Origin of the sequence: Pseudomonas putida (assembly GCF_050989985.1) — a bacterium.
In the GTDB taxonomy this organism is placed as follows: Bacteria; Pseudomonadota; Gammaproteobacteria; order Pseudomonadales; family Pseudomonadaceae; genus Aquipseudomonas; species Aquipseudomonas putida_AI.
The window spans coordinates 5870378-5927210 of the sequence record NZ_CP158815.1; the positions used below are offsets into that span (position 1 = coordinate 5870378).

Annotated in this window: 54 protein-coding genes (2 of these 54 cut by a window edge); 22 read left to right on the top strand and 32 right to left on the bottom strand. The window is 60.2% G+C overall.

What is annotated here, in order from left to right; all coding sequences use genetic code 11:
* From hisD to ABTV29_RS26925, 9 genes are all read right to left on the bottom strand, one after another.
* Nucleotides 1-1056 carry the 5' portion of a histidinol dehydrogenase gene (hisD, locus tag ABTV29_RS26885; protein ID WP_433767593.1) on the bottom strand. Its footprint begins 282 nt before the window's first position, so 1056 of the gene's 1338 nt are visible here — the first part of the coding sequence; the start codon lies at nt 1054-1056; the stop codon falls past the left edge of the window.
* A gap of 125 nt (nt 1057-1181) precedes the next feature.
* Entirely contained in the window at nt 1182-1817 is a 636-nt protein-coding gene (hisG, locus tag ABTV29_RS26890; protein ID WP_110966372.1) for an ATP phosphoribosyltransferase, read from the bottom strand.
* A gap of 129 nt (nt 1818-1946) precedes the next feature.
* On the bottom strand, nt 1947-3212 hold the full coding sequence (gene murA / locus ABTV29_RS26895; RefSeq protein ID WP_433767594.1) for a UDP-N-acetylglucosamine 1-carboxyvinyltransferase: 1266 nt from the start codon (nt 3210-3212) through the stop codon (nt 1947-1949).
* A gap of 22 nt (nt 3213-3234) precedes the next feature.
* A complete protein-coding gene (locus ABTV29_RS26900) occupies nt 3235-3474 on the bottom strand; it encodes a BolA family protein (protein WP_046052891.1) in 240 nt (79 codons plus the stop codon).
* A gap of 114 nt (nt 3475-3588) precedes the next feature.
* Nucleotides 3589-3894: an STAS domain-containing protein gene (locus ABTV29_RS26905; RefSeq protein WP_433767595.1), complete on the bottom strand. Its 306-nt coding sequence runs from the start codon at nt 3892-3894 to the stop codon at nt 3589-3591.
* The gene (locus ABTV29_RS26910; RefSeq protein WP_433767596.1) at nt 3891-4544 is read right to left on the bottom strand and encodes an MlaC/ttg2D family ABC transporter substrate-binding protein; all 654 of its coding nucleotides are present in this window, start codon (nt 4542-4544) and stop codon (nt 3891-3893) included. The genes ABTV29_RS26905 and ABTV29_RS26910 overlap by 4 nt, the downstream gene beginning before the upstream one ends.
* 11 nt (nt 4545-4555) lie before the next feature.
* On the bottom strand, nt 4556-5023 hold the full coding sequence (mlaD, locus tag ABTV29_RS26915) for an outer membrane lipid asymmetry maintenance protein MlaD (RefSeq protein WP_046026814.1): 468 nt from the start codon (nt 5021-5023) through the stop codon (nt 4556-4558).
* Nucleotides 5023-5820, bottom strand: coding sequence for a lipid asymmetry maintenance ABC transporter permease subunit MlaE (mlaE, locus tag ABTV29_RS26920; RefSeq protein ID WP_433767597.1), 798 nt, complete (start codon nt 5818-5820; stop codon nt 5023-5025). Before mlaE ends, mlaD begins: the two co-directional genes overlap by 1 nt.
* On the bottom strand, nt 5820-6632 hold the full coding sequence (locus ABTV29_RS26925; RefSeq protein ID WP_433767598.1) for an ATP-binding cassette domain-containing protein: 813 nt from the start codon (nt 6630-6632) through the stop codon (nt 5820-5822). The genes mlaE and ABTV29_RS26925 overlap by 1 nt, the downstream gene beginning before the upstream one ends.
* Nucleotides 6633-6907: 275 nt before the next feature.
* Here ABTV29_RS26925 and ABTV29_RS26930 point away from each other — a divergent pair, with 275 nt between their 5' ends.
* The 10 genes from ABTV29_RS26930 (at nt 6908) to ABTV29_RS26975 (ending at nt 13935) form a co-directional block, all read left to right on the top strand.
* The gene (locus tag ABTV29_RS26930; RefSeq protein ID WP_433767599.1) at nt 6908-7882 is read left to right on the top strand and encodes a KpsF/GutQ family sugar-phosphate isomerase; all 975 of its coding nucleotides are present in this window, start codon (nt 6908-6910) and stop codon (nt 7880-7882) included.
* Complete coding sequence (locus tag ABTV29_RS26935; RefSeq protein ID WP_433767600.1) at nt 7883-8407, top strand: KdsC family phosphatase; 525 nt, start codon at nt 7883-7885, stop codon at nt 8405-8407.
* Nucleotides 8408-8415: 8 nt separating this feature from the next.
* Nucleotides 8416-8988, top strand: coding sequence for an LPS export ABC transporter periplasmic protein LptC (gene lptC / locus ABTV29_RS26940; RefSeq protein ID WP_433767601.1), 573 nt, complete (start codon nt 8416-8418; stop codon nt 8986-8988).
* Complete coding sequence (gene lptA / locus ABTV29_RS26945; RefSeq protein ID WP_433767602.1) at nt 8975-9523, top strand: lipopolysaccharide transport periplasmic protein LptA; 549 nt, start codon at nt 8975-8977, stop codon at nt 9521-9523. The genes lptC and lptA overlap by 14 nt, the downstream gene beginning before the upstream one ends.
* A complete protein-coding gene (gene lptB / locus ABTV29_RS26950; protein ID WP_433767603.1) occupies nt 9523-10248 on the top strand; it encodes an LPS export ABC transporter ATP-binding protein in 726 nt (241 codons plus the stop codon). The genes lptA and lptB overlap by 1 nt, the downstream gene beginning before the upstream one ends.
* Before the next feature lie 182 nt (nt 10249-10430).
* Entirely contained in the window at nt 10431-11924 is a 1494-nt protein-coding gene (locus ABTV29_RS26955) for an RNA polymerase factor sigma-54 (protein ID WP_433767604.1), read from the top strand.
* Between the two features lie 74 nt (nt 11925-11998).
* Nucleotides 11999-12307 (top strand): ribosome hibernation-promoting factor, HPF/YfiA family, encoded by a 309-nt coding sequence (gene hpf, locus ABTV29_RS26960; protein ID WP_047537716.1) that lies wholly within the window; start codon nt 11999-12001, stop codon nt 12305-12307.
* 12 nt (nt 12308-12319) lie between these two features.
* Complete coding sequence (ptsN, locus tag ABTV29_RS26965) at nt 12320-12784, top strand: PTS IIA-like nitrogen regulatory protein PtsN (protein ID WP_433767605.1); 465 nt, start codon at nt 12320-12322, stop codon at nt 12782-12784.
* 2 nt (nt 12785-12786) lie between these two features.
* Entirely contained in the window at nt 12787-13644 is an 858-nt protein-coding gene (gene rapZ, locus ABTV29_RS26970) for an RNase adapter RapZ (RefSeq protein WP_433767606.1), read from the top strand.
* A gap of 15 nt (nt 13645-13659) precedes the next feature.
* Nucleotides 13660-13935 carry an HPr family phosphocarrier protein gene (locus ABTV29_RS26975; RefSeq protein WP_433767607.1) on the top strand — a complete coding sequence of 92 codons (276 nt, stop codon included), beginning with the start codon at nt 13660-13662 and terminating at the stop codon, nt 13933-13935.
* Nucleotides 13936-14008: 73 nt separating this feature from the next.
* Here ABTV29_RS26975 and ABTV29_RS26980 read toward each other — a convergent pair whose 3' ends face one another.
* From ABTV29_RS26980 to pmbA, 6 genes are all read right to left on the bottom strand, one after another.
* Nucleotides 14009-14902, bottom strand: coding sequence for a ZIP family metal transporter (locus ABTV29_RS26980; protein WP_433767608.1), 894 nt, complete (start codon nt 14900-14902; stop codon nt 14009-14011).
* A gap of 29 nt (nt 14903-14931) precedes the next feature.
* A complete protein-coding gene (locus ABTV29_RS26985; protein WP_433767609.1) occupies nt 14932-15543 on the bottom strand; it encodes a superoxide dismutase in 612 nt (203 codons plus the stop codon).
* Nucleotide 15544: 1 nt separating this feature from the next.
* Nucleotides 15545-15973 carry a hypothetical protein gene (locus ABTV29_RS26990; RefSeq protein ID WP_433767610.1) on the bottom strand — a complete coding sequence of 143 codons (429 nt, stop codon included), beginning with the start codon at nt 15971-15973 and terminating at the stop codon, nt 15545-15547.
* A gap of 27 nt (nt 15974-16000) precedes the next feature.
* Nucleotides 16001-17377, bottom strand: coding sequence for a class II fumarate hydratase (locus tag ABTV29_RS26995; RefSeq protein WP_433767611.1), 1377 nt, complete (start codon nt 17375-17377; stop codon nt 16001-16003).
* Nucleotides 17358-17765 (bottom strand): FagA protein, encoded by a 408-nt coding sequence (locus tag ABTV29_RS27000; RefSeq protein WP_433767612.1) that lies wholly within the window; start codon nt 17763-17765, stop codon nt 17358-17360. Before ABTV29_RS27000 ends, ABTV29_RS26995 begins: the two co-directional genes overlap by 20 nt.
* Before the next feature lie 227 nt (nt 17766-17992).
* The gene (gene pmbA / locus ABTV29_RS27005; protein WP_433767613.1) at nt 17993-19339 is read right to left on the bottom strand and encodes a metalloprotease PmbA; all 1347 of its coding nucleotides are present in this window, start codon (nt 19337-19339) and stop codon (nt 17993-17995) included.
* 108 nt (nt 19340-19447) lie between these two features.
* Between pmbA and yjgA the strand changes: the two genes are divergently transcribed.
* Nucleotides 19448-19972 (top strand): ribosome biogenesis factor YjgA, encoded by a 525-nt coding sequence (yjgA, locus tag ABTV29_RS27010; protein WP_433767614.1) that lies wholly within the window; start codon nt 19448-19450, stop codon nt 19970-19972.
* A gap of 48 nt (nt 19973-20020) precedes the next feature.
* Here yjgA and tldD read toward each other — a convergent pair whose 3' ends face one another.
* The 8 genes from tldD to mreB form a co-directional block, all read right to left on the bottom strand.
* On the bottom strand, nt 20021-21463 hold the full coding sequence (gene tldD, locus ABTV29_RS27015) for a metalloprotease TldD (protein WP_433767615.1): 1443 nt from the start codon (nt 21461-21463) through the stop codon (nt 20021-20023).
* A 12-nt stretch (nt 21464-21475) separates the two neighbouring features.
* Nucleotides 21476-22330: a carbon-nitrogen hydrolase family protein gene (locus ABTV29_RS27020; protein WP_433767616.1), complete on the bottom strand. Its 855-nt coding sequence runs from the start codon at nt 22328-22330 to the stop codon at nt 21476-21478.
* A 187-nt stretch (nt 22331-22517) separates the two neighbouring features.
* Nucleotides 22518-26321 (bottom strand): YhdP family protein, encoded by a 3804-nt coding sequence (locus ABTV29_RS27025; protein ID WP_433767617.1) that lies wholly within the window; start codon nt 26319-26321, stop codon nt 22518-22520.
* A gap of 75 nt (nt 26322-26396) precedes the next feature.
* A complete protein-coding gene (gene rng / locus ABTV29_RS27030) occupies nt 26397-27854 on the bottom strand; it encodes a ribonuclease G (RefSeq protein WP_433767618.1) in 1458 nt (485 codons plus the stop codon).
* A gap of 57 nt (nt 27855-27911) precedes the next feature.
* The gene (locus tag ABTV29_RS27035; protein ID WP_433767619.1) at nt 27912-28508 is read right to left on the bottom strand and encodes a Maf family protein; all 597 of its coding nucleotides are present in this window, start codon (nt 28506-28508) and stop codon (nt 27912-27914) included.
* Between the two features lie 40 nt (nt 28509-28548).
* Nucleotides 28549-29040, bottom strand: coding sequence for a rod shape-determining protein MreD (gene mreD, locus ABTV29_RS27040; protein WP_175375923.1), 492 nt, complete (start codon nt 29038-29040; stop codon nt 28549-28551).
* Nucleotides 29040-30143, bottom strand: coding sequence for a rod shape-determining protein MreC (gene mreC, locus ABTV29_RS27045; protein ID WP_433772034.1), 1104 nt, complete (start codon nt 30141-30143; stop codon nt 29040-29042). Before mreC ends, mreD begins: the two co-directional genes overlap by 1 nt.
* A 176-nt stretch (nt 30144-30319) precedes the next feature.
* Entirely contained in the window at nt 30320-31357 is a 1038-nt protein-coding gene (gene mreB, locus ABTV29_RS27050; RefSeq protein ID WP_002555108.1) for a rod shape-determining protein MreB, read from the bottom strand.
* A gap of 211 nt (nt 31358-31568) precedes the next feature.
* On the opposite strand from mreB, the gene gatC reads away from it, so the two are divergent.
* From gatC to ABTV29_RS27080, 6 genes are all read left to right on the top strand, one after another.
* The gene (gene gatC / locus ABTV29_RS27055) at nt 31569-31856 is read left to right on the top strand and encodes an Asp-tRNA(Asn)/Glu-tRNA(Gln) amidotransferase subunit GatC (RefSeq protein WP_085726363.1); all 288 of its coding nucleotides are present in this window, start codon (nt 31569-31571) and stop codon (nt 31854-31856) included.
* 16 nt (nt 31857-31872) lie between these two features.
* Nucleotides 31873-33324, top strand: coding sequence for an Asp-tRNA(Asn)/Glu-tRNA(Gln) amidotransferase subunit GatA (gene gatA, locus ABTV29_RS27060; protein ID WP_110966345.1), 1452 nt, complete (start codon nt 31873-31875; stop codon nt 33322-33324).
* 10 nt (nt 33325-33334) lie between these two features.
* Nucleotides 33335-34780 (top strand): Asp-tRNA(Asn)/Glu-tRNA(Gln) amidotransferase subunit GatB, encoded by a 1446-nt coding sequence (gene gatB / locus ABTV29_RS27065; protein ID WP_433767620.1) that lies wholly within the window; start codon nt 33335-33337, stop codon nt 34778-34780.
* A gap of 148 nt (nt 34781-34928) precedes the next feature.
* Nucleotides 34929-35303 (top strand): septal ring lytic transglycosylase RlpA family protein, encoded by a 375-nt coding sequence (locus ABTV29_RS27070; RefSeq protein ID WP_433767621.1) that lies wholly within the window; start codon nt 34929-34931, stop codon nt 35301-35303.
* Nucleotides 35304-35353: 50 nt separating this feature from the next.
* On the top strand, nt 35354-36415 hold the full coding sequence (locus ABTV29_RS27075) for a calcium/sodium antiporter (RefSeq protein WP_433772036.1): 1062 nt from the start codon (nt 35354-35356) through the stop codon (nt 36413-36415).
* Entirely contained in the window at nt 36412-36792 is a 381-nt protein-coding gene (locus ABTV29_RS27080; RefSeq protein WP_433767622.1) for a carboxymuconolactone decarboxylase family protein, read from the top strand. The genes ABTV29_RS27075 and ABTV29_RS27080 overlap by 4 nt, the downstream gene beginning before the upstream one ends.
* 128 nt (nt 36793-36920) lie before the next feature.
* Here the strand turns inward: ABTV29_RS27080 and ABTV29_RS27085 are convergent, their stop codons facing one another.
* The 9 genes from ABTV29_RS27085 to ABTV29_RS27125 form a co-directional block, all read right to left on the bottom strand.
* The gene (locus ABTV29_RS27085) at nt 36921-37862 is read right to left on the bottom strand and encodes an AEC family transporter (protein WP_433767623.1); all 942 of its coding nucleotides are present in this window, start codon (nt 37860-37862) and stop codon (nt 36921-36923) included.
* 188 nt (nt 37863-38050) lie between these two features.
* Entirely contained in the window at nt 38051-39604 is a 1554-nt protein-coding gene (gene garD / locus ABTV29_RS27090; RefSeq protein WP_433767624.1) for a galactarate dehydratase, read from the bottom strand.
* A gap of 11 nt (nt 39605-39615) precedes the next feature.
* A complete protein-coding gene (locus ABTV29_RS27095; protein WP_433767625.1) occupies nt 39616-40980 on the bottom strand; it encodes an MFS transporter in 1365 nt (454 codons plus the stop codon).
* A gap of 169 nt (nt 40981-41149) precedes the next feature.
* Entirely contained in the window at nt 41150-42589 is a 1440-nt protein-coding gene (locus tag ABTV29_RS27100; RefSeq protein ID WP_433767626.1) for an aldehyde dehydrogenase family protein, read from the bottom strand.
* 61 nt (nt 42590-42650) lie between these two features.
* A complete protein-coding gene (gene kdgD / locus ABTV29_RS27105; RefSeq protein WP_433767627.1) occupies nt 42651-43562 on the bottom strand; it encodes a 5-dehydro-4-deoxyglucarate dehydratase in 912 nt (303 codons plus the stop codon).
* Between the two features lie 414 nt (nt 43563-43976).
* Entirely contained in the window at nt 43977-44726 is a 750-nt protein-coding gene (locus tag ABTV29_RS27110; RefSeq protein WP_433738668.1) for a FadR/GntR family transcriptional regulator, read from the bottom strand.
* 190 nt (nt 44727-44916) lie between these two features.
* Nucleotides 44917-46644, bottom strand: a complete 1728-nt coding sequence (locus tag ABTV29_RS27115) for an ABC transporter ATP-binding protein/permease (RefSeq protein ID WP_433767629.1) — start codon at nt 46642-46644, stop codon at nt 44917-44919.
* A 97-nt stretch (nt 46645-46741) separates the two neighbouring features.
* Nucleotides 46742-47302 carry a response regulator transcription factor gene (locus tag ABTV29_RS27120; RefSeq protein ID WP_433767631.1) on the bottom strand — a complete coding sequence of 187 codons (561 nt, stop codon included), beginning with the start codon at nt 47300-47302 and terminating at the stop codon, nt 46742-46744.
* Entirely contained in the window at nt 47295-48557 is a 1263-nt protein-coding gene (locus ABTV29_RS27125) for an ATP-binding protein (protein WP_433767632.1), read from the bottom strand. The genes ABTV29_RS27120 and ABTV29_RS27125 overlap by 8 nt, the downstream gene beginning before the upstream one ends.
* A 363-nt stretch (nt 48558-48920) precedes the next feature.
* On the opposite strand from ABTV29_RS27125, the gene ABTV29_RS27130 reads away from it, so the two are divergent.
* The 5 genes from ABTV29_RS27130 to ABTV29_RS27150 all read left to right on the top strand — a co-directional run.
* Nucleotides 48921-49637, top strand: coding sequence for an SIMPL domain-containing protein (locus ABTV29_RS27130; RefSeq protein WP_433767633.1), 717 nt, complete (start codon nt 48921-48923; stop codon nt 49635-49637).
* Nucleotides 49638-50108: 471 nt separating this feature from the next.
* Nucleotides 50109-51734 (top strand): ABC transporter substrate-binding protein, encoded by a 1626-nt coding sequence (locus ABTV29_RS27135; protein WP_433767634.1) that lies wholly within the window; start codon nt 50109-50111, stop codon nt 51732-51734.
* A gap of 305 nt (nt 51735-52039) precedes the next feature.
* Nucleotides 52040-53641, top strand: a complete 1602-nt coding sequence (locus ABTV29_RS27140; RefSeq protein WP_433767635.1) for an ABC transporter substrate-binding protein — start codon at nt 52040-52042, stop codon at nt 53639-53641.
* Between the two features lie 175 nt (nt 53642-53816).
* Nucleotides 53817-55232: an OprD family porin gene (locus tag ABTV29_RS27145; protein ID WP_433767636.1), complete on the top strand. Its 1416-nt coding sequence runs from the start codon at nt 53817-53819 to the stop codon at nt 55230-55232.
* A 78-nt stretch (nt 55233-55310) separates the two neighbouring features.
* Nucleotides 55311-56833: the 5' portion of an ABC transporter substrate-binding protein gene (locus ABTV29_RS27150; protein WP_433767637.1), read on the top strand. Its footprint extends 73 nt past the window's final position; only the first 1523 of its 1596 coding nucleotides appear in the window; it begins with the start codon at nt 55311-55313; its stop codon lies beyond the right edge, outside the window.

Consider the following 56833-nt stretch of genomic DNA (forward strand, 5'->3'; position numbering starts at 1 on the left):
GGCGTGGCGGATCTGCGGCAACCAGGCGTGCGGATCGGCGACCGACAACTCCAGGTGCTCCGGTGCGATGCGATTGGCGACTTCGATGGCCTGTTGCATGTCACGCACCTGGATCAGCGCGCCACGGCCGTTGATCGAGGTTTCGATGATGGTGGCGCGATCCATGGTCGGCAGCAGTTTGGCGATGCTGGCGGCCACCTTGTCAAGAAAAGCGGCGTCCGGGCTGACCAGAATCGCCTGAGCGTCTTCGTCGTGCTCGGCCTGCGAGAACAGGTCCATGGCAATCCAGTCCGGATCGGTCTGGCCGTCACACACCACAAGGATCTCCGAGGGACCGGCGATCATGTCGATACCGACCTGGCCAAATACGTGACGCTTGGCCGTGGCGACATAGATGTTGCCCGGACCGACCACCTTGTCGACCTGCGGAACGCTTTCGGTACCGTAGGCCAATGCAGCCACGGCCTGGGCGCCACCGATGGTGAACACGCGGTCGACGCCGGCGATGCAGGCGGCGGCCAGTACCAGTTCATTGACTTCACCGCGTGGCGTCGGCACCACCATGACCACTTCGGTCACACCGGCAACCTTGGCCGGAATCGCGTTCATCAGAACCGACGACGGGTACGACGCCTTGCCGCCCGGCACGTACAAGCCGGCGCGGTCCAGTGGCGTGACCTTCTGGCCCAGCACCGTGCCGTCGGCTTCGGTATAGCTCCAGGAATCCTGTTTCTGCTTTTCGTGGTAGCTGCGCACACGGGACGCGGCTTTTTCCAGGGCTTCGCGCTGCGCGACGGTGATCCGGGTCAGTGCCAGCTCAAGGCGTTCGCGCGGCAGGATCAGATCGGCCATGGACTTCACGTCCAGGCCGTCGAACTGACGGGTGAAATCCACCAGCGCCGCATCGCCACGCTCGCGCACGGCCTTGATGATGTCCAGCACTCGCTGATTGACCGAGTCGTCAGACACACTTTCCCAGCTCAGCAGATGATCCAGATGATGCGCGAAATCCGGGTCAGCAGCGTTGAGTCGGCGAATTGCAGTCGGTGCGGTCATAGCGAGAGCCTCATAGGATTGGCAAAAAACTCAGGCGCCCGAAGCTAACATTCGATCCGCTTGGGCACCTGAGAATTCTGGCTATGAGGCGGATAGACGGCGCGCCTTGCGGGCGCGCAGGTGAATCAGCCGCGGTGTCGAGACTCCACTGCCTTGCGCAGGGTGTCGATCAACGCCTGGATGCGGGCGTGTTGCATTTTCATCGAAGCCTTGTTGACGATCAGCCGGGAGCTGATTGCCGCGATGAAGTCCTGTGGCTCCAGGCCGTTGGCCCGCAGCGTGTTACCGGTGTCGACCACGTCGATGATCTTGTCGGCCAGGCCGATCAGCGGTGCCAGTTCCATCGAGCCGTACAGCTTGATGATATCGACCTGACGGCCCTGTTCGGCGTAGTAACGCTTGGCGACATTGACGAACTTGGTGGCGATGCGCAGACGGCCCTTGGGCTCGACCGCGCCGACCTTGCCGGCGGTCATCAGCTTGCACTTGGCAATCTGCAGGTCCAGAGGCTCGTACAGGCCCTGACCACCAAATTCCATCAGCACGTCTTTGCCGGCGACACCCAGGTCGGCGGCGCCATGCTCGACATAGGTCGGCACGTCGGTGGCACGCACGATCAACAGGCGTACATCTTCCTGGGTCGTGGGGATGATCAGCTTGCGGCTCTTGTCCGGATTCTCGGTCGGCACGATGCCCGCTTCAGCCAGAAGCGGCAGGGTGTCGTCAAGGATGCGGCCCTTGGACAGTGCGATAGTCAGCATGGGAAACGTCAGCCCTTAATCAGGAATCTTATGCCCGGTCACAATCGGCGCCGGACACGCATCGAGCCGGAAACCGGCTCGACTTGAAGCAAAATCAACAGGCACGTCCATGTGCCGATGAAGCAGAAACTAGCCCGGAACGCGACGGATCTTGGCGCCCAGCATCTGCAGTTTCTCTTCGATGCACTCGTAACCACGGTCGATGTGGTAGATGCGGTCGATCAGGGTGTCGCCGTCAGCAACCAGTGCCGAAATCACCAGGCTGGCCGAAGCACGCAGGTCGGTGGCCATCACTGGCGCGCCCTTGAGCTTTTCGGTACCGGTAACGATGGCGGTGTTGCCTTCGACCTGGATCTTGGCGCCCATGCGGTGCAGTTCGTAAACGTGCATGAAACGGTTTTCGAAGATCGTCTCGATCACAGCACCGGTGCCTTCGGCAATGGCGTTGAGGGAGATGAACTGTGCCTGCATGTCGGTCGGGAACGCCGGGTACGGAGCGGTCCGCACGTTGACGGCTTTGGGCCGCTTGCCGTGCATATTCAGCTCGATCCAGTCTTCGCCGGTGTTGATTTCGGCGCCCGATTCGCGAAGCTTTTCCAGAACCGCTTCGAGGATGGTCGGATCGGTGTCCTTGACCTTCACGCGACCGCCGGTCACGGCTGCCGCAACGAGGTAGGTGCCGGTTTCGATACGGTCAGGCATCACCTTGAAGGTGGTGGTATGCAGACGCTCGACGCCATCGATGGTGATGGTGTCGGTGCCAGCGCCGGAAACCTTGGCGCCCATGGCGTTCAGGAAGTTCGCCAGGTCGACCACTTCAGGCTCGCGCGCGGCGTTTGCCAGGACGCTACGACCCTTGGCCAGTGCAGCGGCCATCATGATGTTTTCGGTACCGGTCACACTGACGGTGTCGAAGAAGAAGTGCGCACCGCGCAGGCCGCCTTCAGGAGCCTTGGCCTTGATGTAGCCGCCTTCGACGTCGATGACCGCACCCATGGCTTCCAGGCCGCGGATGTGCAGGTCAACCGGACGCGAACCGATAGCGCAACCGCCAGGCAGCGCCACTTCGGCTTCGCCGAAACGGGCAACCATCGGGCCCAGTACCAGGATCGACGCACGCATGGTTTTAACCAGTTCGTACGGAGCGACCAGGGTCTTGATGGTGCGCGGGTCGATTTCGACGGCGAGTTTCTCGTCGATCACCGGCTCGATGCCCATGCGACCGAACAGCTCGATCATGGTGGTGATGTCGTGCAGGTGCGGCAGGTTGGCAACGGTCACCGGCCCATCGCACAGCAGCGTGGCGGCCAGGATCGGCAGGGCAGAGTTCTTTGCCCCGGAGATGCGGATTTCGCCGTCAAGGCGAGCTCCGCCAGTAATAATCAATTTATCCATAAGAATCTCGACGCCCTTGGGCTCAGGTGCGCTCGGCCCAGGCCGCGCTGCTGAAAAATTTCATAGTGACCGCATGGATGCTGCCATCGGTGATCCATGGGTTCAAATGGGCATAGATCTGCTGCTGACGCTTGACCGGGCTCAATGCCGCCAGTTCATCGCTAATCACGTTCAGCTGGAAATTGCAGCCTTCGCCTTCAACTTCCACCTGAGTTCCTGGCAGCTTTCCTTCAAGGAAGCTTTTCACTTCTACGGCCTGCATGCTCAACCTCAATCGGCGCCCTGTGCGCGCGGGTCGGACATCATACAAAAAAGCCCCGCGCCTGCGAACCCCGCGGAGCAGGACTCTGACGGGGGGCTTGTTTATCGATGCGGTTCAGGGGTGCGCCAAAAGCTCGTTCAGTTCACTGACTTCGGCGATTTCGCGCATTTCTTCCGGCATCCCGCGGATGGTCAGCGTCTTGCCGGCCGCCTGTGCATCACGCATGAAGCACAGCAACAACGATAGCCCGACGCTGCTGGACTTCGTCACCGCGGAACAATCGACAACCAGTGCCGCGGCCTTGCTCGCCTTGATCAGCGCCTGCCCCTGCTCGCGCAGGCCAGGACCGGTGCGATAATTCAGTACGCCGCTCAGCCGCAACTCGCCGGCGGCGTCCATCAGGACTGCCGACTCACTCATTGGGTGCTTTTCTCAGGGGATTTATCAGCAGTTTCCTTGGCTTTTGCGACCTCGCCGGCCCAACCGTTGATGGTCTTGTCCAGATCGTTGCCGTTGCGCTGCATTGCATCGGCGAACTGGTCACGGAACAGCTTGCCAATGTTGATCCCGTTGATAATGACGTTACGCAGCTTCCATTCTCCATTGACCTTTTCCATGGTGTAGGACACAGGATAGATCGCGCCGCTGCTGCCCTTGACCGTCATGCCAACGCTGGTGCGGTCGCCCGACTCATCCTTGGCAGGATCAACAGTGATGCCCTGGTTGTTGTATTCGAGCAGGGCATTGCCGTAGAACTGGAACAGGCCCTTTTTGAAGTTCTCTTCAAAGGTCTTCATTTGCGCAGGTGTGGCTTTGCGCGAGTACTTGACCGTCATGATGCTCTTGGAAATGCCTTCGGCATCCACGACAGGCCCGACAATGCGGTTCAGCGCTGCGTAGAAGTCATTCGGATCCTGCTTGTATTTCTCTTTGTTGGCGGTCAGGTCGGCCAGCATACGGTTCGTGGTGTCCTGCACCAGATCGTGCGCGGAAGGCGCCGCCACGGCGTTAGCCATCAACGGCAAGGCCGCGAGCAATACCAACAGGCCACGTCGCAAGGTAGAGATCATTTAAAAATTCCTCATTTGGCGTCTTTGCTAACGGTATTGAGAAGAAACTTGCCAATCAGGTCTTCGAGCACCAGCGACGACTGCGTGTCGTGGATTGTGCCGCCATCCTTGAGCAGGGCTTCTTCCCCGCCGACGCTGATGCCGATGTACTTCTCACCCAACAACCCAGCGGTCAGGATAGATGCAGTGGAATCGGCCGGCAGGTTATCTACGCGCTTTTCCAGCTGCATGGTCACTCGACCGGTGAAGCTGTCACGATCCAGATCGATCGCCGTGACCTTGCCGATGGTCACACCGGCCATGGTCACTTTAGCTCTGACCGTCAAACCGGCGATATTGTCGAAATACGCATAAAGTTTATAGGTGTCGGTGCTCGGGCTCGGGGACAAGCCACTGACTCGCAGCGCCAGCAGCAGCAAAGCCAGGATGCCAGCCAGCAAGAAAAGGCCGACACCGATTTCCAGGGTGCGGTTTTGCATCAGAAATCTCCAAACATCAAGGCGGTCAAAATAAAGTCCAGACCGAGCACCGCCAGAGAGGCGTATACCACGGTCTTGGTAGTGGCACGACTGATCCCCTCGGAAGTGGGCTCGCAGTCATAGCCTTGGAATACGGCGATCCAGGTCACGACAAAGGCAAAAACCATGCTTTTGATGATGCCGTTGAGCACATCGTCGGCAAAGGTCACGCTGTTCTGCATGTTCGACCAGTAGGAACCTTCATAAACACCCAGCCAGTCGACGGCCACCCACGAACCACCCCAGATGCCCACCACGCTGAAAATCATCGCCAGCACCGGCAGGGAAATGAAGCCGGCCCACAAGCGTGGGGCAATGATGTACTTGAGCGGGTCGACCCCGATCATTTCCAGGCTGGACAATTGCTCGGTGGACTTCATGTTGCCGATTTCCGCCGTCAATGCCGAACCGGCACGGCCGGCAAACAGCAAGGCCGTCACCACCGGGCCCAATTCGCGCAACAGTGTCAGCGCCACCATCTGCCCGACCGCCTGCTCCGAACCGTAGCTGGACAGAATGTTGAAGCCCTGCAGCGCCAGCACCATGCCAATGAATATCCCGGAGACCACAATGATCACCAGCGACATCACGCCAACGGAGTGCAGCTGCTTGACCAGCAGGCCGAAAGCGCCGCCGATGCCGCCGCGACCGAGCAAAGCGTGGAACAGGAACAGCGTCGAACGACCGAACACGGAAACGGTGTCGATCCCGGCCAGGCCGAACCGGCGTATGCGTTCTATTAATGAAATTCTGCGCATCAGCGGCGCTTCCCCAGAAGATCTGCGCGGTAATCCGTCGCTGGAAAGTGGTACGCAACCGGGCCGTCAGGCTCGCCGGTCATGAATTGACGGATTTTCGGCTCATCCGAGTTCATCAGCTCCTCAGGCGTGCCCTGCCCCAACACCTGCCCGTCGCCCACCACATAGATGTAATCGGCAATGCTCGCGGTCTCCGCCAGATCGTGGGAAACCACGATGCTGGTGATGCCCAGCGCGTCGTTGAGCAGGCGGATCAGGCGCACCAACACGCCCATGGCGATCGGGTCCTGGCCGACAAAGGGCTCGTCATACATGAGAATCTGGGGATCCAGCGCGATGGCCCGCGCCAGTGCGACACGACGTTTCATACCGCCAGACAGCTCATCGGGCATCAGCTCGATGGCGCCACGCAAACCCACGGCCTGCAATTTGAGCAGGACGATGTCGCGGATCATTTCTTCGGGCAGATCGGTGTGAACGCGTAATGGAAAGGCGACGTTCTCGAACACATCGAGATCGGTAAACAGGGCACCGCTCTGGAACAGCACGCCCATGTGCTTGCGAGCATCGAACAGATCGCTGCGCGAGAGTTTCGGCAGGTTCTGACCGTTGACCCAGACTTCGCCCTTGGTCGGTCGCAGCTGCGCGCCCATCAACCGCAGGAGCGTCGTCTTGCCACAGCCGGAAGGTCCCATGATGCCGGTGACCTTGCCGCGCGGAATACGGATATCGACGTTATTGAAAATGCTGCGCGCACCGCGCTTGAAGGAAAGTCCCTTCAGCTCGACCGCGTAGGCGTTATCGGCACTCATCTAAACTCCTTGCGATGCAGTCTCTCACTCGGACGCCTGACTTTCTGACGAAAGCACATACCTCCGGGCGGGCCGAACTGGCGGCGAACTATATCACTGCAAAGCCCACGCGCCCAAGGTCATTACCACGTCATATTGCTGGACTAGACGAGCAAAACGCTTCATTTAGAGGGATTCGTTAAACAGGAAAGGACAATGCACGACGAACTTGCGTGAGGGTTTCGATCATAACCGCTATAATCGCCGCCTTTTCATCAGGCTAAACGATTTCTGACATGAGCCAATCCAGCGACCTGATTCAATCCGCCCAACGCACCATCCGCCTCGAAGTGGAAGCCGTACAAGGCTTGATGCCGCAAATCGACGCAGATTTCGTACGCGCCTGCGAGATGATTCTGGCCAGCAAAGGCCGCGTGGTCGTGGTCGGCATGGGCAAGTCGGGGCATATCGGCAGGAAGATCGCTGCCACCCTGGCCAGCACCGGTACCACGGCATTTTTCGTCCACCCGGCTGAAGCCAGTCATGGCGACATGGGCATGATCACCCGCGACGACATCATCCTCGCGCTGTCCAACTCCGGCTCCACCAATGAAATCATTACCCTGCTGCCGCTGATCAAGCGCCTGGGCATCCAGCTGATCAGCATGACCGGCAACCCCGATTCGCCGCTGTCCAAGGCCGCCGAGGTCAACCTCAACGTTAACGTCGCGCATGAAGCCTGCCCGCTGAATCTGGCCCCCACTTCCTCGACGACCGCCGCACTGGTCATGGGCGACGCCCTGGCCGTCGCGCTGCTGGACGCACGCGGCTTTACCGCCGAGGACTTCGCGTTCTCCCATCCGGGCGGCGCGCTGGGCCGACGCCTGTTGCTGAAAGTGGAAAGTGTCATGCACGCCGGCCCGGAGTTGCCGCAGGTGCAACGTGGCACCCTGCTCAAGGACGCGCTGATGGAAATGACCCGCAAGGGCCTGGGCATGACGGTAATTCTCGAAGCCGACGGCAAACTGGCCGGGATCTTCACTGACGGCGATTTGCGCCGCACCCTGGACCGCCCCATCGATATCCACAGCGTCACCATCGACCAGGTCATGACCGCCCACGGCAAGACCGCCCGCGCCGAGATGCTCGCCGCCGAGGCCCTGAAAATCATGGAAGATCACAGAATCAATGCACTGGTCGTTGTTGATGACGAAGATCGCCCGATCGGCGCCTTCAACCTTTCCGATCTGCTGCGCGCAGGAGTCATGTAAATGAGCACCGACCTACTGCAACGCGGCAAGGCGATCAAACTGGCGGTGTTCGATGTCGACGGCGTCCTCACCGACGGTCGCCTGTACTTCCTTGAAGACGGCAGCGAATTCAAGACGTTCAACACCCTCGATGGCCAGGGCATCAAGATGCTGATGGCGGCCGGCGTGCAGACCGCCATCATCAGCGGCCGCAAGACCCCGGTGGTCGAGAGACGAGCGAAGAACCTCGGCATTCCCCACCTGTATCAGGGCCGCGAAGACAAACTGGTGGTGCTCGACGAGCTTCTTGGCCAACTCAACCTAAGCTATGAACAGGTTGCCTATCTTGGTGACGACCTGCCCGACCTGCCAGTGATTCGCCGCGTAGGACTGGGCATGGCAGTAGCCAATGCCGCCAGTTTCGTGCGCGAACACGCTCACGGCGTGACCCAGGCCCGCGGTGGCGAAGGTGCCGCCCGTGAGTTCTGTGAATTGATCCTGCGAGCTCAGGACTGCCTCGATGCGGCAAACGCCGCGTACCTGTGAGCCTGACCATGTTTAGCAAAAAGCTTCGTAAGACACTGCTGCTCACCTTCATTGCCGCGATTTTCGCCGCGGTCGGCTACTGGAACATCAGTCCGGAACGCTTCCTCGACAAGCCACCGGCCAAGACTACGGAAAGCCCGATCGACTGGTACGCGACCAACACTCACACCTTGCAATACCTCGAAGACGGCAAGGTGCAGTACGAAATGACATCCGAGAAGGCCGAACACGTGAAGGCCACCGACGTCACCCTGGTTACCAAGCCTGACCTGAACATGTACCGCGGCACTGATTTCCCGTGGCACGTGACCAGCGACCATGGCGAAGTGAACTCCGGCGGTACCGAGGTAGAACTGATCGACAATGTGCGCGTCAAGCGCACCGATGAAAAAAACCGCGACACGCTCATCACCTCCACTCGCATGACGGTGTTCCCGCAGGAGCAATATGCGCAGACCCAGCAACCCGTTAGAATCGACGGCGCTGGCGGCGTATCGACTGGCGTAGGAATGAAAGCGTATTTGAAGGAAAGCAGGATACACCTGCTATCGAACGTAAGAGGACAGTATGAGGCTCGTTAAAACCCTCCCTATTTTGCTCAGTCTGGGCGCAGCACTGGGAAGCGTGAGCGCCTGGGCTCTGCCGGACGACCAACAGCAGCCAATCCGCATTCAGGCCGACGATGCCCAGCTGGACGACAAGAATGGCATTGCCACTTACACCGGCGATGTGATCATCACCCAGGGGTCGATGAAGGTTACCGGCAACAAAGTGACCATGACCCGCGCCCCCAACGGCGACATCGACGTGGTGACCTCGGTAGGCAACCTGGCCTACTTCGAGCAACTGCAGACCGCGGGCGACACCAAGCCTGTGCAGGGTTGGGGTGTGACCATCCAGTACCACGCCCAGCAAAATCGCGTCGTGCTGATCGATCGCGCCAAAGTGATCGACAAGGACAACAACACCACCCAGGGCGAGAAAATCGTCTACGACACGGTCAAGAAGCTGGCCAGTGCCGGTCGCGCCACCGGTAGCAAAGTCACCGAAGCGCGCCCACGCATCGACATGGTGATCCAGCCGAAAAAGAAAACCGACGAGCAAAAGGCCCAGTAATGGCAACTCTGAAAGCTCAGCATCTGGCCAAGAGCTACAAGAGCCGCCAGGTCGTGCGTGACGTCAGCCTGTCCATCGACAGCGGTCAGATCGTCGGCCTGCTCGGCCCTAACGGCGCCGGCAAGACCACCTGCTTCTACATGATTGTCGGCCTGGTAAGGGCCGATCAGGGCCGTGTGCTGATCGACGACCTGGATGTCAGCCACCAGCCAATGCACGGTCGCGCGAAAGCCGGTATCGGCTACCTGCCGCAGGAAGCCTCGATCTTCCGCAAGCTCTCGGTGGCCGACAACATCATGGCGATCCTGGAGACCCGCAAGGAACTCGACAAGGCAGGCCGTCGCCGTGAGCTGGAGAGCCTGCTTCAGGAATTCCACATCAGCCACATCCGCGACAACCTCGGCATGAGCCTGTCCGGTGGTGAACGCCGCCGCGTGGAAATTGCCCGTGCACTGGCCACCAATCCGAAATTCATCCTGCTCGATGAACCCTTCGCCGGCGTGGACCCGATTTCGGTGGGCGACATCAAGCAGATCATCCACCACCTCAAGGCCAAGGGCATTGGCGTGCTGATCACCGACCACAACGTCCGCGAGACTCTGGACATCTGCGAAACCGCCTATATCGTCAATGATGGGCAGTTGATCGCCGAAGGCGACGCCGAGACGATTCTGGCCAACAACCTGGTCAAGGAAGTGTACCTGGGCCATGAGTTCCGCCTGTAAGCACTGAGGTGCAAGGCTGGTCGACCGAGCGCTTGTCTCGATAAAAAATCAACACTTTTTTATTGTTACAGCGCTCTAGGCAAACACTGCAATATCAGGCATATAATTTGCTTATGTTTGGCGCTCCGGCGCCCTGTAGTGGATGGCGCATGCGCGCCGGAATAAGGTGTTAAGCCCCTGCCATGAAACCATCGCTAGTCTTGAGAATGGGCCAGCAGCTGACGATGACACCGCAGCTGCAACAGGCCATCCGCCTGCTCCAATTGTCGACCCTGGACCTGCAACAGGAAATCCAGGAGGCCCTGGAGTCCAATCCGATGCTCGAACGCCAGGAAGAAGGCGACGACTTCGATAACTCCGACCCCATGGCCGACAACGTCGAACAGAAGCCAAACACAGAAATTCAGGAACCCTCCTACCAGGAAAGCACGCCGACGGTCGACAACCTCGATGAAGGTGACTGGAACGAGCGCATTCCCAATGAACTGCCCGTCGACACCGCCTGGGAAGATGTCTATCAGACCAGCGCCAGCAGCCTGCCAAGCAACGATGACGACGAATGGGATTTCACCACCCGCACATCGGCTGGTGAAAGCCTGCAAAGCCATCTGCTGTGGCAATTGAACCTGGCGCCGATGTCCGACACCGACCGCCTGATCGCCGTGACCCTGATCGATTGCATCAACAATCAGGGCTATCTCGACGAAACCCTCGAAGAAATCCTCGAAGCCTTCGATCCGGAACTGGATATCGAGCTGGACGAAATCGAAGCCGTCCTGCACCGCATCCAGCAATTCGAGCCCGCCGGCATCGGCGCTCGCAACCTGGGCGAATGCCTGCTGCTGCAACTGCGCCAGTTGCCAGCCAAGACCCCATGGCTGAACGAGGCCAAGCGCCTGGTCACCGATTACATCGACCTGCTCGGCAGCCGCGATTACAGTCAATTGATGCGCCGCATGAAGCTCAAGGAAGATGAGCTGCGCCAGGTGATCGAACTGGTCCAGAGCCTCAACCCGCGCCCAGGCTCGCAAATCGAGTCCACCGAAGCCGAGTACGTCGTCCCCGACGTGATCGTGCGCAAGGACAACGAGCGCTGGCTGGTGGAGCTCAACCAGGAGTCGGTGCCACGGTTGCGGGTCAACGCCCAGTACGCCGGCTTTGTCCGCCGCGCCGACACCAGTGCCGACAACACCTTCATGCGCAATCAGTTGCAGGAAGCCCGCTGGTTCATCAAGAGCCTGCAAAGCCGCAACGAAACCCTGATGAAAGTGGCCACCCAGATTGTCGAGCATCAGCGCGGCTTCCTGGAGTACGGCGACGAAGCCATGAAACCGCTGGTCCTGCATGACATCGCTGAAGCGGTCGGCATGCACGAGTCGACGATCTCACGTGTGACCACCCAGAAGTTCATGCACACCCCCCGGGGCATCTATGAGCTGAAGTACTTTTTCTCCAGTCACGTCAGCACGTCCGAGGGCGGCGAATGCTCGTCCACGGCGATCCGCGCGATCATCAAAAAACTGGTTGCCGCTGAAAATCAGAAAAAGCCGTTGAGTGACAGCAAGATCGCTGGTTTACTGGAGGCACAAGGCATTCAGGTGGCTCGCCGCACCGTCGCCAAGTACCGCGAATCCCTCGGGATCGCGCCTTCGAGCGAACGCAAGCGGTTGATGTAGAGCCACGCCACAGCGTTCCAGTGGCAGGTATTTCTGCCTGCCGCTTTATGCACTGGCAACGAAGGAGAAGCTGTATGCAAGTCAACATCAGTGGACACCAACTGGAAGTGACCGAACCTCTTCGCACCTACATCGGCGAAAAACTCCAACGATTGGAGCGGCATTTCGACAAGATCACCAACGTGCAGGTCACGATGACCGTCGAAAAGCTGAAGCAGAAAATCGAAGCCACACTGCATATTCCCGGCAATGAAGTCGTCGCCAACGCGGAACATACCGATATGTACGCGGCGATCGACGCATTGACCGACAAGCTGGATAAACAACTCAAAAAGCATAAGGAAAAGACCCAGAGCCTCCTCCAGGGCGCTACCGGTCGTTAACCCCCCCATCCCATGATCCGACTTGAAAGTATCCTGACCCCCGGCCGTTCCCTGGTGAACGTGCCGGGCGGCAGTAAAAAGAAAGCCCTCGAACAAATTGCCAACCTCATCCATCGCGAAGTGCCGGATCTGGAGATGCAAGATGTCTTCGAGGCATTGGTGTCCCGTGAAAAACTCGGCTCAACGGGTTTTGGCAACGGCATCGCCATTCCTCATTGCCGCCTCAGGGGTTGTACCTCGCCTATCAGTGCCTTGATGCACCTGGATGCCCCTATCGATTTTGACGCTATCGATGGTGCTCCGGTCGACCTGCTGTTCGTCCTGCTGGTCCCGGAAGCCGCCACCGACGCACATCTGGAGCTGTTGCGCCAGATCGCCAGCATGCTCGACCGCAAGGACGTGCGCGACAAACTGCGCAGCGCCCCGAGCAATGAAGCCTTGTATCAGGTTGTCCTGGACGAGCAAAACAGGCAGTAACCATGCGCTTGATCATTGTCAGCGGCCGCTCCGGCTCAGGTAAAAGTACCGCCCTCGATGTACTTGAGGACAACGGCTACTACTGCATCGACAACCTGCCCGCCGGGTTGCTGCCGGAACTGGCCGAACGCGCGTTGATTCACACGGAGTTGCTACAGCCGCTGGTTGCGGTATCCATCGATGCCCGTAACCTGCCAAGTCACTTGTCGCGTTTCCCGGAATTGCTGGAGGAGGTCCGCAACCGGCATATCCAGTGCGATGTCCTGTACCTGGATGCCGACGAGGAGACCTTGCTCAAGCGCTTCTCGGAAACCCGTCGTCGTCACCCGCTGAGCAATGCCAATCGCTCGCTTGCCGAAGCGATCAAAGATGAAAAGATCCTGCTCGACCCCATTGCGGACCTCGCCGATCTCAAAATCGACACCACCAACCTGAACCTGTATCAACTGCGCGACTCCATCAAGCTACGCCTGCTGAATCAACCAGAGCCCGGTACAGCGTTTCTGGTGGAGTCTTTCGGCTTCAAGCGTGGCATGCCGGTAGACGCCGATCTGGTATTCGATGTTCGCTGCCTGCCCAATCCTTACTGGAAGCCGGAATTGCGTGCGCAGTCCGGTCTCGATTTGCCGGTTGCCGAATACCTGGCGGCACAGCCGGATGTTGAAGAGATGTTCCAGGACATCTCCACTTATTTGCTCAAATGGTTGCCCCGCTTTGCTGCCAGTAACCGCGCCTATGTCACCATTGCCATCGGTTGCACCGGCGGGCATCACCGCTCTGTCTATCTGACCGAGCGGCTGGGCAAGACCCTGCAGCAATCCCTGAAGAACGTCCAGGTCCGCCACCGCGACCTCAGCTAAAGGATTCACATCGCGATGCCTGCTCGGGAAATCGAAATCATCAATAAACTGGGTTTGCATGCCCGGGCATCTGCAAAATTCGTCGGAGTCGCCGGCCAATTCAAGGATTGCACAATCAGGGTTGGACGCACGCCGGAGTCCACGGTCGACGGCAAAAGCATCATGGCCATGATGATGCTCGCCGCCGGCAAGGGCACCAAGATCCACCTGAGCACGGAAGGTGCGCAGGAACAGGAAGCAATGGATGCGCTGGTGACTTTGATCAACAACTACTTCGACGAAGGCGAATAAACGCAAAGATCGCAGCCTGCGGCAGCTCTTGCACGAATCCATGCAGGAACTGCCGCAGGCTGCGATCTTTTATTCAACCCAACGCAGTATCCATCACCATCATCAAACAGAAGCCGATCAACACCCCAAGGCTGGCCAGTTTGTCGTGACCATTGCGACGCGATTCGGGAATGACTTCGTGGGTCACCACCAACAACATCGCCCCCGCCGCCAATGCCAGGCCCAATGGCAACAGCAGTTCTGCCAGGCTCACCAGCCAAGCGCACAACAGAGCGAATACCGGCTCGACCAGGCCTGATGCCGCACCGATCAGGAACGCCTTGAACCGCGACATCCCTGCCCCGGCCAACACCAAAGCGATCACCAACCCCTCCGGCACATCCTGCAGGGCAATGCCCATCGCCAGGCTGTCAGCATCCGGCATGCCTCCACCCGCAGACACGCCTACCGCCATGCCTTCGGGAATGTTATGGGCAATGATCGCGAACACGAACAACCAGATTCGGGGCGGAATGACCGGATGCTCCAGGGTGCCGATAAGCTCCTGCGGCGATGCACCGGACACTTTGCGATCGACCAGGAACAGGCCGAATGCACCGAGCATGATGCCCAAGCAAATCAAACCGCTGGACGCCCATGGGGTCATGCCGAGTGTTTCCGCCGCGGCAATGCCCGGCACGATCAGCGAAAACGCAGTCGCAGCCAGCATCACTCCGGCCCCAAACCCCAACAATGTATCGCTGAGTACCTGGGGCATGCGCCGAATCACCAGTACCGGGACAGCCCCAAGCGCGGTGCCGAGTGCGCAGATTGCCCCGCCTTGCAATGCCCGAGACAGCCTCGGCTCCAGATCAAGCCACTCCAGCCCGTGCGCCACCAGCAAGCTCATGCCCGCCAGTACCAGCAGCGATCCAAACGCGTAACGAAACATTCGCCCACTTCCGACCACCAGTGTTTGCGTGCCCATATTCAGCCTTGGATTGTTTTCAGGAGGACTTAATTCAAAGCAGCCTGATAGCGCGTAGCGACTTCAGGCCAATTGATCACGTTGTAGAACGCACTGATGTATTCCGGGCGGCGGTTCTGATACTGCAGGTAGTAGGCATGCTCCCAGACATCCAGACCGAGAATCGGCGTATTGCCGTTCATCAATGGGCTGTCCTGGTTACCGCTGCTCTCCACGACCAGGGTCTTGTCCGGTGTCACGCTCAGCCAAGCCCAGCCACTACCAAATCGGGTCAGCGCCGCCTTGGTGAAGGCCTCCTTGAAACTGTCGAGGCCGCCCAGTTGCTCGTCGATGGCCCTGGCCAAATCGCCTTCAGGTTTGCCACCACCCTGAGGTGCCATGACCTCCCAGAACAGTGAATGGTTGGCATGACCACCGCCCTGATTGATCACCGCCGCGCGGAGTTTTTCCGGCAGTTGCTGCACGGCGGCCACCAGCTTTTCCACCGGCCACTCGGCGAACTCGGTGCCTTCGACCGCGGCATTCAGGTTGTTGATGTAGGTCTGGTGATGCTTGGTGTAATGAATCTCCATGGTCTTTGCATCGATGTGCGGTTCCAGGGCGTCGTAGGCGTACGGCAAGGCAGGCAAGGTAAAAGCCATTTCAATGAACTCCATGAAGTTGAGGCGCAGGCGAGGTGGCATCGATGTGCAGCAAACGATGGGTGCGCGGGTACTCGCCGTATTCGCTGATGAAATTCAGCAGCTCGACATAGGTCTTGCTGCTCTGACGTAGCGCGGCTTCACGCAATGCCTGCGGCAGCCGCGGATCCTGCATGGCCTGCAACAGCCGCTGGTGAATCGCGCACAGGTACTCGGCGCTCTCCTCCGGCTGGTTCAAACGCAAATGCAGGTCCGCCAGGTTGTGATGGGAAATCACGCAGGCCGCCACCGCTTCATCGGCATTCGCCCAGCGCTCGAACAGCACCTGGGCCAGGGCCAATGCCTGCAAGTAAGCCTCGCGGGCATCGACCAGTTCACCCTGCATGAAAAAACGATTGGCTCTTTCGATCGTGCGTTTCCAGTGCTCCATGGTGTGCCTCCAAAGCGGCAGCGGGGCTTACACGCCGCCTGCGGTGAGTTTTTCCGGGTTGAGCAACTCTTCCAGCTGGCTGCGCGACAGCTCGGTGTGTTCCAGCGCGACATCGATCACCGGCCGACCTTGTGCATAGGCTTTCTTGGCGATTTCGGCGGCTTTCTGGTAGCCAATGATCGGGTTGAGCGCGGTGACCAGAATCGGATTGCGCGACAGTGCTTCCTTGAGTCGGGACTCGTTGACCTTGAAGCTGGCGATGGCCTTTTCACCTAGCAAGCGGCTGGCATTGGCCAGCAGTTCGATACTGCTCAGCAGGTTCTGGGCGACGATCGGCAGCATCACATTCAGCTCGAAGTTGCCCGACTGACCGGCGATGGTGATGACCGTGTCGTTGCCGATTACCTGGGCTGCGACCATGGCAGTGGCTTCCGGAATCACCGGATTGACCTTGCCGGGCATGATCGAGGAGCCAGGCTGCAAGGCTTCGAGCTCGATTTCACCGAGACCGGCCAAGGGTCCGGAGTTCATCCAGCGCAGATCGTTGGCGATTTTCATCAGCGATACCGCCGTCGCCTTGAGCTGGCCGGAAACCGCGACCGCAGTGTCCTGGGAACCGATCAAAGCAAACAGATCCACGCCCGGCGTGAATTCCACCTTGGTCAATTGGCTCAGTTGCTGGCTGAAACGCGCTGCAAATTCAGGATGCGCATTGATACCGGTGCCCACCGCCGTGCCGCCCTGCGCCAAAGATTGCAGGCTTGGTTGCAGGCCTTGCAGATGGCCGATGTTGGCCTTGAGCTGCTGGGCCCAACCGTTGAGCACCTGGCTCAGGCGCACCGGCATCGCGTCCATCAGGTGGGTGCGTCCGGTTTTGACATGGTGATGAACCTGCCCGGCCTTGTGCTCGATCACCTGCACCAGGCCATTCAGGGCCGGCAGCAACTGCTCATGCAGCGCCAGGGCGGCACTGACGTGAATGGTGGTCGGGATGATGTCGTTGCTGCTCTGGCCGCAGTTGACGTGATCATTGGGGTTCACCGGCTCGCCGAGCAGGCGGCTGGCCAGGGTGGCGATCACTTCGTTGGCGTTCATGTTGGAACTGGTGCCGGAACCGGTCTGGAAAATATCCACCGGGAAGTGCTGCATGAAATCGCCTTCCAGCAGGCCCTGCGCCGCATCGACGATGGCCTTGCCCTGGGACGCGCTGATCTGCCTGAGCTCGACGTTCGCCCGGGCTGCCGCGGCCTTGGCCAGGATCAACGCTCGAATGAATTGCACCGGCATGGGTTTGCCGCTGATCGGGAAGTTATCCACTGCACGTTGGGTCTGCGCGCCGTAGAGGGCGTCTTCCGGGACCTGAAGCTCGCCCATGCTGTCGCGCTCAATACGTGTCTTGGTCATCTGAAAATCCTTGCACCAGTTCGATAAGAGGAATGGAGGGTTGCAACTCGCAGGTCGCCAGTTGCCAGGTGTAGCTCTGCCAGCGTTTGAGGCGGCATTTGCAAAGGGAAAGGCGCTCCAGCTCACGCAAAGGGCGCCATGCCTGATCCAGGCAGTAGGTGCGCCAGTGCCACGGCAGCGCGACGTCGGTGGCAGTGTCGAGCAACAGTCGGAAAGAGGTTTCAGCGACGGTCCAGGCAGAGGTGGCCGTGCAACACGCCAGATACCGGCCTTCGGCCAGGTAATGTTCGATCAGGCGGGGTTCGTCGGGATCCATCGCGCAACGGATCTGGCGGCTCATCCAGCGCCAGTTTTCGAGGTAAGGCTGCTCGTGCAAGGCAGAACTCATGATCCGGGCTCATTCGGTAATGAGATTTATTATTAGATGATAATGAGAACCAAAACAAGTGTGTCTGTGTATGTGACCACTGCGGGGGGCGGGGCTTGTCCGCGATGTTTTTTTTGCGGTCTGAAGGGCCTCATCGCGAGCAAGCTCGCTCCTACAGGGATTTTCATGAGCCCAATAAAAAGGCGCGCCACCCGATGGGTGGCGCGCCTTGTCTACAGCGAGGAAGATCAGCTACCGGCGACCATCATCCGTTCGATCAGCACCGAACCCGTGCGAATGTTGCTGCGCAGCTCCAGGTCATTCCCCACGGCGACGATCTGCTTGAACATATCGCGCATGTTGCCGGCGATGGTCACTTCCTGCACCGCGAACTGGATTTCACCGTTCTCGACCCAGTATCCCGCCGCGCCGCGCGAGTAGTCGCCGGTCACCATGTTCAGCCCCTGCCCCATCAGCTCGGTCACCAGCAGGCCGCGGCCCATGCGGCGCATCAAGGCCGCCTGGTCTTCGTCGCCATGGGTCACGAACAGGTTGTGCACGCCGCCTGCGTTGGCGGTGCTGGGCATGCCGAGTTTGCGACCGGAATAAGTGCCGAGAATGTAGGACACCAGCTCGCCCTTTTCGACGAACGGCTTGGCATAGGTCGCCAGGCCATCACCATCGAATGCTGCACTGCCCAGGGCCCGCATCAGATGCGGACGCTCATCGAGGGTCAGCCACTCGGGAAACAACTTCTGCCCCAGGGTGCCTTCGAGGAACGACGACTTGCGATACAGGCTGCCCCCGGAAACCGCCGACAGGAAACTGCCGAACAGACCACCGGCCAGCTCTGCGGAAAACAATACCGGCACTTCGCAGGTCGGCACCGGACGCGCACCCAGGCGGCTCGCCGCACGTTGCGCGGCACGCTGGCCGATGCTCACCGGGTCCGCCAGCAAATTGCCCAGGCGATTCACGTCGTACCAGTAGTCGCGCTGCATCTGGCCATCGGCCTCGGCGATCATCACGCAGCTAAGGCTGTGACGCGTCGACGCATAGCCGCCGATAAACCCGTGGCTGTTGCCGTAGACGCGGCAACCCTGGTGAGTGCTCAGGGTGGTGCCGTCGGCGTTTTTGATCCGCGCGTCGGCATCGAATGCGGCGGCTTCACAGAGCAAGGCTTTTTCGATGGCCTGTTCCGGGGTGATGTCCCAGGCGTGGAAAAGGTCGAAATCCTGCGGATCCCTGGCCATCAGCGCGGCATCGGCCAGGCCCGAGGCTTCGTCTTCGGAGGTGTGTTTGGCGATGGCCAGTGCGGCGGCAACGGTTTCGCGAATGGCGTCAGGGCCGCTGGCCGAGGTGCTGGCCGATCCCTTGCGCTGACCGACATACAAAGTGATGCCAAAGCCCTGATCGCGGTTGAACTCGACAGTTTCGACCTCACGTTGACGGACCGTCGTCGACAGGCCCTGCTCCAGGGACACCGCCACCTCGCAGGCACTGGCCCCCTGGCGCTTGGCTTCAGCGATGATCTGCTCGACCTGTTCCTGCAGTGCCGGCAATGCTTGTGGGCCGACGCTTTCAACTGCACTCATGCTGTTCTCCACTCAAATTCTGCTTTCGGTAACGGTCATCGAGCGACCGGGCCGGACAAGCGGCCCCCGACTGGTTATCATGGCGGCGTTTCTTTGCGGACTGCCACCATGGTTGATTCTTACGACGACTCCCTCGATACGGGAGAAAAAAGCAAATCCCAGGTCAAACGCGAGCTGCATGCTCTGGTTGACCTCGGCGAGCGCCTTACAACGCTCAAGCCTGACTTGCTCAACAAACTGCCCTTGACCGACGCTCTGCGCCGGGCCTTGGCCGATGCGCCCAAGCACACCGCACACATCGCGCGTAAGCGGCATCTCCAGTTCATCGGCAAACTGATGCGCGATCAGGACACTGACGCCATTCTGGTTCTGCTCGATCAACTCGATGCCTCCACTCGCCAGTACAACGAGCGCTTCCATAACCTGGAGCGCTGGCGGGATCGCCTGATTGCCGGTGACGATGCCGTTCTGGAAAAATTCGTCGTCGAATACCCGGACGCCGATCGCCAGCAACTGCGTTCCCTGATCCGTCAGGCCCAGCACGAGGTTGCGCAAAACAAGCCTCCTGCTTCCAGCCGTAAAATCTTCAAGTACATCCGTGAGCTGGACGAGACTCAACGCGGCCTGCGTTAAGTCCCCGACCGGGTGAATCGCCCTGCGATTCACCCAAGGCTCCCTCTCTTACGACCCCGTGCCACCCACGGTGATCGCATCAATTTTCAGCGTTGGCTGACCGACACCCACCGGCACCGACTGCCCATCCTTGCCGCACGTCCCCACGCCGCTGTCCAGCGCCAGGTCGTTACCGACCATCGACACTCTGCTCATGGCTTCAGGACCGTTGCCAATCAGCGTCGCGCCTTTGACCGGGGCAGTAATTTTGCCGTCTTCGATCAGGTACGCCTCGCTGGTGGAGAACACGAACTTGCCGCTGGTGATATCCACCTGACCGCCGCCAAGGTTGGCGCAGTAGATGCCCTTTTTCACCGAGGCGATGATTTCCGCCGGATCGCTTTCGCCACCAAGCATGTAGGTATTGGTCATACGCGGCATCGGCAGATGGGCGTAGGACTCGCGACGCCCGTTACCGGTGCGGGCCACGCCCATCAGGCGCGCATTGAGCTTGTCCTGCATGTACCCTTTGAGTACGCCGTTTTCGATCAGTGTGGTGCACTCGGTCGGGGTGCCTTCATCATCGACGCTCAGGGAGCCACGACGACCGGCCAGTGTGCCGTCATCGACGATGGTGCACAGCTTGGACGCAACCATCTCACCCATGCGCCCGCTGTAAGCCGAACTGCCCTTGCGATTGAAATCGCCTTCCAGACCGTGGCCTACCGCTTCGTGCAGCAGCACGCCCGACCAGCCGGAGCCGAGCACCACCGGCAAGGTGCCTGCCGGAGCCGGGATGGCCTCCAGATTGACCAACGCCTGGCGCAGCGCTTCACGGGCATAGCTCATGGCACGGTCTTCGGCGAGGAAATAACGATAATCGGTGCGACCGCCACCGCCATGACCACCGCGCTCACGACGGCCGTTCTGCTCGACGATCACACTGACGTTGAAGCGCACCAGCGGTCGCACGTCTGCGGCCAGCCCACCATCGGTGGACGCCACCAGAATCCGCTCCCAGACGCCGGCCATGCTCACGGTGACTTGCTGGATGCGTGGATCAAGCGCACGGGTCGCTGCATCGATGCGCTTGAGCAGGTCGACCTTCTCGGCACGGGTCAGCACTTCCAGAGGGTTGTCCGGTGCGTACAACTGCGCGACGTCCTGGGTGCTGAAAGCTTGCACCGTGCCGTTTTGCCCGGCCCGGGAAATCGAGCGCGCCGCACGAGCCGCCGCGCCCAGGGCTTCGAGAGTGATTGCGTTGCTGTAGGCGAATCCGGTTTTTTCACCGGATTGCGCCCGCACGCCAACACCCTGGTCAAGGTTGAAGCTGCCTTCCTTGACGATGCCGTCTTCCAGCGCCCAGGACTCGGAAATCTGCCCCTGGAAATACAGGTCGGCGGCATCGATACCCGGGCCGGCCAGATCGCCGAGCACGCCTTGCAGGCTTTCGATGGTTACGCCGCCGGGCGCCAGGAGGTGTTCACTGACTGAGGACAACAACTCGCTCATATGCTTTACGCCTTAAATTCGTCGTTCTGATGCAGGCCGCTGGGCGCCCTGCGAGAAAAAGCGCCGGTGACTGGACACCGGCATCCGCGCCCGGATGGACGCCTGTTCGCTGCTGTCGCGTTCGGCCAGCAGCACGGCCTCGCCCTGGTCCTGTTGCGCCAATACTCGTCCCCATGGGTCGACGATTGCCGCATGACCCCAGGTTTCCCGCGGCCCCGGGTGCGTGCCACCCTGAGCAGCCGCGAGCACATAACACTGGGTCTCGATCGCCCGCGCGCGTATCAGCACATCCCAGTGCGCGGCGCCGGTCACGGCGGTAAAGGCCGAGGGTGCGGTGATCAATTCCGCGCCGGCGGCACGCAATTCGCTGTAGAGCTCCGGGAAGCGCAGGTCATAGCAGACCGTCAGGCCGACTCGCCCGACCGGCGTATCCGCCACCACTACCCCACTGCCATAAGCATAGTCATCGGATTCGCGATAACGGCCGCGATTGTCGGCTACGTCCACATCGAACAGGTGCAACTTGTCGTAGCGCGCCACCGTTTCACCCTGATCATCAACCAGCAACGAGCAGGCGTGGGCTTTGCCCGCCGGTTGATCCACTGGCGGTAAAGGCAAGGTGCCAGCCACTATCCATAACCTGAGGTCACGGGCGGTCTGTTTCAACCAGGGCAGGATCGGGCCTTCCCCCAGCGCTTCGGCGCGACCGATGTCAGCGACATCGCGACGCCCCATGGCGGCGAAGTTTTCCGGCAGCACCGCCAGCTTCGCGCCGGAAGCTGCAGCCTGCTCGAGCAGGCGACAAGCCTGGGTCAGGTTGGCCAGCACATCGCTCTGGCTGACCATTTGAATCACCGCTAGGGACATGGCCTTTTCCTTGTTGAAATCAACAGATACCTGTAGGAGCGAGCTCGCTCGCGATGGAGGTAAACGATGATGCGCACTGCCTGAATGAACGCGGTGCTTCTGCGTTTTTCGCGAGCAAGCTCGCTCCTGCAGGGATTGGCGGCACCATTGGGGGCCATGCTACTCCATAGGTCCGGAGATTGGCTTTTCAAAAAGGCTTGTCGTAGGTGATTTTCGGATCTTTCCAGGGGCCTTTGACGGTGTATTTCACACTGGCAAAACGCGACACACGGTCACCGATCAACTTGTCGATCAGGAACAAGGCACCACCGACGGCCGGAGCCCCTACGAGCAACGCGGCAATCGGCAGGTTGTTGGTCACCGGCAAGGTCACCAGCAACTTCGCATCGATCTGATCGGCCACCATATTCAGGGTGCCGTCGAGTTCGATAGTGCTCGACGGGCCGGTCACGCGGATCGGCTCACGGGTGACATACACGCCGTTAGTCCCTACCAGCAGGCCCTTGACCCGGTCATAGCTCAGGCCTTTGCCGAACAGGTCGGAGAAGTCCAGGCGCAGGCGGCGGCCAATGGAGTTGAAGTTGAGCAGGCCAAACACCCTTAGTGCCTGGGCACTGCCTTCGACCTCGACAAACTGACCTTCGGTGAGTGACGCATCGAGGGTGCCGGAAAAACGCTTGGTTGCCAGCCATGCCGGTGAGCCGGGCCAGCGCCCGTCGACATCCATGCGAAATTCCTTGCTGGTGACGCTCGGCGCAAAACCCCAGCCCTTGAGCACATCCGCAAGGTTCTTGCCACTGATCCGCCCCTTGTACCAACTGTTGCTGGCTCCCGGCGCACCTTCCCAGCCGCCGCTACCCTGCAACAGGATGCCCTTGAGGCCCATGTCCAGCGAGTTAAGGGCAATACCCTTGCCCGTCGGACGCACCTTCAACGACCAGCCGCCAACCAGGTCGTTACCCTGGAACAACTGGTTGACGGTGATATCCATCGCCGGAATTTTGCTCGGATCGACCGAGGCCAACGGGTCCGGGGCGTTTTCATCCGCCAGTGCCGTCGGATCAGGCGCTGGCAGGCGCACGGTTTGCAGGTTGATCACGATCGGTGCGGACTTCGCATCAGGAAGAGTGGCACTGCCCTTGACCTGCTGGCTGTCGAGCTGCAAAGCCCAGGCAGAGGGTTTTCGCGCCAGTTGAACGGACGCCTCATCCAGGGTCGTGCCCAGCGCACTGAGCTTGCCGACTTTGAAATCGGCGCCACTGAGCAACTGCTTGGCACTGCCGCCCGGGTCCTGCCCGGCATACTTGTTCACCAGATCCTGCCAAGGGCCGACGTCCAGTTCCGACAGCACGCCGCGTATCCGCAAGCCCTTGGTGCCAGGCAGTACGGCATCGCCATTGCCCAGGAACAACTCACCCCGCCCGTCCGCGAAATTGCCGGCCGGCGCGGCGAAGGTGAAGTTGGCCAATTCACCGTAGTTGACCCAATAGCGCCGCTCCGGGCCTTGCAGGGTCATGCGGAACGTCGTGTCACGCCCCGCATCCGCTGTCATGCCAAAAGGCGCAGGCAGGTCGACCGACACACCCTTGAGGATGGAATTGACCATCAACTGGCTGTCGGCGCCGTCCAGGGTCAGTTGCAGCTGATAGGGGATCAGGCCGCTCACTGGCAACGGCTGGGTAACGCTCAGCCAGTCGGTGAGCTTCTTGACTTCGACCTGGCCCGAGGCGTTGACCCGGGTCTTGAGTTTGCCCGGACCGCCATCGGCAAAAATCTGCGCGCTCACCGGTTTGTCGAAAGCACGCGCGGTGATGTTTTGCCCGCTCAGGCCTTTGTTGCTGTCGAAACGGAAATCACCTTTGAGTTGAGTCAATTCCAGCGGCGGCTCAGGCAGTTTCAGGCGGGACTTGGCGGTCTTGAAGTCAACCAGGATCTTCGGCTGCTCGCCCTTGACCAGCGGAATATCCAGCTTCAACTTGCCTTGCAGTTCCCCTTCACCCTCCCAGCCGGCGAAGGTTTCGGCCGTGCCGATCGGCGCCTCTTTGAGGATTTTCAGGCCATCGCCCAGCCCTCCGGCGAAACCGCCGTCGAGGAACAGGTGGACACTTTGCCCTTCCGGCACGTGGGGAATATTGACGTAGATGTCGCTGACCTGGGTATCGAGCAATTGCCCCTTGCTGGCCAGGATCCGCACTCCGCTGTCTTCAACGAACACATCGCCCGTGACCTTGCTGACATGGGGCCAACCGGGCTGGAACGCCAGCTCGGCATCGTGAACCTTGAAAAACAGACTGATGCTGCGCGCCTCGGGTGTCGCGCCATGGTTCAACGACCCTTGGTACTGGAAGAAACCCTGGTCGATCGCGCCCTTGAGGATCGCCGTGCGCAACCACTCGTCCAGCGCCGGACTCAGGACAGCCGGTAGATACTTGGCGGTATAGCGCCCGTCTCCGTCCACCATGCCGACCCGCAGGTCCATGTAATCTTCCTGGTTGTGATCGAAATGCAGGCGGATCAGGAAGTCACCGGCAATCTTGCCCTCCTCTCCCAGCACTTTCAGGTAGGGCGCGATCAGGGTGAAGCCTTCTTTGTCGAGCTTCCAGGTCAAGCGGGCATTGGCCTGAAGGTAATTCCAGGGTTTGGCGAAAATAGGGTCCAGGTGCAGCATGAAATCCTTGGTATCCATGCGCAATTCGCCATGGCCGAGGTCGCCGCTGATGCTGCCTGTCACGTTTCGTGCTGCCGGAGCGCCGTGATAAGCGTCGAATCCCACCTGTTCGAGGTTGGCGGCGAAGCTGAATTTGCTGTCATCGGTGGCATTGGGCCGCACGTCGATCAGCACATTGCGCAACCCGCCGGTGACCTTGAGGCGCTCGACCACGGTGGCGAAGCCTTCAGGCAATGGCGCCAGGGCATTTAGCAAAGGTGTAAGCGGAGTCAGGTCGAGTCGGTCGGCCTGCAGGTGCCAGAGCTCTTCGGACTTGTCGGTCGCGCTGGTTTGTTTGACTTGTACATGGGATTCCCAACGGGTCTCGCCAAGGCTCATGGCCAGGGAGTCCAGCGTCACCAACATGCCTTCGTCGCTGCGCTGGAAATAGCCGTTGAGTGCCAGATTGTCGATCTTGACTGGCTTGCGCTGCGCGTAGGCACCCTTGAGTTGCGGCGCATTCAAACGTACCGCGGCGCTCTGCAACAAGCCTTTTCCCCAGGTCGCCCATAACTCGCCACCGGCCTTGATCTCGGAAAAACTCCATTGCTGGCTGATGCGTTCGGGCAGCCATTTGGACCAATCGCTCTGTGGCAGGCTCAGGTAAATTTCAGCCTCGCCGTCCTTCCACTGGCTGGCGCGAATGCGCGTCCGCAGGTTCATGGCCACCGGTTGGCCATCGGGCAAGGTCAGGCGGGCGTCGAGTCGCTGGCGAGTGGTACCGGTTTTCAGGGTCAGGCCGACGTAGGTCAGGGTCAGGGGCGATTCACCCCACGGCTGCAAGGTGACCTGACTGTCGAGCACGGACAACTGCTGGATCATCTGCATGCGATTGAGCAGCTGTTCCGGATCGAGAGGCTTATCGTTCTTGACCGGCAGACCTTCGAGCACCCACTCGCCGTCATCGCCTTCCTTGAGGCTGATCTTCAGGCCATTGAGCGCCAGATGAGCGATGCGCACTTCACGCGCCAGCAAGCTGGCCCACAGGTCGGGTACTGCACGCACATTCTCCAGATGCAGCGCATTGGCGCCTTCGCCAACCGTGACGTCGTGAGCCGAGACAATGGGTGCGAAGCCGCTCCAGCTGCCTTCCAGTTCACCGATCTGCAGTGGCATGCCCAGGGCCTCGGTGGCCCGGCTTTCGATTTCGGCACGGTATTCGGCCACCAGGGGCGCCAGTTCCCGGCCCAGACTGACGTACAACGCCATCAGCACCAAAACCAACGCGCACAGGCCCAGACCCCAGCGGGTCAGTGCGGCCAAAATGCGTGTCAGACGCTCCATGTCAGTCGGCTCCCATGGCAAAAGTTTTGCAAAAAGCTGAGGCCAGCCGTGCAGGAAAGGTGATGACGCCGCGTATCAGAGCAGCACCACGTCGTATTGTTCCTGGGAATACATGGTTTCTACCTGAAACCGAATGGTGCGTCCGATGAAGCCTTCCAGCTCGGCAACGTTGCCCGATTCTTCATCGAGCAGGCGATCGACGACTTTCTGGTTCGCCAATACACGATAGCCTTCCGCCTGATAGGCGCGAGCCTCGCGGAGGATTTCACGGAAAATTTCGTAGCAAATCGTCTCCGGAGTTTTCAACTTGCCGCGCCCCTGACAACTGGTGCATGGCTCGCAGAGGATTTGCTCGAGGCTTTCGCGGGTGCGCTTGCGGGTCATCTGTACCAGGCCCAACTCGGTAATGCCGATGATGTTGGTCTTGGCGTGATCGCGCTCCAGCTGTTTTTCCAGGGTCCGCAGCACCTGGCGCTGATGCTCTTCATCTTCCATGTCGATGAAGTCGATGATGATGATTCCGCCCAGGTTGCGCAGGCGCAGTTGCCGAGCAATGGCGGTGGCGGCTTCGAGGTTGGTCTTGAAGATGGTTTCTTCGAGATTGCGATGCCCGACGAACGCCCCGGTGTTGACGTCGATGGTGCTCATGGCTTCCGCCGGATCGACCACCAGGTAGCCGCCGGATTTCAGCGGGACTTTGCGTTCCAGGGCTTTCTGGATTTCGTCTTCGACACCGTACAGGTCGAAAATCGGCCGCTCGCCGGGGTAGTGTTCCAGACGATCGGCGATTTCCGGCATGAGTTCGGCGACGAACTGCGTGGTTTTCTGGAAAGTTTCCCGTGAGTCGATACGAATCTTCTCGATCTTCGGGCTCACCAGATCACGCAGGGTGCGCAGTGCCAGGCCGAGATCCTCGTAGATCACGCTGGGCGCGCTGATGGTTTTGATCTGCTCGCTGATCTGGTCCCAAAGCCGGCGCAGGTAGCGGATGTCCATGAGAATTTCGTCGGCGCCGGCACCTTCGGCCGCCGTGCGCAGGATAAAACCGCCAGCCTCCTTGATGCCTTCTTTCGCAACGCAATCACTAACCACCTGCTTCAGGCGTTCACGCTCGGCTTCGTCTTCGATCTTCAGGGAAATGCCGACATGCGCGGTGCGCGGCATGTACACCAGATAGCGCGATGGAATCGACAACTGGGTCGTCAGGCGCGCGCCCTTGGAGCCGATCGGGTCCTTGGTGACTTGCACTACCAGACTCTGGCCTTCGTGCACCAGCGCGCCGATGCTTTCCACCGCAGGACCTTCACGCAGGGAAATCTCCGAAGCATGGATGAACGCGGCACGATCCAGGCCGATATCGACGAACGCCGCCTGCATGCCCGGCAAGACCCGCACGACTTTACCCTTGTAGATATTGCCGACGATTCCGCGCTTTTGCGTGCGCTCGACATGGACCTCTTGCAGGACACCGTTTTCGACCACCGCCACGCGTGATTCCATCGGCGTGATGTTGATCAGGATCTCTTCACTCATGGCAGGGTCTCGTTCAGGCATGTTCACGATAGTGGCCGCATCTGGTCAGCACGGCGCTTAGCGCGCGTTAAGGGGTTGCCAACAGGGTATGCCGAAATGGCCCAGCAGTTCCGCGGTTTCGCACAGCGGCAGTCCAACCACCGCCGAGTAACTTCCATTGAGCCCGGCGACAAACACCGCGCCCAGGCCTTGAATCCCATAGCCACCAGCCTTGTCCCGCGGCTCACCGCTGGCCCAGTAGGCGGCCGCCTCGTCGCTGCCGACGGGGCGAAAACGCACCACACTGCGCACCACCCGCGACTCGCAACGCTCACCGTCGAGCAGCGCAATGGCTGTCAGGACTTCATGTTCTTTGTCGGACAACATCTCAAGCATGGCGCAAGCATCAGCTTCATCAACCGGTTTGCCGAGAATTTTGCCGCCTTGCACCACGGCGGTATCGGCGCCCAACACGCAGAAGGGCGTATCGGACACGACAGCATCGCGTCCGGCCGCAGCCTTGCCGCGCGCGAGACGCTCGACATAGTCAGAGGGGGATTCGTGAGCCAGAGGGGTTTCGTCGATATCCGCACTGATGGCGGTGAATGGCACGCCGATCTGCGTGAGCAGTTCACGCCGACGCGGCGAGCCAGAGGCGAGGTACAGCGATTTCATCAAGACATCTCCCTGTCAAAGTGGCAAATGCCTGACCGAATTAATTGATTTTGTAGCGGCGACGCAATCCACGCAAACCGAAGCTGATCCAGGGCCAGAGCAGCGCGCTGACCAGTGCCGGCAATACCAGCGCCAGTGTCGGCTGACGGTTGCCTGTCAGGGCGCTCAACCACAGCTGAACAAGCTGCGCGAGACCGAAGATCACCAGAATCACCAGGCTTTGCTGCCACATCGGGAACATCCGCATGCGTTGTTGCAGTGCCAGCACCAGGTAAGTGATGAGGGTCAGGATCAACGCGTTCTGGCCCAGCAATGTGCCGTACAGCACGTCTTCAGCCAGGCCCAGGCACCATGCGGTGACCATGCCGATTTTCTGCGGCAGGGCCAAGGCCCAGAACGCCAGCAGCAAACCGAGCCACAACGGGCGCAGGATTTCCATGAATTGCGGCAGCGGCGATACGCTGAGCAGCATGCCAATGGCGAAGGTCAGCCAGACGATCCAGCCGTTCCGAGAAGCTTTTACACCAACCATTATTCTTGTCTCCCAGTGGTGGCCGGCGCGGGGACAGGCGGTTTGGCAGCAGGCTTGGCGGCAGCGGGTTGCGTCGCCGCAGGCTTGGCTGGCGGCTTGGAAGCAGCGGTATGGGTAGCAGCCGGTTTGGCCGGGGTGGCCGCAGGAGACGCTGGAGTTGCCGGTGCCGCTGCTGGTGCAGCAGGAGCAGCCGGTGCCGCAACGGCAGCCGGAACGATCACGGGCTTGGGCACGGTCGCCGGCATGATTGGGCCACCGCCCTGCGCATCCAGGGCTTCCTGAGCCTGTGCGGCCTCATTGGCGCGCTCTTCGGCGGTGCGGTTGTCGCTGAATACCAATAGCAGGTAGCGACTGCGATTGAGGGCTGCGGTCGGCACGGCGCGGACAACGGCGAATGGCTGACCGGTGTCGTGCAGCACTTCCTTGACCGTGGCCACCGGATAACCCGCCGGGAAACGCTGACCCAGGCCCGAGCTGACCAGCAGATCGCCTTCCTTGATGTCGGCGGTATCCGCTACGTGACGCAGTTCAAGGCGCTCCGGGTTGCCGGTACCGCTGGCGATCGCCCGCAGGCCGTTGCGGTTGACCTGGACTGGAATGCTGTGGGTCGAGTCGGTCAGCAGCAGGACCCGGGAGGTGTAAGGCATCAGCTCGACCACCTGCCCCATCAGGCCACGGGCATCTAGCACCGGCTGGCCGAGGACCACACCGTCACGCTCACCTTTGTTGATGATGATGCGATGGGTGAATGGGTTGGGGTCCATGCCGATCAATTCGGCCACTTCGACCTTTTCATTGACCAGTGCCGAAGAATTGAGCAATTCGCGCAGGCGAACGTTCTGCTCTGTCAAGGAAGCAAGCTTTTGCATGCGCCCCTGCAACAGCAGGTTTTCGCTCTTGAGTTTTTCGTTTTCGGCGACGAGTTCGGTCCGGCTGCCAAACTGGCTGGCCACGCCTTCCCATAGCCGCTGCGGCAGGTCTGTGATCCAGTAGGACTGCATCAGCACCAGCGACATCTGGCTACGCACCGGCTTGAGCAGTGTGAAGCGGGCATCGACCACCATCAGCGCGACCGAAAGCACGACCAGCACCAACAAGCGCACGCCCAACGATGGACCCTTGGTGAAAAGCGGTTTAATAAGCCGCTCCTCCCAGGCAAATGTTCTCTTTATTCATACGGCTGACCGGCCTGGATGCAGACTGACAGAAGATAAACGCGAACAGGCAGCACTGCAAAGTGCCGCCTGCGCGCTCAACAGCATAGAGGCTATCCGGCGACTTATTCGCTGGAGAGCAGATCCATGGTGTGCTTATCCATCATTTCCAATGCACGGCCACCGCCGCGAGCAACGCAGGTCAACGGGTCTTCGGCGACGATCACCGGCAGACCGGTTTCCTGGGCCAGCAACTTGTCGAGGTCACGCAGCAAGGCGCCACCACCGGTCAGTACCAGACCACGTTCGGCGATATCGGAAGCCAGTTCCGGAGGCGATTGCTCCAGTGCGCTCTTCACGGCCTGAACGATGGTTGCCAGGGACTCTTGCAGAGCTTCCAGCACTTCATTGGAGTTCAGGGTGAAGGCACGTGGAACGCCCTCGGCCAGGTTGCGGCCACGAACGTCGACTTCACGGACTTCGCCGCCCGGGTAGGCCGTACCGATTTCCTGCTTGATGCGCTCGGCGGTGGACTCACCGATCAGGCTGCCGTAGTTGCGACGCACGTAGGTGATGATCGCTTCGTCGAAGCGGTCGCCGCCAACACGCACGGATTCGGCGTAAACCACACCGTTCAGGGAGATCAGGGCGATTTCAGTGGTACCGCCACCGATATCCACGACCATCGAACCGCGAGCTTCTTCAACTGGCAGGCCGGCACCGATGGCAGCGGCCATTGGCTCTTCGATCAGGAATACTTCACGGGCACCGGCACCGAGGGCCGATTCACGGATGGCACGACGCTCGACCTGGGTGGATTTGCACGGAACGCAGATCAACACCCGAGGGCTAGGCTGCAGGAAGCTGTTTTCGTGAACCTTGTTGATGAAGTACTGCAGCATCTTTTCGCAGACGCTGAAGTCAGCGATCACGCCGTCCTTCATCGGACGAATGGCAGCAATGTTGCCCGGCGTACGGCCCAGCATGCGCTTGGCCTCGGTGCCGACAGCTACGACACTTTTCTGGTTACCGTGTGTCCGAATGGCCACAACCGATGGCTCATTCAGAACGATACCGCGCTCGCGCACGTAAATAAGGGTGTTGGCAGTGCCCAGGTCAATGGAAAGATCGCTGGAAAACATGCCACGCAGTTTCTTGAACATGGGAAAGGGACCCTAGGCAACGCGTGGGTAAAAAAGTGCGGCAAACTCTAACAACGACAGGGATTTTGGGCAAGGCGCCAATATGTTAAATTGGCCGCTTTTCTGCGCACCAAGCCCCACAATCGCGGCCTTATGACCGTAGAAGTGCGGTAGTGTTCCGACAATCTAACACACGGACGGTGTCCGTTTTGTTTTCCACTGGAGAACCCCAATGGCTCTAGAACGCTCCGACGTGGAAAAAATCGCTCATCTGGCCTGCCTTGGCCTCAATGAAGCCGATCTTCCAAACGTCACTTCGGCCCTCAACAGCATTCTCGGACTGGTCGACGAAATGCAGGCCGTCAATACCGATGGTATCGAACCGCTGGCCCACCCACTGGAAGCCAGCCAGCGCCTGCGTGCGGACGTCGTGACCGAGACCAATAATCGCGAGGCCTACCAGTCCATCGCACCAGCGGTCGAAAACGGCCTGTACCTGGTTCCGAAAGTCATCGACTAAAGGGAAAGAGCCTGCAATGCATCAATTGACTCTGGCCGAGATCGCCCGCGGTCTCGCCGACAAAAAGTTTTCCTCCGAAGAGCTGACCAAGGCCCTGCTGGCGCGCATCGCCCAGCTCGACCCGCAGCTCAACAGCTTCATCAGCCTCACCGAAGAACTGGCGCTCAGCCAGGCGAAAGCCGCTGACGCACGCCGGGCCAATGGTGAGAGCGGCGCCCTGCTCGGCGCGCCAATCGCCCACAAAGACCTGTTCTGCACCCAGGGCATCCGCACCAGCTGCGGCTCGAAGATGCTCGACAACTTCAAGGCTCCCTACGACGCCACCGTCGTCGCCAAGCTGGCCGCTGCCGGGGCCGTGACCCTGGGCAAGACCAACATGGACGAATTCGCCATGGGCTCGGCCAACGAGTCGAGCTACTACGGCGCGGTGAAAAACCCGTGGAACCTGGAACACGTACCGGGCGGTTCGTCCGGTGGCTCGGCCGCTGCGGTTGCCGCTCGTCTGTTGCCTGCCGCTACCGGCACCGACACCGGTGGCTCCATTCGTCAGCCCGCCGCGCTGACCAACCTCACCGGCCTGAAACCGACGTACGGTCGCGTTTCCCGCTGGGGCATGATCGCCTATGCCTCCAGTCTCGATCAGGGCGGCCCGTTGGCACGCACCGCCGAAGACTGCGCCATCCTGCTGCAAGGCATGGCTGGCTTCGACCCGAATGACTCCACCAGCATCGACGAACCCGTGCCGGACTACAGCGCCAGCCTCAACGGCTCGCTGCAAGGCCTGCGCATCGGTGTACCGAAAGAGTATTTCGGCGCCGGTCTCGACCCGCGCATTGCCGAGCTGATCCACAACAGCGTCAAGGAGCTGGAAAAGCTCGGCGCCGTGGTCAAGGAAATCAGCCTGCCGAACATGCAGCACGCAATCCCTGCGTACTACGTGATCGCTCCGGCGGAAGCCTCTTCCAACCTGTCGCGTTTCGACGGCGTGCGTTTCGGCCATCGCTGCGAAAACCCGGTCAACCTGAGCGATCTGTACAAGCGCTCCCGTGGCGAAGGCTTCGGCCCGGAAGTGCAGCGCCGGATCATGGTCGGTGCCTATGCACTGTCCGCCGGTTACTACGATGCCTATTACCTGAAGGCGCAGAAGATCCGTCGCTTGATCAAGAACGACTTCATGGCCGCCTTCAATGAGGTCGACATCATCCTCGGCCCGACCACGCCGAACCCGGCCTGGAAGCTCGGTGCCAAGAACAGCGACCCGGTCGCTGCGTACCTGGAAGACGTCTACACCATCACCGCCAACCTCGCGGGTCTGCCGGGCCTGTCCATGCCTGCCGGCTTCGTCGACGGCCTGCCGGTCGGCGTGCAACTGCTCGCTCCGTATTTCCAGGAAGGTCGCCTGTTGAACGTTGCCCACCAGTATCAGTTGAACACTGACTGGCACACCCGCACCCCAACCGGCTTCTGAGGAGACACACATGCAATGGGAAGTCGTGATCGGGCTGGAGATTCACACCCAGCTCACCACCCGGTCGAAAATCTTTTCCGGTAGTTCCACCACCTTCGGTTCCGAACCGAACACCCAGGCCAGCCTGATCGACCTGGGCATGCCCGGCGTTCTGCCGGTGCTGAATCAGGAAGCGGTGCGCATGGCGGTGATGTTCGGCCTGGCGATTGACGCCGAGATCGGCCAGCACAACGTGTTCGCCCGCAAGAACTACTTCTACCCTGACCTGCCCAAGGGCTACCAGATCAGCCAGATGGAATTGCCGATCGTCGGCAAGGGCCACCTGGACATCGCCCTGGAAGACGGCACGGTCAAACGCGTCGGCATCACCCGCGCGCACCTGGAAGAAGACGCCGGCAAGAGCCTGCACGAGGAATTCGGCGGCGCCACCGGCATCGACCTGAACCGTGCCGGTACACCGCTGCTGGAAATCGTCTCCGAGCCGGACATGCGCAGCGCCAAGGAAGCCGTGGCCTACGTCAAGGCGATCCACGCACTGGTGCGTTACCTGGGCATCTGCGACGGCAACATGGCCGAAGGCTCGCTGCGTTGCGACTGCAACGTGTCGGTCCGTCCGAAAGGCCAGGCCGAATTCGGCACCCGCTGCGAGATCAAGAACGTCAACTCGTTCCGCTTCATCGAGAAGGCGATCAACAGCGAAATCCAGCGTCAGATCGAGTTGATCGAAGACGGTGGCAAGGTAATCCAGCAGACTCGCCTCTACGATCCGAACAAGGACGAAACCCGTCCAATGCGCAGCAAAGAGGAAGCCAACGACTACCGTTACTTCCCCGATCCGGACCTGCTGCCGGTGGTGATCGAGAACTCGTTCCTCGACGACGTGCGTGCCACCCTGCCGGAGTTGCCGCCGCAGAAACGCGAACGCTTCCAGGCAGAGTTCGGCCTGTCGGTCTACGACGCCAGCGTACTGGCCACCAGCCGCGAGCAAGCCGACTACTTCGAGAAAGTCGCGAGCATCGGCGGCGACGCCAAACTGGCGGCCAACTGGGTCATGGTTGAACTGGGCAGCCTGCTCAACAAACAAGGCCTGGATATCGAGCAGTCGCCGGTTTCCGCCGAGCAACTGGGCGGCATGCTGTTGCGCATCAAGGACAACACCATCTCCGGCAAGATCGCCAAGGTCGTGTTCGAAGCGATGGCCAACGGCGAAGGCAGCGCTGACGAAATCATCGACAAGCGCGGCCTCAAGCAAGTGACCGACACCGGCGCAATCTCCGCCGTGCTGGACGAAATGCTCGCCGCCAACGCCGAGCAGGTCGAACAGTACCGCGCGGCAGACGAAGCCAAACGCGGCAAGATGTTCGGCTTCTTCGTCGGCCAGGCCATGAAAGCCTCCAAAGGCAAGGCCAACCCGCAACAGGTCAACGAACTGCTCAAAAGCAAGCTCGAAGGCTGATAGGAATGGAGCCAGTTCTCAAGCCTGGCTCTGATCCCTGTGGGAGCGAGCTTGCTCGCGATGGCGGTTCGGCACTCAACCATGAGTTGACTGTCAGAACACTATCGCGAGCAAGCTCGCTCCCACATTTGTTTCGGGAAAACTTTCTATGATGCGTCTACTTGGCGCCTGCGCCCTGCTCTCCCTTCTGGCCGGTTGCGCCAGTACCGACACCGTCGATCCACACGGCTACGACAAAACCGGTGTGGCCTCGTACTACGGCGCCAAACACCAAGGCAAACGCACCGCCAGCGGCGAGCGTTTCGACAAGAATTCCATGACCGCCGCCCATCGCCAGTTGCCGTTCGGCACCCGGGTGAAGGTCACCAATCTGAACAACGACAGATCCTGCGTGGTGCGCATCAACGATCGCGGCCCACACACCCGTGGCCGCCTGATCGACCTGTCCCATGAAGCCGCCGAACGCCTGGGGATGCTCAAGAGCGGCACCGCACGGGTGCGCGTGCAAGCCCTCGACGACTGACACAGGAAGCCTCGACCATTTTCGCACTCGCCGACATCCCCCTGATCAACCTGATCGAATTGCTCAGCGGGCTGGTGCTGCTGATTGCCGGCGCCGAATTGATGGTCCGCGCCGCAGTGCGCCTGGCCGCCCGCCTGCATGTGCGACCGCTGATCATCGGCCTGACCATCGTCGCCCTCGGCAGCAGCGCGCCGCAGATGGCCGTGAGCCTGCAAGCGACCCTGGCGCACAACGCCGACATCGCTGTCGGCAGCGTGATCGGCAGCAGCATTTTCAACATCCTCGTCACCCTCGGATTGTCGGCACTGATCATTCCCCTGCGGGTGTCACGGCAACTGGTGCGCCTGGACATTCCATTGATGATCGGCGCCAGCCTGCTGGTGTTCGTGCTGGCCTGGAACGAAGACCTGAGCCGCATCGACGGCGTCATCCTGATGGCGGCACTGCTGTTGTACCTGGCCCTGCTGCTGCGTCAGTCGCGGCACTCGGTACGCCCGGCATCGAGCCATGACCACAGCGGGCGAGCCCCCTGGATCAGCAGCTTATTGATGATCGTCGCAGGCCTGGGAATGCTGGTGTATGCCGGGCATTTGCTGCTCGGTGCGGCAGTAGCGGTGGCCACCGACCTCGGGCTGTCGGAGCGGATCATCGGCCTGACGATAGTCGCCGTCGGCACATCCCTGCCGGAGCTCGCCACCTCGTTGATCGCAGCCTTGCGCGGTGAACGGGAAATCGCCGTGGGCAACGTGGTCGGCAGCAACCTGTTCAACTTGCTCGGTGTGCTGGGCATGACAGCACTGCTCGCTCCATCGCCCCTGTCGGTATCGCCCAATGCCCTGGATTTCGACCTGCCGGTGATGCTCGGCGTCACGGCGTTGTGCCTGCCGGTGTTCTACTCCGGCTACCGGGTGACCCGCGCCGAGGGCCTGCTGTTTCTGGGCTTGTACCTGGCTTACGGCCTGCATGTGGTGTCGTTCACCACTGGCATGCCGCTGGCAGGCAAGCTTGAGCATCTGATGTTGTTTTTTGTCCTGCCGGCGCTGGCGGCGTTCCTGCTGTTCACCTCGCTGCGCGCCTGGCGTCGCCAACACCACAAGAGGGAATTGCCATGACTGACAATAAAAAATCCGGCGTTGAAGTACGCCGCCAAGTGATGGGCGATGCGTTCGTCGACCGCGCGCTGGGCAACGCCACCGAGTTCACCCAGCCGCTGCAGGACTTCGTCAACGAACATGCCTGGGGCGGCGTCTGGAACCGCGAAGGCCTGCCCCTGAAAACCCGCAGCCTGATCACCCTCGCAGCGCTGACTGCGCTGAAGTGCCCGCAGGAGTTGAAGGGTCATGTGCGCGGCGCACTGAACAACGGCTGTACCGTGGAAGAGATCCGCGAGGCGCTGCTGCATTGCGCGGTGTATGCCGGTGTGCCGGCGGCGATCGATGCATTCCGGGCGGCGCAGGAAGTGATCGATACCTACCAGAAGCCTGAGTGAATCCTGGAATTTTCGGTGCCAGCGAGATTGCCTTCGCGAGCAGGCTCGCTCCCACAAGGGAATGCATTCCAACTGTAGGAGCGAGCCTGCTCGCGATGAGGCCGCTATGAACAGCGCATGCCTTGAAGCTAGATCCACCCACCCCACTGCAACAGAAAGATCCCGATGTTGGTGGTAACCGCCGCCATCAGCGTGGTGATCACGATGATCGCCGCCGCCAGTTCATGATTGCCATCCGCCGCCCGGGCCATGACGAAGCTGGCCGCGGCGGTCGGGCTGCCGAAGTACAGAAACAGAATCCCCAGCTCCGCCCCGCGAAAACCCCAGAGCCACGCGCCCAGCGTCGCCAGCACCGGCAAGCCGAGCATTTTCACCAGGCTTGAACTGAGCGCCATCGATCCGCTTTTACGCATCGCCGCCAGCGACAGCGTGCCGCCGATGCAGATAAGCGCCAGCGGCAAGGTGGTTTGCGCCAGATACTGGCCGGAGGTTTCCAGCCACCCCGGCAAGCCGATCTTGAAGTACGCAAAGGGCGCCGCCGCGAACACGCTGATGATCAGCGGATTACTGAACACGCTTTTGCAGATGCTCCACGGGTCGGACTTGATCACCGGGCTATACACCGCCAGGACGATGGTCGAGAGCGTGTTGTAAAACAGGATCACCAGCGCCGCGAGAATCGCACCGAGGGAAATCCCGTAGTCGCCGTACATGCTCGCCGCCAGCGCCAGGCCGATCACCCCGTTGTTGCCACGGAAAGCGCCCTGGGTATAGATCCCGCGATCTTCGCGCGGGCATCTGAAAATCGCCCAGCCCCAGGCAATGGCAAAGCACACAAGGGTGGCAAGGGAGAAGTAGATCAGCAGCGCCGGTTGCAGCGCGGCATGCAGGTCGGCGTGCAGGATGCCGAGGAACAGCAGCGCCGGCATGGTGACGTTGAACACCAGGGACGAGGCCGTGTGGATGAAATTGTCGTTGATCCAGTCGATGCGCTTGAGCACCACCCCCAGAAACAGCATGGCGAACACCGGTGCGGTGATGTTCAGGGTTTCGAGGAAGATTGCCAGCATGCCGGAGAGGACCTTGAGGTGGGCGTCGTTAGGGGGCTAATGATAAGCCACCAAAGACATCGGCGTCTGGTAGATCGCTATCGCGAGCAAGCTCGCTCCCACATTTGATTCCCTGTGAACACATCATTTGTGCCCACCTGAAATCCCTTGTGGGAGCGAGCCTGCTCGCGATGAACGATAACGCGGTCTTACGTGATCGGCGCCGGATTGAACAGGGTGATGTCGTTATGCAGCTTGTGCCGCTCAGCCCAGGTCTGCGCTTTGCCGCTGGCCACGTCCAGGTAGTAGTGGAACAACTCCCAGCCAAGCTCCTCGATGGACGCCCGACCGGTAGCGATGCGCCCGGCGTCGATATCGATCAGGTCCGGCCAGCGCTGCGCCAGTTCGGTCCGGGTCGAGACCTTCACCACCGGCGCCATGGCCAGCCCGTAAGGCGTGCCGCGACCGGTCGTGAACACATGCAGATTCATCCCCGCCGCCAACTGCAAGGTGCCACAGACGAAATCGCTGGCCGGGGTCGCGCAGAAGATCAGGCCTTTTTCCTTGAAGCGCTCGCCAGGGCCAAGCACTCCGGTGATCGCGCTGCTGCCGGATTTGACGATCGATCCCAGGGACTTCTCGACAATATTCGACAGGCCGCCTTTCTTGTTGCCCGGCGTGGTGTTGGCACTGCGATCCGCCTCACCCTTGGCCAGGTAACGGTCGTACCAGTCCATTTCCCGCACCAGCTCCTGCGCGACCGCCTCGGTTTTCGCCCGGGAAGTCAGCAGGTAGATCGCATCACGCACTTCGGTGACTTCGGAAAACATCACCGTCGCACCGGCGCGCAACAACAGGTCCGAGGCATAGCCCAGGGCCGGGTTGGCGGTGATTCCGGAAAACGCATCGCTACCGCCGCACTGCATGCCCAGGATCAGCTCGGACGCCGGCACGGTTTCCCGGCGGCGCTGATCGAGCTTCTTCAGACGCACTTCAGCCAGCTCCATGATCTGCTCGATCATCTCGGTGAAACCGTGGCTGGAGTCCTGCAGGCGATACAACCAAGGCTCGCTCAGGTCCACCGACGCATCGTCTTCGTGCATCACCTGCCCGGCCTGCAATTTCTCGCAGCCCAGGCTGATCACCAACGCCTCGCCACCCAGGTTCGGGTTGCGCGCCAGATTGCGCACGGTGCGAATCGGGATGTAGGCGTCGGTGGCGGTAATCGCCACGCCACAGCCATAACTGTGGGTCAGTGCCACTACGTCATCGACGTGGGGGTACTTGGGCAGCAGCTCGTCCTTGATGCGCTTGACCGCATGATCCAGCACACCGGTCACGCATTGCACGGTGGTGGTGATGCCGAGAATGTTGCGCGTGCCGACGGTACCGTCGGCGTTGCGATAACCCTCGAAGGTGTAACCCTCCAGCGGTGCCTGCGCGTCCGGCACCTCGGTGGACAGCGGCAGGCTGTCCAGCGGTGGCGCGGTGGGCATACGCAGTTGATCTTCCTTGACCCAGCTGCCGCGTGGAATCGGCTGCAATGCGTAACCGATGACCTGGCCGTAGCGAATCACCTGGCCGCCCTCGGGAATGTCTTCCAGGGTGACCTTGTGGCTCTGTGGCACGAAGTCCACGGTGACCAATCCATCGGCGAACGCAGTACCCGCCGGTACGCCCTGATCGTTGACCACGATCACTACATTGTCCCGCTCGTGCAGGCGGATGTAGCGCGGCGAGTCGGAATGTTCAATCAACTGCATGACGCCGCTCCTCAGGAATGCGCTTGAGACAATTTGTTGTTGGTTTCAGGGCCGTTGACCGGTGGCTCCTTGAGCACCACACGCTTGATCGGGCCGACGATGACCAGATAGCTGAACACCGCAACCAGTGCGTTGCAACCGACAAACACCAGTGCCCATTTGAACGAGCCGGTGGAGCTGATGATGTAGCCGATGACGATTGGCGTGGTGATCGATGCCAGGTTGCCGAAGGTGTTGAACAGGCCACCGCTCAAACCGGCGATCTGTTTCGGCGAAGTGTCAGATACCACCGCCCAGCCCAGCGCACCCACGCCTTTGCCGAAGAATGCCAGGGCCATGAAGCCAACCACCATCCACTCGATGTCAACGTAGTTGCAGGCCACGATGCTGCTGGACACCAGCAGGCCGGCGATGATCGGCGCCTTGCGGGCGAAGGTCAGGGAATGGCCCTTGCGCAGCAGGTAATCGGAAATCACCCCGCCGAGCACACCGCCGATAAAGCCGCAGATCGCCGGCAAGGACGCGATGAAACCGGCCTTGAGGATGGTCATGCCACGCTCCTGCACCAGGTACACCGGGAACCAGGTCAGGAAGAAGTAAGTGATGCCGTTGATGCAGTACTGGCCCAGGTACACGCCGAGCATCATGCGGTTGGTCAGCAACTGGCGGATGTAGTCCCACTTCGGACCGTCAGTCTTCTTGCCCTTGGCCTGGTCCATGTCGACCATGCCGCCGTTATCTGCGATGTGCTTGAACTCGGCGTCATTGATCATCGGGTGCTCGCGCGGGCTGTAGATCACCTTCAGCCAGATCAGCGAGAAGACGATGCCCAGGATACCCATGACGATGAACACATGGCTCCAGCCGAACGAGTAGACGATCCAGCCCATCAGCGGTGCGAACAGCACGGTGGCGAAGTATTGCGCCGAGTTGAAGATCGCCGAGGCCGTACCGCGTTCAGCGGTGGGAAACCAGGCCGCCACGATGCGCGCGTTGCCAGGGAAGGACGGCGCTTCGGCCAGGCCCACCAGGAAGCGCAGCATGAACAGCGCAACCACCGCCGTGGACATGCCGAACTCACCGACGAAGCCTTGCAGCACGGTGAACAGCGACCAGGTGAAGATGCTCATGGCGTAGATTTTTTTCGAGCCGAAACGGTCCAGCAGCCAGCCGCCGGGAATTTGCCCGGCCACGTAGGCCCAACCGAATGCGGAGAAGATATAACCGAGGGTGACCGCGTCGATGCCGAGGTCTTTTTGCAGGCTGGAGCCGGCGATTGCGATGGTCGCCCGGTCGGCGTAGTTGATCGTGGTCACCAGGAACAGCATGAGCAGAATCAAATAGCGGACGTGAGTCGGCTTTTGGGTCGATTGCATGTAGATGTACTCCCACTGATTATTTTTATGCGCGGGTGAATCTTTTTTTTGTTTCCTGTAGGAGCGAGCTTGCTCGCGATGATCGTCAACGATGACGCGGGGGCATCAGGTTGACCGTCGCGTCCTTGCGACCATCGCGAGCAGGGCTCGCTCCTGCAGGGGTGTTGCTTTACGAGCCGATGTAGCTGGTTTTCACTACGGTGTAGAACTCTTGCGCATAACGGCCTTGCTCACGTGATCCATAGGATGAGCCTTTACGCCCACCGAACGGAACGTGGTAATCCACGCCGGCTGTCGGCAGGTTGACCATTACCATCCCGGTCTGGGAGTGGCGCTTGAAGTGGTTGGCGTACTTCAGGGACGTGGTGGCAATGCCCGCCGACAGACCGAATTCGGTGTCGTTGGCCATGGCCAGCGCAGCTTCGTAATCGGCCACGCGAACGATGTTGGCCACCGGGCCGAAGATCTCTTCGCGGCTGATGCGCATCGACGCTTCGCTGTCGGCAAACAGCGTTGGCGCGAGGAAGTAGCCCTCGGTGTCACAGGTCACCAGGCCGCCGCCACTCACCAGGCTCGCGCCTTCGGACTGGCCGATGTCGATGTACTTCATGTCCTGTTCAAGCTGAGCCTGCGAGACCACCGGACCGATATCGGTGCCGGCTTTCAACGCGTGGCCGACCTTGATCGACTTCATGCGCTCGGCCATGGCTTCGACGAACTTGTCGTGAATCCCGGCGGTGACGATCAGGCGGCTCGACGCCGTGCAACGCTGGCCGGTGGAGTAGAACGCGCTCTGCACCGACAGCTCGACCGCTTGTTTGAGGTCGGCATCGTCGAGAATGATCTGCGGGTTTTTGCCGCCCATTTCCAGCTGGACCTTGGCCTGACGCGATACGCAGCTGACCGCGATCTGGCGACCCACGCCCACGGAACCGGTGAAGCTGATGCCATCGACTTTCGGGCTGTTGACCAGCGCTTCGCCAACCACTCGACCACTGCCCATCACCAGGTTGAACACGCCAGCCGGGAAGCCTGCACGGGAGATGATTTCCGCCAGGGCCCAGGCACAGCCCGGCACCAGATCCGCCGGCTTGAGCACCACGCAGTTGCCGTAGGCCAGGGCCGGGGCGATTTTCCACGACGGAATGGCAATCGGGAAGTTCCACGGCGTGATCAAGCCGACCACGCCCAAGGCTTCGCGAGTGACTTCAACGTTGACGCCCGGACGTACCGACGGCACGTAGTCGCCAGACAGACGCAGGCATTCGCCGGCGAAGAACTTGAAGATGTTGCCGGCGCGGGTCACTTCGCCGATGGCTTCAGGCAGGGTCTTGCCCTCTTCCCGGGCCAGCAGGGTGCCGAGCTCGTCGCGACGGGCGAGGATTTCAGTGCCGACTTTATCCAGTGCATCGTGACGCGCCTGGATACCGGAGGTGGACCAGGCCGGGAATGCGGCGCGGGCGGCGTCGATGGCGGCGTTGACCTGAGCCAGGTCAGCCTTGGCGTAGTCGCCGATGTTGTCGCTCAGTTCGGACGGGTTGATGTTGGCCGAGTAATCGGCACCGGCAACCCACTCGCCGTTGATGTAGTTGTCGTAGCGCTTTGTCACGGAACGTTCTCCTCACGCAAAAGGCCGCTGAATACTCAGCGGCCTCGTTAAATCGGATGTGTTACTGCGCACCCTGCTTGTCGATCAGCGCGGCGAGCATTTCGTACTCTTCGCCGGTCAGGTCGGTCAGTGGTGCACGCACAGGACCTGCGTCGTAGCCGGCGATTTTTGCCCCGGCCTTGACGATGCTCACGGCATAGCCGGCCTTGCGGTTACGGATGTCCAGGTACGGCAGGAAGAAGTCGTCGATGATCTTGGCAACGGTGCCGTGATCGTCGCGGGCGATGGCGTGGTAGAAATCCATCGCGGTTTTCGGGATGAAGTTGAACACCGCCGAGGAGTAGACCGGCACGCCCAGCGCCTTGTAGGCCGCGGCGTAGACTTCAGCGGTCGGCAAACCGCCCAGGTAGCTGAAGCGATCACCGAGACGGCGACGGATCGACACCATCAGCTCGATATCGCCCAGGCCGTCCTTGTAGCCGATCAGGTTCGGGCAACGCTCGGCCAGACGCTCCAGCAGCGGTGCGTTCAGGCGGCAGACATTACGGTTGTAAACCACGACGCCGATGTTGACCGATTTGCACACGGCTTCAACGTGGGCGGCAACGCCGTCCTGGCTGGCTTCAGTCAGGTAGTGCGGCAGCAGCAACAGGCCCTTGGCGCCCAGACGCTCGGCTTCCTGAGCGTACTCGATGGCCTGGCGGGTCGAACCACCGACACCGGCCAGAATCGGCACGCTGCTTGCGCAAGTGTCGACCGCAGTCTTGATGATTTCCGAATACTCGCTGGCCGCCAGGGAGAAGAACTCACCGGTGCCGCCCGCGGCGAACAGCGCCGAGGCGCCGTATGGGGCCAGCCACTCCAGACGCTTGATGTAGCCAGCGCGGTTGAAATCGCCCTGGGCATTGAAATCGGTAACCGGGAAGGACAGCAGACCGGCAGAGAGGATGGACTTAAGTTCTTGTGGATTCATTGTTCGAACACCCTGGATTGCGACGTATGTGTGGTGAGACCGTTCAGCCCGACGCTGAAGTTGTAGGTCATCGTACAACTTAAAATACAACCGTCAACTGCATTTCATCGTCAGGGGTGAAAATTGTTGGACAAGATGGGTTTATAGCCCGTGTTTACGGGGCTTTTATGAGGCGAGGATGGTGTGAGATTCCGCGATCAACGGTTTGGTAGAGATACGTTGTCGGAAGATTGAGCGCTTGCTTAGCGGCCTGCTGAGGATTTGTGGTGTTGCTTGTAGCGCTTTCGCGAGCAGGCTCGCTCCCACAATGGCTCACCTGCGATCACAAATATTGTGAAGCGCCACGATCATCTGTGGGAGCGAGACTGCTCGCGAAGAGGGACTGACAGGCAATGGACTACCCGAACCAGAAACTCAGCCCCGCTGCGCCTCAGCCTCTTCATGGGCATGACGCAACCGCTCACGACTGTTGGTCAGGTGCAGGCGCATCGCGGCACGGGCGGCATCGGAGTCCTGGCGGGCGATGGCCTCGTAGATTTCTTCGTGCTCGCGGCTCAGGCGATTCATGTAGTGCTGCTGATCGTCATGGGCCAGGCGCGCCGAGTTGAGACGGGTACGCGGGATGATGCTGGTGCCCAGGTGGGTCATGATGTCGGTGAAATAGCGGTTGCCTGTCGCCAAGGCAATCTGCAGGTGGAACTGGAAGTCCGAAGCCACGGCATCGCTGGCGTGGGCGACACTTTCGTTCAGCGCATCCAGTGCCGCGCGCATCAGGCCAAGCTGTTCGGGGGTGCGGCGTTGCGCGGCCAGGCCGGCGGACTCGGTTTCGAGGCTGATGCGCAATTCCAGAACGGCCAGCACATCACGCAGCGTGACCACGGTGGCCGGGTCGATGCGGAAGCCGCTCGGGCTCGGCGTGTCGAGCACGAAGGTGCCGATGCCATGGCGGGTTTCCACCTGACCGGCCGCCTGCAATCGGGAAATCGCTTCGCGCACCACGGTGCGGCTGACGCCATGGGCATCCATGATCGCCGACTCGGTGGGTAACTTGTCGCCACGCTTGAGGTGACCGTCGCGGATCTGCTCGGACAACACCGTCACCAGTTCCTGCGCGAGGCTGCGGCGCTTGCGAGGGAGGCGTGGTGCGTCGTTCGGGTTTTCCATGGTGTACATCTGTCTCGAAAAATTCGGCTGAAACCGCATGATAGCTCAACGCGGTTGTACGATCACCACCGCCCCCTGTAGGAGCGAGCTTGCTCGCGATGGAGGCTGCCGATAACGCGTGATTTCTGAATCAACGCGGCACTTTCAAGTCCATCGCGAGCAAGCTCGCTCCTACAAAGGGCAGTGGTGATTATGCAGTCACGGCCTGATCCACCAGATGGCCGTTGTCGATTCGGACGTGCCGTGGGTGGAAGCGCTTGAGGCTGCTGCGGTGGCCGACGCTGACAATGCTCAACCCTGGCAGCTCGTCGATCAGCGCCTGATACAGCGACGCTTCGTCTTCCTCATCCATCGCCGAGGTCGCTTCGTCCATGTACAGCCATTGCGGTGCGTACAACAGCGCACGAGCGAAGGCCAGACGTTGCTGCTCACCCGGCGAGAGCATGCGCTGCCAGTGATTGGCCTCGTCCAGCCGCCCTACCAGATGCGGCAAACGGCAGGTTTCCAGGACGTGCGCATAGCGCTCGTTCGTGTAGGTATCACCGGGCTGTGGATAACTCAGCGCTTCGCGCAGGGTGCCGATCGGCAAGTAAGGTTTTTGCGGCAGGAACAGGTAACGCGCCGCCGGCAGGCGAATGCTGCCATGCCCCGCCGGCCACAGATGCCCCATGGCCCGCAGCAGGGTCGACTTGCCACTGCCGGAACGACCGCTGAGCATGACGCGCTCGCCCTCCTCCACGGTCATGTCGGCATTGGTCAGCAGATGACGCCCATCGGCGAGGTCCAGACCCAGGTTATGCACCTTCAATGCATCGCCCTGGTTCTGCACATCAATGGCCGGTGCCCGTTGCTCATTGTCAGTCATGGCCTGGCGGAAGCTCAGCAGACGATCGCAGGTAGCGCGCCACGAAGCGAGGTTTTGGTAAGCGCTGATGAACCAGCTGAAATTGTCCTGAACATTGCCGAATGCCGAACTGATCTGCATCAGCTCGCCCAGTTCGATCTTGCCAGCCAGATAACGCGGCGCTGCCAGCATGAAGGGGAAGATCACCGCCGCCTGTTCATAACCGGAAGTGAAGAAGGTCAGACGCTTGGACACCCTCATGATGTCCCAGAAGTTGTGCCAGACCATTGAGAAACGATTGTTCAGGCGGCGATTTTCATTCGGCTCGCCGTTGTACAACGCAATGCTCTCGGCATTCTCGCGAATCCGCACCATGGAGAAACGCAGGTCAGCCTCGAAGCGTTGTTGCCGGTTGTTCAAGCCGATCAAGCGACGACCGATCAGATGGGTCAGCCAGCTGCCCACCAGTGCATAAAGCAGAACACCCCAGAACATGTAGCCAGGAATGGTGATACCGAACAGTTCGATGCTGCCAGACACGCCCCAGAGGATGATCGAGAAAGACACGAGGCTGACGATGTTGCGCAGCAATCCAATGCCCAGACTCAGGGTGTCGGAGGTGAAATTGTTGAGATCTTCGGAAATCCGCTGGTCCGGGTTATCGGTGTACCCACCCTGCTCCAGCTGGTAATAGTTTTTGTCCGCCAGCCAGCGAGCAAAGTGCTTTTCCGTGAGCCAGGCCCGCCAGCGAATCGTCAGCATCTGGGTCAGGTAAAGCCGATACACCGCACCGAGAATCGCCACGGTGGCAATACCGCAGAAGTACAGGATCAGCTGCCAGAACGCCGCTTCGTCCTTCTGCTGCAAGGCGTTGTAGAAATCCTTGTACCAACTGTTGATCCACACCGAGATCGCCACGCTGAACAGCGACAGCGCGATCACCGCGATCAGCAACGTCCAGGCCTTGCCCTTCTCTTCGCTGCGCCAGTAAGGCGTGATGATCGCCCAGACCTTGCGAAAAAACTGCCCGCGCACAGCATCGTTGACCGCGGAATATTCAGCGTTCTGATTCATGGATAAGGCTCGATAAGGAAAAGTACAGGCACGAACCGATCATAGATGATCGGTTCGGATTGTCGCGAGGAACGACCCGCATCTGTTCAGCGCAGGTTCAGCGACGAACGGGACGCTTCTGCAGTTTGCGCTGCAGCGTTCGGCGGTGCATGCCCAGGGCGCGGGCGGTGGCGGAAATATTGCCTTCGTGCTCGGTCAGCACGCGCTGAATGTGTTCCCACTGCAAGCGGTCCACGGACATCGGGTTTTCCGGCACCAGGCTGTCGAGATCGGCGTGCTCGGACAGCAGCGCGGCCAGCACGTCGTCGGCGTCGGCCGGTTTGCACAGGTAGTTGCAGGCGCCGCGCTTGATCGCTTCCACGGCGGTGGCAATGCTCGAATAGCCGGTGAGGATCACCACGCGCATTTCCGGGTCCATTTCCAGCAGCTTGGGTAACAGCACCAGGCCCGAATCGCCATCCATTTTCAGGTCCAGCGCGGCATAGTCCGGCAGGTCGCTCTGGGCCAGGGTCAAGCCTTCTTCGGCGGAACTGGCGGTGCTGACGCGAAAGCCGCGGCGAGCCATGGCGCGGGCCATGACCCGGGTAAAGGTCGCATCGTCGTCGACCAGCAGCAAATGCGGCAGCTCTTCGCCTTCAACCTGGATGTCGTCACTCATGTTCGTCTCCTCGGGCGCCGTGGGGCAGGCGCAGCTCGGTGAGCGTGCCGCCTTCCTCATGACTATAGAGTTTCACTGAGCCGCCGGCGCGTGTCACGCTGGCCTTGCTCAAAAACAGGCCCAGGCCGAAGCCTTTGCCCTTGGTGGTAAAAAACGGCTTGCCGATCTGCTCGGCAATGGCCAGCGGCACACCGGCACCGTGGTCGCGGATGCTGATGGTCAAGTCCTCGGCATTCCAGTCCAGGGTCACCTGCAGCCCTTCGGGGCAGGCGTCGGCGGCGTTATTCAGCAGATTCAGCAGGGCCTGGGTCAGGTCCGGTGGCGGCGCCATGCGCGGCACCGTGCCCTGGCCCAGGCGCTGGAAGCGATAACTGGCTTCGGGGCGCATCAGGTGCCAGCGATTGAGCGCTTCGTCGAGCCAGTCGGTGACATCCTGCATCTCCACCGCCAGGCGACGATTGGCCTCCGCCGCCCGCACCAGCTGCTGCAAGGTCTCCTTGCAGAGCTTGACCTGATCCTGCAGCACGCTGAGGTCGTCCTGCAACATCGGGTCGTGATGGTCCTGACGCATCTCCTTGAGCAGCACGCTCATGGTCGCCAGTGGCGTGCCCAGCTCGTGGGCGGCGCCGGCCGCCTGGGTCGCGACGGCCAGCAATTGCTGATCGCGCAGGCCTTCTTCGCGGCGAATGGCGCGCAGTTCTTCCTGGCGACGCAACTCTTCAGCCATGCGCGCGGCGAAGAAAGTGATCACTGCCGCCGCCAGGGCAAAGCTCAGCCACATCCCGTAGACCTGCAGGTTTTCCCGGGCGATCGGGAAGGTTTGCAGTGGATAGAAGCGCGCCAGCAGCAAGGTGTACATCGTCAGCGCGATGCCGGACAGAATCACCGAATAGCGCCACGGCAGCGTCACCGCGGCGATGGTCAGCGGTACCAGGTAATAGGAAACGAAAGGGTTGGTCGAGCCGCCGGAGAAGTACAGCAAGGCACTGTGGATAAACAGGTCGCAGGCCAGTTGCACGGCGTACTCGAGTTCGGTGACCGGCCAAGTGGTGCGCAGGCGAATCGCCGTGAACGCACAGAGCAGCATCGAACAACCCAGGGTTGCGGCCAGTTGAAACCAGGGCAATGGCAGCAGTTCGAGCCAGTAGGCCAGGCCCACCGAGCCGGCCTGGGCGGCCAGTACCAGGGTGCGGATGAATGTCAGCCGCCAGAGGTTCTGGCGAGTGGCGGATGTGATTTGAACGGGGGCGAGCATGAGCTCTCCTGATGAGCGCTCCAGGCGGATCGCAGGGAGTATAACCAAGCACGGAGGCTGACAGGCAAAAGTGCGGCAAACCGCCACAGCCTATCTATCAAGCAGTTCCCATGTGGCGAGGGAGCTTGCTCCCGCTCGGCTGCGCAGCAGTCGCGAAATCGGTGTGCAAAATGTTCCTGCTTCATTTCAGTGAATGACTGGGGACTGCTTCGCAGTCCAGCGGGAGCAAGCTCCCTCGCCACAGGGTCACCTGCCCTGCATCTGTATAGAAGTTGTAACTGTGCGAACCCGATCATTAAAGCTAGAGTCTGATGGTTTCACGCAGGCCCGGACCATTGCCTGCGCACCACCTTAGGAGCCTTCATGCACACATTCCGCCGCAGCGCCGCCCTTCTCGCCCTGAGCGTTGGCACCGTCGCCAGCCTCCCGGCCCTGGCCGCCGACGAACTTCATTACAACCAGATTTCCCTGCGCGCCGAAGTCAGCCAGGAAGTGGCTCGCGACCTGATGATCGTGACGCTCTACACGGAAGAGCAGAACACCGACCCGGCCAAACTCGCCGCCGACGTCAGCACCACCATGAACAAGGCTCTGGCCCAGGCCAAGCAGGTCAAGGACATCACCCTGCGCCAGGGCAGCCGCAACAGCTACCCGATCTACGACGCCAAGGGCCAGAAAATCACCGGCTGGCGTGAGCGCGCCGAACTGCGCCTGGAAAGCACCGATTTTGCTGCCTTGTCGAAGCTGACCGGTGAACTGCTGACTGACCTGAAAATGGGTGGCATGGACTTCGCCATCGCCACGCCAACCCGCAAGGCCAGCGAAGACACCCTGCTCAAGGAAGCCGTGACCGCATTCAAGGCCCGCGCCCAACTGGCCACCGACGCCCTGGGTGGCAAGGGCTACAAAATCGTCAACCTGAACTTCAACAGCAACGGCTTCCCGCAACCCTACATGCGCGCACCGATGATGATGAAAGCCGCCAGCATGGATGCCGCCCCGGTGACCCCGGAAGTTGAAGCCGGCACCAGCCAGGTGACCATGACGGCCGACGGTTCGATTGAAGTGCTGATGCCTTGATTCGGTAACCGGCAAGCAAAAAAAAGGCAATCACCCACCGGTGATCGCCTTTTTTTCTGCAAACAGCATCTATGCTCAATGCCGGGACGGGCAGGTAACCCTTAAAAAAACGACATCAGTTGCACTTGGTACAACCAACGGCCAAAGCGCAATTGCGGTGCAACAATAACCACTCCCATTCAGCCCCACAGGACCGGGTTTAAATAGGTAACACCCTCGCCCCGTCCACGGGCAACCCAAGGCTTGAATGCACCATAAAAGTGCACGAAATGCACTGCAAAAATGCCTCGCAAACGGTTAAATGCGTCAAAAATTACACAAATGCGACATTAAGGTACGTTCGTGCCACCGTTTAAGGCTTATAAACGCATCGCATCTTGCATTGGGTATGGCCCCTGCATAAGTATCCGCAGGCACGACTCACGAGGTCGTCCTCAAAATCAAAAAATGACAACAAATCATGAGGCCACCATGCTCAAACAAGCGGTCATTCCGTTTTTAGTCGGCGCCAGCCTGTTGGCTAGCGCGCCGTTCGCTCAAGCTGCGACTAACCTGGTGTTCTGCTCCGAAGGGAGCCCGGCCGGTTTCGATCCAGGTCAATACACCACCGGAACCGACTTCGACGCCTCTGCAGAAACCATGTTCAACCGCCTGACTCAGTTCGAGCGTGGCGGCACCGCCGTTATTCCTGGCCTGGCGACCAGCTGGGACGTCTCCGCTGACGGCCTGACTTACACCTTCCACCTGCGTGAAGGCGTCAAGTTCCACACCACCCCGTATTTCAAGCCGACTCGTGAGTTCAACGCCGACGACGTGCTGTTCACCTTTAATCGCATGATTAACAAGGATGACCCGTTCCGTAAGGCGTACCCAACCGAATTCCCGTACTTCACCGACATGGGGATGGACACCAACATCACCAAGATCGAGAAGGTCGACGACAAGACTGTCAAGTTCACCCTCAAGGACGTTGATGCCGCGTTCATCCAGAACATGGCCATGAGTTTCGCCTCGGTCCAGTCCGCCGAGTACGCTGCCCAACTGCTCAAGGAAGGCAAGGCTGCCGACATCAACCAGAAGCCGATCGGTACTGGCCCGTTCGTGTTCAAGAGCTACCAGAAAGACTCCAACATCCGCTACACCGGGAACAAGGACTACTGGAAGCCTGACGACGTCAAGGTCGACAACCTGATCTTCGCCATCACCACCGACCCGTCGGTACGTATTCAGAAGCTGAAGAAGAACGAGTGCCAGATCACCCTGTTCCCTCGCCCGGCCGACCTGAAGGCGCTGCGCGAAGACAAGGCCCTGAAACTGCCTGACCAGGCAGGTTTCAACCTGGGTTACATCGCCTACAACGTGATGCCGCAGCTCAAGGGTCAAACCACTCCAAACCCGCTGGCCGACCTGAAAGTGCGTCAAGCGCTGGATATGGCGGTCAACAAGCCACAGATCATCGAATCGGTTTATCAGGGCGCCGGCCAACTGGCCGTCAACGCCATGCCTCCGACCCAGTGGTCCTACGACACCACTATCAAAGATGCCAAGTACGACCCTGAGAAAGCCAAGGAGCTGCTCAAGGAAGCTGGCGTGAAAGAAGGCACCGAGATCGTTCTGTGGGCCATGCCTGTACAGCGTCCATACAACCCGAACGCCAAGCTGATGGCTGAGATGTTGCAGTCCGACTGGAAGAAGATCGGCCTGAACGTCAAGATCCAGAGCTACGAATGGGGCGAATACATCAAGCGCGCCAAGGGTGGCGAACAGCAAGGCATGCTGATTGGCTGGAGCGGCGACAATGGTGACCCCGATAACTGGCTGAACGTGCTGTTCGGTTGCGACTCGCTGGATGGCAACAACTTCTCCAAGTGGTGCGACAAGAAGTTTGACGACCTCGTCAAGCAAGCCAAGCGCACCTCGGACCAGGCCAAGCGCACCGAACTGTACAAGCAGGCGCAACACGTCCTCAAAGATGCTGTTCCATACACACCTATCGCTCACTCGACGGTGTTCCAACCGATGCGTGCCGAAGTACAGGACTTCAAGATCAGCCCGTTTGGCTTGAACTCCTTCTACGGCGTCAGCGTCAGCAAGTAAGTTATTGCAACGGCGACGTTTCCGACGTCGCCGTTGCTTTATCTACCGAGAAAGCAGGAAACCGCCTACATCTAAATCGTCTGCTGCCTACAGCAGAACGCTAGGACGCGTTGACTTTTCCCACAAGTCTTTCGGACTTTACGCATTTACTGCCGGACCTACGGTTCATACCGTCAGGATCCGACCAGTTCATGCGTGGGTCATCGGTTACTTTTGCTGTACGTCATGGCTGGAAACCAATGAAGCCTCCACGTCCCCGGACGGGACGACGGCTCATTGCCAAAACACTGAACAGAGGGAGCGTCATGCGCCATACCTTGGTTTTATCCGCATTGCTGGGCACCGGCCTGTTGGCCGCCACATCCATGAGCCAGGCCGCCAATAACAGCCTGGTGTTCTGCTCCGAAGGCAGTCCCGCCGGTTTCGATACGGCGCAGTACACGACCGCGACCGATAACGACGCCGCCGAGCCGCTGTACAACCGCCTGGCAGAGTTTGAAAAGGGCGCGACCAATGTCGTACCTGGCCTGGCGACCAGTTGGGATATTTCCGAGGACGGCCTCAAGTACACCTTTCACCTGCGTCCGGGGGTGAAGTTTCATACAACCAAGTACTTCACACCGACCCGCGATTTCAATGCCGATGACGTGCTGTTCACGTTCAATCGCATGCTCGATCCGCAACAACCTTTCCGTAAGGCTTACCCGACCGAATTCCCGTATTTCAACGGCATGAGCCTGAACAAGAACATCGCCAAGGTCGAAAAGACCGGGCCGCTGACCGTGGTCATGACGCTCAATAGCGTGGACGCCGCGTTCATCCAGAATATCGCCATGAGTTTCGCCGCCATTCTCTCCGCCGAGTACGCCGACAAGCTGCTGGCCGAGGGCAAGCCGAGCGATATCAACCAGAAGCCGATCGGCACCGGGCCGTTCGTGTTCAAGAGCTACCAGAAAGACTCCAACATCCGTTACACCGGCAACAAGCACTACTGGGACCCGAGCCGCGTGAAGCTCGACAACCTGATTTTCGCCATCAACACCGACGCCTCGGTGCGTGTGCAGAAACTCAAGGCCGATGAGTGCCAGATCACCCTGCACCCGCGTCCCGCCGACGTGACCGCGCTGAAGAACGACCCCGCACTGCAATTGATCGAGAAACCCGGTTTCAACCTGGGCTACATCGCCTACAACGTGCGCCACAAACCATTCGACCAGCTCGAAGTGCGCCAGGCGCTGGACATGGCGGTGAACAAGCAAGGCATTCTCAACGCCGTTTACCAGGGTGCTGGCCAACTGGCGGTCAACGCCATGCCGCCAACCCAGTGGTCCTATGACGAAACCATCAAGGACGCCGCCTACAACCCTGAAAAGGCCAGGGAACTGCTCAAGGCTGCCGGCGTGAAGGAAGGCACCGAAATTACCCTGTGGGCCATGCCCGTACAGCGTCCGTACAACCCCAATGCCAAGTTGATGGCCGAAATGCTCCAGGCGGACTGGGCGAAGATCGGCCTGAAGGTGAAGATCGTCAGCTACGAGTGGGGTGAGTACATCAAGCGCACCAAGAACGGCGAGCACGACATCAGCCTGATCGGCTGGACCGGTGACAACGGTGACCCGGACAACTGGCTCGGCACGCTCTACAGCTGCGACGCCATCGGTGGCAACAACTACTCCATGTGGTGCGATCCGGCTTACGACAAGCTGATCAAGCAGGCCAAGGTCGTGACCGATCGCGAGCAACGCACCCAGCTCTACAAACAGGCGCAGCAGTATCTCAAGCAGCAGGTACCGATCACGCCAGTCGCCCACTCGACGGTCAACCAGCCGTTGAGCGCCAAAATCGAAGGGTTCAAGGTCAGCCCGTTCGGTCGCAACGTGTTCTCGGGTGTCAGCATCGAAAAATAACAAAACCGTGTAGCCAAAACGCTGGGGGCGCATTGCGCCCTCACGCAAGCGCATTGCCGAAATTCGCCAATCCGGCATAAAGCAAACGTTTGCAAGGCGTCAATGAGTTCCAAAGCAAATAGCCGGATCACCCAATAAGACCGGCATTAAAAAAAGAAAGTAAGGAGCTTCACCCATGAAACTGAGCAGCACCGCGATACTGGCCCTGGCCATCAGCAGCGTAACCGCAACGGCTTACGCTGAGACTCAAAGCCAGGCGTACACCCCGGTTACCGTGAATGAGAAAAGCGCCCAGGCCGAAGCCACTGGCTTCCTCGAAGGTCAGTCGATCAGCGGCACGACCCGCAACTGGTACGCCAACGAACAACTGAAGCGCGGCGGCAAATTCGCCTACCGGAAAGACGGCGTATCGACTCCGACCGACCGCCGTATCAACTGGGTTCAAGGCACCATCGTCAAGTACAACTCGGGCTTCACCGAAGGCACTGTCGGTTTCAGCACCGAAGTGGCAGCCTACAACGCCATTGCCCTGGAACGTGATCGCGAGAACCTGGCCTCCAACAATGGCGGCGCACCAGGCACTCGTCCAGGCGCGGGCAACAACCGTACCCTGACCAAGGAAGGCGGCGACGCTCAAGGCCAGTGGAGCAAGCTGGGCCTGGCCAACGTGAAGGCTCGCGTTTCCAACACCACCCTGACCGCCGGCCGCATGAACTTCAGCAGCCCGCAGGTCGATGTCATCGGCAACCGTGCCCTGCCATCGAGCTTTGAAGGTGTCGCGATCCACAGCGAAGAGCTGAACAACCTGCAGTTCGACCTGGCCACGTTCGACCGCGTATCGCCGCGTACCGAAGAAAGCCTGAGCAAGTTCCGCTCCGAGTACGGCAACATCAATGCCGAAGCCGATCACGTGAACACTGCCGGTATCACTTACCAGCCATTCGCCAGCCTGACCACCAGCCTCTGGGGCACCCAGGCCGAAGACCTGTGGAACCAGTACTACTTCGGCGCCACCCACGTGCTGGGTGACAGTTCGGTCCTGAGCCTGACCACCGGCCTGAACTACTACAAGACCGTCGACGAAGGCAAAAAGCTGCTGGGCGAAATCGACAACGACACCTACTCGCTGTCGTTCGGCCTGACTCACCAGGCTCACACCCTGACCTTCTCCTACCAGGAAGTGAACGGTAACGAGTACTTCGACTACCTGCACGAAACCAACGGCATCTACCTGGCCAACTCCCTGCTGTCGGACTTCAACGGCCCGAACGAGAAGTCCTTCCAGGTCGCCTACGGCCTGAACATGGCCGAATACGGCGTGCCAGGCCTGAAGTTCAACATCTACCAGGCTCGCGGCTGGGGTATCGACGGTACTCACTACAACAGCACCGGCTACTCCGACGTGAAGGCGATGGACGGCGAACACCACTACGAATACGGCATCGGTGCTTCCTACGCCGTACAGAGCGGCCCGCTCAAGGCCACTACCGTTCGCGCGACCTACACCGCTCACCGTGCCAGCGAAAACCAGGCTGACGGCAGCATCAACGAGTTCCGTCTCGTGACCACCGTTCCGTTCAACATTCTGTAATGCACCGGCCGGGCGGCTGATTCCACGAAGAATCGGCCTTCCGGCTTTTGTCCTTTAACCGATTGCAGAGGGTTCTTGATGAAAATGCTTCCCCTACGTGCGGCCATCGCGGCCGCCTTGCTGAGTGTCGCGGTTGGCGTATCGGCCAAACCCCTGGTGGTTTGCACCGAGGCCAGCCCCGAAGGCTTCGACATGGTCCAGTACACCACTGCAGTCACAGCCGATGCGGTGGCCGAGACCATTTTCAATCGCCTGGCTGACTTCAAGCCCGGCACCACCGAGGTGATTCCGGCACTGGCCGAATCCTGGGACATCAGCGAAGACGGCCTGAGCTACACCTTCCACCTGCGCAAAGGCGTCAAGTTTCACACCACCGAATACTTCAAGCCGACCCGCGACATGAATGCCGACGACGTGGTCTGGAGCTTCCAGCGCCAGCTGGACCCGAACCACCCATGGCACAAACTCTCGAGCGTGGGCTTCCCGTACTTTGAAAGCATGGGCTTCAAGGAACTGCTCAAAAGCGTCGAGAAAGTCGACGACAACACGGTCAAGTTCACTCTGACCCGCCAGGAAGCGCCATTCCTGGCCGACATCGCCATGGCGTTCTCCTCGATCTACTCCGCCGAGTACGCCGACCAGTTGCTCAAGGCCAACAAGACCGGCGACCTGAACAACAAGCCGGTCGGCACCGGCCCGTTCGTCTTCCAGCGCTACAACAAGGACGCCCAGGTACGCTTCAAGGCCAACCCGGACTACTTCCGTGGCAAGCCACCGGCTGAATCGCTGATCCTGGCCATCGCCACCGACAACAACGTGCGCCTGCAAAAGCTCAAGGCCAACGAGTGCCAGGTCGCGCTGTACCCGAAACCGGATGACATCCCGAGCATCAAGAAAGACCAGAAACTGAAGGTCGATGAGCTCAATGCCATGACCGTTTCGTACATCGCCATGAACACCCAGCACAAGTACATGAGTGACGTGCGCGTGCGCAAAGCCATCGACATCGCCTTCGACAAAGAGGCCTATGTCAACGCGCTGTTCGGCAAAGGCAATGCCACCGTGGGCGTCAACCCGTTCCCGGACACCCTGCTGGGCTACAACCACAGCCTGAAGAACCCGGCTCGCGACCTGGACAAGGCCCGTGCCCTGCTCAAGGAAGCCGGTGTACCGGAAGGCACCACCTTCACCCTGTTCACCCGCAATGGTGGCGGCCCGACCAACCCGAACCCGATGCTCGGCGCGCAGATGATGCAAGCCGACCTGGCCAAGGTCGGTATCAAGATCGACATCCGCGTGATGGAATGGGGCGAAATGCTCAAACGCGCGAAAAACGGCGAGCACGATATGGTTTCTGCCGGATGGGCGGGCGATAACGGTGACCCGGATAACTTCCTGACGCCTATGCTCAGTTGCGAAGCGGCCAAGAACGGCGAAAACTACGCACGCTGGTGCAATGATAAATTCCAGGCCCTGATCGACCAGGCCCGGGAAAAAACCGACCCGGCCGAACGTGCAGCGTTGTACGAACAGGCTCAGGTTATTTTTAACCAGGACCAGCCATGGATCAGCATGGCGCACACTAGAATGTTCACCGCAAT

Excerpts from the sequence above, each read along its gene's own strand:
- hisG (WP_110966372.1), bottom strand. The coding sequence starts at position 1,817 with ATGCTGACTATCGCACTGTCCAAGGGCCGCATCCTTGACGACACCCTG.
- murA (WP_433767594.1), bottom strand. The coding sequence starts at position 3,212 with ATGGATAAATTGATTATTACTGGCGGAGCTCGCCTTGACGGCGAAATC.
- ABTV29_RS26900 (WP_046052891.1), bottom strand. The coding sequence starts at position 3,474 with ATGCAGGCCGTAGAAGTGAAAAGCTTCCTTGAAGGAAAGCTGCCAGGA.
- ABTV29_RS26905 (WP_433767595.1), bottom strand. The coding sequence starts at position 3,894 with ATGAGTGAGTCGGCAGTCCTGATGGACGCCGCCGGCGAGTTGCGGCTG.
- ABTV29_RS26910 (WP_433767596.1), bottom strand. The coding sequence starts at position 4,544 with ATGATCTCTACCTTGCGACGTGGCCTGTTGGTATTGCTCGCGGCCTTG.
- mlaD (WP_046026814.1), bottom strand. The coding sequence starts at position 5,023 with ATGCAAAACCGCACCCTGGAAATCGGTGTCGGCCTTTTCTTGCTGGCT.
- mlaE (WP_433767597.1), bottom strand. The coding sequence starts at position 5,820 with ATGCGCAGAATTTCATTAATAGAACGCATACGCCGGTTCGGCCTGGCC.
- ABTV29_RS26925 (WP_433767598.1), bottom strand. The coding sequence starts at position 6,632 with ATGAGTGCCGATAACGCCTACGCGGTCGAGCTGAAGGGACTTTCCTTC.
- ABTV29_RS26930 (WP_433767599.1), top strand. The coding sequence starts at position 6,908 with ATGAGCCAATCCAGCGACCTGATTCAATCCGCCCAACGCACCATCCGC.
- ABTV29_RS26935 (WP_433767600.1), top strand. The coding sequence starts at position 7,883 with ATGAGCACCGACCTACTGCAACGCGGCAAGGCGATCAAACTGGCGGTG.
- lptC (WP_433767601.1), top strand. The coding sequence starts at position 8,416 with ATGTTTAGCAAAAAGCTTCGTAAGACACTGCTGCTCACCTTCATTGCC.
- lptA (WP_433767602.1), top strand. The coding sequence starts at position 8,975 with ATGAGGCTCGTTAAAACCCTCCCTATTTTGCTCAGTCTGGGCGCAGCA.
- lptB (WP_433767603.1), top strand. The coding sequence starts at position 9,523 with ATGGCAACTCTGAAAGCTCAGCATCTGGCCAAGAGCTACAAGAGCCGC.
- ABTV29_RS26955 (WP_433767604.1), top strand. The coding sequence starts at position 10,431 with ATGAAACCATCGCTAGTCTTGAGAATGGGCCAGCAGCTGACGATGACA.
- hpf (WP_047537716.1), top strand. The coding sequence starts at position 11,999 with ATGCAAGTCAACATCAGTGGACACCAACTGGAAGTGACCGAACCTCTT.
- ptsN (WP_433767605.1), top strand. The coding sequence starts at position 12,320 with ATGATCCGACTTGAAAGTATCCTGACCCCCGGCCGTTCCCTGGTGAAC.
- rapZ (WP_433767606.1), top strand. The coding sequence starts at position 12,787 with ATGCGCTTGATCATTGTCAGCGGCCGCTCCGGCTCAGGTAAAAGTACC.
- ABTV29_RS26975 (WP_433767607.1), top strand. The coding sequence starts at position 13,660 with ATGCCTGCTCGGGAAATCGAAATCATCAATAAACTGGGTTTGCATGCC.
- ABTV29_RS26980 (WP_433767608.1), bottom strand. The coding sequence starts at position 14,902 with ATGGGCACGCAAACACTGGTGGTCGGAAGTGGGCGAATGTTTCGTTAC.
- ABTV29_RS26985 (WP_433767609.1), bottom strand. The coding sequence starts at position 15,543 with ATGGCTTTTACCTTGCCTGCCTTGCCGTACGCCTACGACGCCCTGGAA.
- ABTV29_RS26990 (WP_433767610.1), bottom strand. The coding sequence starts at position 15,973 with ATGGAGCACTGGAAACGCACGATCGAAAGAGCCAATCGTTTTTTCATG.
- ABTV29_RS26995 (WP_433767611.1), bottom strand. The coding sequence starts at position 17,377 with ATGACCAAGACACGTATTGAGCGCGACAGCATGGGCGAGCTTCAGGTC.
- ABTV29_RS27000 (WP_433767612.1), bottom strand. The coding sequence starts at position 17,765 with ATGAGTTCTGCCTTGCACGAGCAGCCTTACCTCGAAAACTGGCGCTGG.
- pmbA (WP_433767613.1), bottom strand. The coding sequence starts at position 19,339 with ATGAGTGCAGTTGAAAGCGTCGGCCCACAAGCATTGCCGGCACTGCAG.
- yjgA (WP_433767614.1), top strand. The coding sequence starts at position 19,448 with ATGGTTGATTCTTACGACGACTCCCTCGATACGGGAGAAAAAAGCAAA.
- tldD (WP_433767615.1), bottom strand. The coding sequence starts at position 21,463 with ATGAGCGAGTTGTTGTCCTCAGTCAGTGAACACCTCCTGGCGCCCGGC.
- ABTV29_RS27020 (WP_433767616.1), bottom strand. The coding sequence starts at position 22,330 with ATGTCCCTAGCGGTGATTCAAATGGTCAGCCAGAGCGATGTGCTGGCC.
- ABTV29_RS27025 (WP_433767617.1), bottom strand. The coding sequence starts at position 26,321 with ATGGAGCGTCTGACACGCATTTTGGCCGCACTGACCCGCTGGGGTCTG.
- rng (WP_433767618.1), bottom strand. The coding sequence starts at position 27,854 with ATGAGTGAAGAGATCCTGATCAACATCACGCCGATGGAATCACGCGTG.
- ABTV29_RS27035 (WP_433767619.1), bottom strand. The coding sequence starts at position 28,508 with ATGAAATCGCTGTACCTCGCCTCTGGCTCGCCGCGTCGGCGTGAACTG.
- mreD (WP_175375923.1), bottom strand. The coding sequence starts at position 29,040 with ATGGTTGGTGTAAAAGCTTCTCGGAACGGCTGGATCGTCTGGCTGACC.
- mreB (WP_002555108.1), bottom strand. The coding sequence starts at position 31,357 with ATGTTCAAGAAACTGCGTGGCATGTTTTCCAGCGATCTTTCCATTGAC.
- gatC (WP_085726363.1), top strand. The coding sequence starts at position 31,569 with ATGGCTCTAGAACGCTCCGACGTGGAAAAAATCGCTCATCTGGCCTGC.
- gatA (WP_110966345.1), top strand. The coding sequence starts at position 31,873 with ATGCATCAATTGACTCTGGCCGAGATCGCCCGCGGTCTCGCCGACAAA.
- gatB (WP_433767620.1), top strand. The coding sequence starts at position 33,335 with ATGCAATGGGAAGTCGTGATCGGGCTGGAGATTCACACCCAGCTCACC.
- ABTV29_RS27070 (WP_433767621.1), top strand. The coding sequence starts at position 34,929 with ATGATGCGTCTACTTGGCGCCTGCGCCCTGCTCTCCCTTCTGGCCGGT.
- ABTV29_RS27080 (WP_433767622.1), top strand. The coding sequence starts at position 36,412 with ATGACTGACAATAAAAAATCCGGCGTTGAAGTACGCCGCCAAGTGATG.
- ABTV29_RS27085 (WP_433767623.1), bottom strand. The coding sequence starts at position 37,862 with ATGCTGGCAATCTTCCTCGAAACCCTGAACATCACCGCACCGGTGTTC.
- garD (WP_433767624.1), bottom strand. The coding sequence starts at position 39,604 with ATGCAGTTGATTGAACATTCCGACTCGCCGCGCTACATCCGCCTGCAC.
- ABTV29_RS27095 (WP_433767625.1), bottom strand. The coding sequence starts at position 40,980 with ATGCAATCGACCCAAAAGCCGACTCACGTCCGCTATTTGATTCTGCTC.
- kdgD (WP_433767627.1), bottom strand. The coding sequence starts at position 43,562 with ATGAATCCACAAGAACTTAAGTCCATCCTCTCTGCCGGTCTGCTGTCC.
- ABTV29_RS27110 (WP_433738668.1), bottom strand. The coding sequence starts at position 44,726 with ATGGAAAACCCGAACGACGCACCACGCCTCCCTCGCAAGCGCCGCAGC.
- ABTV29_RS27115 (WP_433767629.1), bottom strand. The coding sequence starts at position 46,644 with ATGAATCAGAACGCTGAATATTCCGCGGTCAACGATGCTGTGCGCGGG.
- ABTV29_RS27120 (WP_433767631.1), bottom strand. The coding sequence starts at position 47,302 with ATGAGTGACGACATCCAGGTTGAAGGCGAAGAGCTGCCGCATTTGCTG.
- ABTV29_RS27125 (WP_433767632.1), bottom strand. The coding sequence starts at position 48,557 with ATGCTCGCCCCCGTTCAAATCACATCCGCCACTCGCCAGAACCTCTGG.
- ABTV29_RS27130 (WP_433767633.1), top strand. The coding sequence starts at position 48,921 with ATGCACACATTCCGCCGCAGCGCCGCCCTTCTCGCCCTGAGCGTTGGC.
- ABTV29_RS27135 (WP_433767634.1), top strand. The coding sequence starts at position 50,109 with ATGCTCAAACAAGCGGTCATTCCGTTTTTAGTCGGCGCCAGCCTGTTG.
- ABTV29_RS27140 (WP_433767635.1), top strand. The coding sequence starts at position 52,040 with ATGCGCCATACCTTGGTTTTATCCGCATTGCTGGGCACCGGCCTGTTG.
- ABTV29_RS27145 (WP_433767636.1), top strand. The coding sequence starts at position 53,817 with ATGAAACTGAGCAGCACCGCGATACTGGCCCTGGCCATCAGCAGCGTA.